Annotated in this window: 45 protein-coding genes and 1 tRNA gene; 12 read left to right on the top strand and 34 right to left on the bottom strand. The window is 36.6% G+C overall.

Going from position 1 to position 43176, the window contains the following annotated elements:
- Positions 1–93: 93 nt before the first annotated feature.
- Complete coding sequence (gene fliI, locus K2N75_RS05755; protein ID WP_297679900.1) at positions 94–1392, bottom strand: flagellar protein export ATPase FliI; 1299 nt, start codon at positions 1390–1392, stop codon at positions 94–96.
- A gap of 122 nt (positions 1393–1514) precedes the next feature.
- On the opposite strand from fliI, the gene K2N75_RS05760 reads away from it, so the two are divergent.
- On the top strand, positions 1515–2399 hold the full coding sequence (locus K2N75_RS05760; RefSeq protein WP_297679901.1) for an NAD(P)H-dependent glycerol-3-phosphate dehydrogenase: 885 nt from the start codon (positions 1515–1517) through the stop codon (positions 2397–2399).
- A 129-nt stretch (positions 2400–2528) separates the two neighbouring features.
- Here the strand turns inward: K2N75_RS05760 and K2N75_RS05765 are convergent, their stop codons facing one another.
- From K2N75_RS05765 to glmU, 7 genes are all read right to left on the bottom strand, one after another.
- Positions 2529–3020: a chemotaxis protein CheW gene (locus K2N75_RS05765; RefSeq protein WP_115550614.1), complete on the bottom strand. Its 492-nt coding sequence runs from the start codon at positions 3018–3020 to the stop codon at positions 2529–2531.
- Positions 3020–5434: a chemotaxis protein CheW gene (locus K2N75_RS05770; protein ID WP_297679902.1), complete on the bottom strand. Its 2415-nt coding sequence runs from the start codon at positions 5432–5434 to the stop codon at positions 3020–3022. The genes K2N75_RS05765 and K2N75_RS05770 overlap by 1 nt, the downstream gene beginning before the upstream one ends.
- 32 nt (positions 5435–5466) lie before the next feature.
- Positions 5467–6372 (bottom strand): chemotaxis protein CheV, encoded by a 906-nt coding sequence (locus tag K2N75_RS05775; protein ID WP_297679940.1) that lies wholly within the window; start codon positions 6370–6372, stop codon positions 5467–5469.
- A 49-nt stretch (positions 6373–6421) separates the two neighbouring features.
- Positions 6422–7183 (bottom strand): metallophosphoesterase, encoded by a 762-nt coding sequence (locus tag K2N75_RS05780; protein ID WP_297679903.1) that lies wholly within the window; start codon positions 7181–7183, stop codon positions 6422–6424.
- 14 nt (positions 7184–7197) lie between these two features.
- Positions 7198–8208: an N-acetyl-gamma-glutamyl-phosphate reductase gene (argC, locus tag K2N75_RS05785; protein WP_297679904.1), complete on the bottom strand. Its 1011-nt coding sequence runs from the start codon at positions 8206–8208 to the stop codon at positions 7198–7200.
- Between the two features lie 75 nt (positions 8209–8283).
- On the bottom strand, positions 8284–8481 hold the full coding sequence (gene thiS, locus K2N75_RS05790; RefSeq protein WP_297679905.1) for a sulfur carrier protein ThiS: 198 nt from the start codon (positions 8479–8481) through the stop codon (positions 8284–8286).
- A gap of 36 nt (positions 8482–8517) precedes the next feature.
- On the bottom strand, positions 8518–9825 hold the full coding sequence (glmU, locus tag K2N75_RS05795) for a bifunctional UDP-N-acetylglucosamine diphosphorylase/glucosamine-1-phosphate N-acetyltransferase GlmU (protein ID WP_297679906.1): 1308 nt from the start codon (positions 9823–9825) through the stop codon (positions 8518–8520).
- Positions 9826–9959: 134 nt separating this feature from the next.
- Between glmU and K2N75_RS05800 the strand changes: the two genes are divergently transcribed.
- From K2N75_RS05800 to K2N75_RS05820, 5 genes are all read left to right on the top strand, one after another.
- Positions 9960–10724, top strand: a complete 765-nt coding sequence (locus K2N75_RS05800; RefSeq protein WP_115552180.1) for a MotA/TolQ/ExbB proton channel family protein — start codon at positions 9960–9962, stop codon at positions 10722–10724.
- Positions 10725–10735: 11 nt separating this feature from the next.
- Positions 10736–11659 carry a flagellar motor protein MotB gene (locus K2N75_RS05805; RefSeq protein ID WP_297679907.1) on the top strand — a complete coding sequence of 308 codons (924 nt, stop codon included), beginning with the start codon at positions 10736–10738 and terminating at the stop codon, positions 11657–11659.
- Positions 11660–11679: 20 nt separating this feature from the next.
- The gene (fliP, locus tag K2N75_RS05810; RefSeq protein WP_363318433.1) at positions 11680–12411 is read left to right on the top strand and encodes a flagellar type III secretion system pore protein FliP; all 732 of its coding nucleotides are present in this window, start codon (positions 11680–11682) and stop codon (positions 12409–12411) included.
- 2 nt (positions 12412–12413) lie between these two features.
- Positions 12414–13541 carry a tRNA (uridine(54)-C5)-methyltransferase TrmA gene (gene trmA, locus K2N75_RS05815; protein WP_297679909.1) on the top strand — a complete coding sequence of 376 codons (1128 nt, stop codon included), beginning with the start codon at positions 12414–12416 and terminating at the stop codon, positions 13539–13541.
- An 86-nt stretch (positions 13542–13627) separates the two neighbouring features.
- Positions 13628–14455, top strand: coding sequence for a PhzF family phenazine biosynthesis isomerase (locus K2N75_RS05820; RefSeq protein WP_297679910.1), 828 nt, complete (start codon positions 13628–13630; stop codon positions 14453–14455).
- 29 nt (positions 14456–14484) lie between these two features.
- Here the strand turns inward: K2N75_RS05820 and K2N75_RS05825 are convergent, their stop codons facing one another.
- The 3 genes from K2N75_RS05825 to K2N75_RS05835 are packed head-to-tail and all read right to left on the bottom strand — an operon-like array spanning position 14485 to position 15992.
- A complete protein-coding gene (locus K2N75_RS05825) occupies positions 14485–14952 on the bottom strand; it encodes a tRNA (cytidine(34)-2'-O)-methyltransferase (protein ID WP_297679911.1) in 468 nt (155 codons plus the stop codon).
- A 4-nt stretch (positions 14953–14956) separates the two neighbouring features.
- Positions 14957–15481, bottom strand: a complete 525-nt coding sequence (locus tag K2N75_RS05830) for a hypothetical protein (protein WP_297679912.1) — start codon at positions 15479–15481, stop codon at positions 14957–14959.
- Positions 15482–15512: 31 nt separating this feature from the next.
- Positions 15513–15992: an acyl-CoA thioesterase gene (locus tag K2N75_RS05835; RefSeq protein WP_115552187.1), complete on the bottom strand. Its 480-nt coding sequence runs from the start codon at positions 15990–15992 to the stop codon at positions 15513–15515.
- A 190-nt stretch (positions 15993–16182) separates the two neighbouring features.
- On the opposite strand from K2N75_RS05835, the gene K2N75_RS05840 reads away from it, so the two are divergent.
- Entirely contained in the window at positions 16183–17322 is a 1140-nt protein-coding gene (locus K2N75_RS05840; RefSeq protein WP_297679913.1) for a UDP-N-acetylglucosamine--N-acetylmuramyl-(pentapeptide) pyrophosphoryl-undecaprenol N-acetylglucosamine transferase, read from the top strand.
- Here the strand turns inward: K2N75_RS05840 and K2N75_RS05845 are convergent.
- The 8 genes from K2N75_RS05845 to K2N75_RS05880 form a co-directional block, all read right to left on the bottom strand.
- Positions 17309–18523 (bottom strand): HD domain-containing protein, encoded by a 1215-nt coding sequence (locus K2N75_RS05845; RefSeq protein WP_297679914.1) that lies wholly within the window; start codon positions 18521–18523, stop codon positions 17309–17311. The genes K2N75_RS05840 and K2N75_RS05845 overlap by 14 nt on opposite strands.
- Before the next feature lie 37 nt (positions 18524–18560).
- Positions 18561–19949, bottom strand: a complete 1389-nt coding sequence (mnmE, locus tag K2N75_RS05850) for a tRNA uridine-5-carboxymethylaminomethyl(34) synthesis GTPase MnmE (RefSeq protein WP_297679915.1) — start codon at positions 19947–19949, stop codon at positions 18561–18563.
- An 11-nt stretch (positions 19950–19960) separates the two neighbouring features.
- Positions 19961–20842, bottom strand: coding sequence for a Jag N-terminal domain-containing protein (locus tag K2N75_RS05855; protein ID WP_297679916.1), 882 nt, complete (start codon positions 20840–20842; stop codon positions 19961–19963).
- Between the two features lies 1 nt (position 20843).
- Positions 20844–22451: a membrane protein insertase YidC gene (yidC, locus tag K2N75_RS05860; RefSeq protein WP_297679917.1), complete on the bottom strand. Its 1608-nt coding sequence runs from the start codon at positions 22449–22451 to the stop codon at positions 20844–20846.
- Complete coding sequence (gene yidD, locus K2N75_RS05865) at positions 22444–22827, bottom strand: membrane protein insertion efficiency factor YidD (RefSeq protein WP_297679918.1); 384 nt, start codon at positions 22825–22827, stop codon at positions 22444–22446. The genes yidC and yidD overlap by 8 nt, the downstream gene beginning before the upstream one ends.
- A complete protein-coding gene (gene rnpA, locus K2N75_RS05870) occupies positions 22821–23156 on the bottom strand; it encodes a ribonuclease P protein component (RefSeq protein ID WP_297679919.1) in 336 nt (111 codons plus the stop codon). The genes yidD and rnpA overlap by 7 nt, the downstream gene beginning before the upstream one ends.
- 19 nt (positions 23157–23175) lie before the next feature.
- Positions 23176–23310, bottom strand: a complete 135-nt coding sequence (rpmH, locus tag K2N75_RS05875) for a 50S ribosomal protein L34 (RefSeq protein ID WP_005020743.1) — start codon at positions 23308–23310, stop codon at positions 23176–23178.
- A 73-nt stretch (positions 23311–23383) separates the two neighbouring features.
- Positions 23384–24805, bottom strand: a complete 1422-nt coding sequence (locus K2N75_RS05880) for an acetyl-CoA carboxylase subunit A (protein WP_297679920.1) — start codon at positions 24803–24805, stop codon at positions 23384–23386.
- 143 nt (positions 24806–24948) lie between these two features.
- Here K2N75_RS05880 and K2N75_RS05885 point away from each other — a divergent pair, with 143 nt between their 5' ends.
- Positions 24949–25722, top strand: a complete 774-nt coding sequence (locus K2N75_RS05885; protein WP_297679921.1) for an undecaprenyl-diphosphate phosphatase — start codon at positions 24949–24951, stop codon at positions 25720–25722.
- On the opposite strand, the gene K2N75_RS05890 is transcribed toward K2N75_RS05885, so the two are convergent.
- The 9 genes from K2N75_RS05890 to argF all read right to left on the bottom strand — a co-directional run bounded on the left by K2N75_RS05890 (position 25723) and on the right by argF (position 35414).
- Positions 25723–26247, bottom strand: coding sequence for a phosphatidylglycerophosphatase A (locus K2N75_RS05890; protein ID WP_297679922.1), 525 nt, complete (start codon positions 26245–26247; stop codon positions 25723–25725).
- Positions 26248–26256: 9 nt separating this feature from the next.
- Entirely contained in the window at positions 26257–27474 is a 1218-nt protein-coding gene (locus K2N75_RS05895; protein ID WP_297679923.1) for a sulfate adenylyltransferase, read from the bottom strand.
- The gene (locus K2N75_RS05900; protein ID WP_297679924.1) at positions 27452–28342 is read right to left on the bottom strand and encodes a response regulator; all 891 of its coding nucleotides are present in this window, start codon (positions 28340–28342) and stop codon (positions 27452–27454) included. Before K2N75_RS05900 ends, K2N75_RS05895 begins: the two co-directional genes overlap by 23 nt.
- Position 28343: 1 nt before the next feature.
- Positions 28344–29558, bottom strand: coding sequence for a bifunctional 2-C-methyl-D-erythritol 4-phosphate cytidylyltransferase/2-C-methyl-D-erythritol 2,4-cyclodiphosphate synthase (locus K2N75_RS05905; protein WP_297679925.1), 1215 nt, complete (start codon positions 29556–29558; stop codon positions 28344–28346).
- A 74-nt stretch (positions 29559–29632) separates the two neighbouring features.
- Positions 29633–31276 carry a methyl-accepting chemotaxis protein gene (locus tag K2N75_RS05910; protein ID WP_297679926.1) on the bottom strand — a complete coding sequence of 548 codons (1644 nt, stop codon included), beginning with the start codon at positions 31274–31276 and terminating at the stop codon, positions 29633–29635.
- Between the two features lie 71 nt (positions 31277–31347).
- Complete coding sequence (locus K2N75_RS05915) at positions 31348–32679, bottom strand: (Fe-S)-binding protein (protein ID WP_297679927.1); 1332 nt, start codon at positions 32677–32679, stop codon at positions 31348–31350.
- 15 nt (positions 32680–32694) lie between these two features.
- Positions 32695–34068, bottom strand: coding sequence for an oxygen-independent coproporphyrinogen III oxidase (gene hemN, locus K2N75_RS05920; protein ID WP_297679928.1), 1374 nt, complete (start codon positions 34066–34068; stop codon positions 32695–32697).
- Positions 34069–34092: 24 nt separating this feature from the next.
- A complete protein-coding gene (locus tag K2N75_RS05925) occupies positions 34093–34515 on the bottom strand; it encodes a DUF2603 domain-containing protein (protein ID WP_297679929.1) in 423 nt (140 codons plus the stop codon).
- On the bottom strand, positions 34494–35414 hold the full coding sequence (gene argF / locus K2N75_RS05930; RefSeq protein ID WP_297679930.1) for an ornithine carbamoyltransferase: 921 nt from the start codon (positions 35412–35414) through the stop codon (positions 34494–34496). The genes K2N75_RS05925 and argF overlap by 22 nt, the downstream gene beginning before the upstream one ends.
- A gap of 118 nt (positions 35415–35532) precedes the next feature.
- On the opposite strand from argF, the gene hypA reads away from it, so the two are divergent.
- On the top strand, positions 35533–35877 hold the full coding sequence (gene hypA, locus K2N75_RS05935) for a hydrogenase/urease nickel incorporation protein HypA (protein WP_297679931.1): 345 nt from the start codon (positions 35533–35535) through the stop codon (positions 35875–35877).
- Positions 35878–36100: 223 nt separating this feature from the next.
- On the opposite strand, the gene feoB is transcribed toward hypA, so the two are convergent.
- The 6 genes from feoB to K2N75_RS05965 form a co-directional block, all read right to left on the bottom strand.
- Positions 36101–38224, bottom strand: a complete 2124-nt coding sequence (gene feoB, locus K2N75_RS05940) for a ferrous iron transport protein B (RefSeq protein ID WP_297679932.1) — start codon at positions 38222–38224, stop codon at positions 36101–36103.
- Between the two features lie 2 nt (positions 38225–38226).
- The gene (locus K2N75_RS05945; protein ID WP_297679933.1) at positions 38227–38457 is read right to left on the bottom strand and encodes a FeoA family protein; all 231 of its coding nucleotides are present in this window, start codon (positions 38455–38457) and stop codon (positions 38227–38229) included.
- A 153-nt stretch (positions 38458–38610) separates the two neighbouring features.
- Positions 38611–39162 carry a YqiA/YcfP family alpha/beta fold hydrolase gene (locus K2N75_RS05950; protein WP_297679934.1) on the bottom strand — a complete coding sequence of 184 codons (552 nt, stop codon included), beginning with the start codon at positions 39160–39162 and terminating at the stop codon, positions 38611–38613.
- An 18-nt stretch (positions 39163–39180) separates the two neighbouring features.
- Entirely contained in the window at positions 39181–39675 is a 495-nt protein-coding gene (tpx, locus tag K2N75_RS05955; protein ID WP_297679935.1) for a thiol peroxidase, read from the bottom strand.
- A gap of 61 nt (positions 39676–39736) precedes the next feature.
- Positions 39737–40762, bottom strand: a complete 1026-nt coding sequence (gene tsaD, locus K2N75_RS05960; protein ID WP_297679936.1) for a tRNA (adenosine(37)-N6)-threonylcarbamoyltransferase complex transferase subunit TsaD — start codon at positions 40760–40762, stop codon at positions 39737–39739.
- A 14-nt stretch (positions 40763–40776) separates the two neighbouring features.
- Positions 40777–41406 carry a hydrogenase-4 component G gene (locus tag K2N75_RS05965; protein WP_297679937.1) on the bottom strand — a complete coding sequence of 210 codons (630 nt, stop codon included), beginning with the start codon at positions 41404–41406 and terminating at the stop codon, positions 40777–40779.
- A 64-nt stretch (positions 41407–41470) separates the two neighbouring features.
- Between K2N75_RS05965 and K2N75_RS05970 the strand changes: the two genes are divergently transcribed.
- The 3 genes from K2N75_RS05970 (at position 41471) to K2N75_RS05980 (ending at position 43153) form a co-directional block, all read left to right on the top strand.
- Complete coding sequence (locus K2N75_RS05970) at positions 41471–42526, top strand: agmatine deiminase family protein (RefSeq protein ID WP_297679938.1); 1056 nt, start codon at positions 41471–41473, stop codon at positions 42524–42526.
- A gap of 58 nt (positions 42527–42584) precedes the next feature.
- Positions 42585–42669: transfer RNA gene (locus K2N75_RS05975), tRNA-Leu, on the top strand.
- Between the two features lie 88 nt (positions 42670–42757).
- The gene (locus tag K2N75_RS05980; protein ID WP_297679939.1) at positions 42758–43153 is read left to right on the top strand and encodes a hypothetical protein; all 396 of its coding nucleotides are present in this window, start codon (positions 42758–42760) and stop codon (positions 43151–43153) included.
- Positions 43154–43176: the final 23 nt, after the last annotated feature.

The following is a 43176-nucleotide window of genomic DNA, read 5'->3' on the forward strand; positions in this document are numbered from 1 at the left end:
CAATAAATAACTTAGAAAAATAAAAACTTTTACGATTCTTTTAGTTAAATATTTTTTTACTTAATCTTTTAGTTACTTTCGTTTGAGAGAGTCTTATTGCATAATTTCTATTAATTGTTGCACGCTCTCTTCATAGCTAATTGCCTCATTGTAACTTTGCTTTAAATATTCTTCCATTTTCTCTTTTTTAGCTATGGCTTCATCCAAATCCTTATCACTTCCTGCCTGATAAGCTCCAATTCTAATTAACACTTCATTTTCTTTGATAGCAGAATATAAGCGACGAAACTTCCTTGCTGCCTCTATATGCTCTCCAGTTGCTACATCACCCATTAACCTTGAAGCAGAATTTAAAATATTAATCGGGGGATAGATTCCAAAATCCGTCAAAGAGCGGTCTAATACAATATGTCCGTCTAAAATACTTCTACTTTGGTCTGCAATCGGGTCGCTCATATCATCACCTTCCACCAATACCGTAAAATATGCCGTAATAGAGCCGTGTCCTTCCTCCTTGCCTGCTCTTTCCATTAATTGAGGCAAAAGCGTTAAAACAGAGGGTGGATAGCCCTTGCTTGTTGGTGGCTCACCAAGCGCAAGCCCAATTTCTCTTTGTGCCATCGCAAAACGCGTTACAGAATCCATAATAAATAAAACATCTTCACCTTTTGCTTTAAAATATTCTGCAACACTCATTGCGGCAAACGCACCATATTTTCTCATCAAAGGCGAATCATCACTCGTAGCGACTATAAGCACCGTGTTTGTCAAATCTCCCCCTAAATTTTTCTCCACAAACTCCGGCACTTCTCTCCCACGTTCTCCAATAAGCGCAATCACTTTAATCTTTGCAGTTGCACCACGCACAATCATTCCCATAAGAGTAGATTTTCCAACCCCACTTCCCGCAAAGATTCCTAGTTTTTGCCCCTTACCACAAGTCAATAATCCATCAATACTTTTCACACCCACACTAAACACTTCATTAATCATACCACGCCGCATTGCTGCAATAGGGGGACGAATAATGGGCATTGCACCTTCTGCCTTTAAAATCCCCTTGCCATCTATGGGTTCTCCTAACGGATTAATCACTCTTCCAAGCAATTCAGGACCGATAGGAATCTGTAATCCGCGCGTGTTTAGATAAACCTTATCTCCCACTTTCATACCTTCAATAAAAGAAAAAGGGGTGATTTTAAAATTATCTTTTTCTAATGCTGTAACCATACCCATTGCACTATTGTCTTCACCTACAATTCGCACAATATCACCAATATGCGGAATCAACCCATCTGCTGATAAAAATCCCTGTTCTACTTTAACAATTAAACCAAATGCGGGAGACAGATTTAGACCATTTAAACGCTCTTTTAGATTTTGTAGGGACATTATTAGGGCTCTTTTATTTTGATTTCAACGAAGTGAAATTTTAATATATTTTTACTAAAATTATAACTTCAAAGAATCAAAATTCGTTTTCTTTTGTTTTAGTTTTACTTTAAAGGATAAAAATGCCAAAAATCAGTGTATTTGGCGGTGGAGCTTGGGGGAGAGCCCTACATCTCGCCTTTAGCAAAACAAATCATTGCTCCATTGTTTCGCGTAAAAATTTAGGAATAGAATCGCAAATTTCATCACAAGCCGCACAAGAAAGTGAATTTTTTATTGTTGCGATTGCGAGTTCCGCTTTACATTCTTGGCTTGCAACCTCACCCTTACCAGCAAACTCTAAAATTCTAGTTGCCTCCAAAGGAATCGCACAAGGACAATTCGTAAGTGAGATTTTTGAATCTTTTTATCCTCAAAGCAAACTTTGCTTCTTGGCTGGACCAAGCTTTGCCAAAGAAGTGCAAGATTCGCTTCCCTGCGCATTAAATATCCATTCCAAAGAAATTTGTTATGCCAAAGAATGGTTACAATTGTTCCCGAATTTTATCAAGCCCTATGCGTGCAATGATGTCATAGGAGGTGAAATTGGGGGAGCTTACAAAAATGTCATCGCGATTGCAAGTGGAATCTGTGAAGGAATGAAACTCGGAAACAATGCGCGTGCTTCACTTGTGGCACGAGGACTTGTAGAAATGACACGTTTTGGAGAATATTTTGGAGCTCAAGATTCTACATTTTTAGGCTTATCTGGTGCGGGAGATTTATTTTTAACTGCTAACTCAATGCTCTCACGCAATTTTCGTGTTGGAATCGGATTAGCATCGGGTAAATCTCTAATGGCTGTCTTAGAAGAGATTGGGGAAGTAGCAGAAGGAGTAAAAACTTCTAAAGAAATTTACTTAATGAGCCAAAAATATGGAATCTACACACCTATCGCCCAAGAAGTCGCATTAATTATGGATGGCAAAAGTCCAAAACAAAGCTTGAATGATTTAATGAAAAGCTAAAAATACGAGAATAAATAAAAAATTTAATAAAAAAATTGAAAGATTTAAAAAAATAGCAAATTACAAAAGAGCCAAATGCACTCAAAAAAAATGGAGTGCAAATCTATCAAAGCCCTAAAAAGGGCGAATTTAGAAAGTGCGCTTCAAAAGTTCTTCTGGACGCAAAATAGTAATGATTCTATCGTCTCTTTTTCCGACACCATAAATCAAGCTTTCATCTTGACTGATTGTCTCTGGTGTTGGGTCAATATCAGATTCTCTGATTCGCACTGCCTCTGTTAAGCGGTCAATAACGAATCCAGCACGTTCTTCTTGATTACGAATCACAATATAACGTGTATCTTCTGTTGGTTTTTCGTAAGGTAAGCCAAATTTTAGGCGCAAGTTAATTAATGGAACAACCCATCCACGCATATTAAACACACCAAGAACATAATTAGGCACTCCGGGCACTCTTGTATATTCTAAGGGTTTAATAATCTCTTGAATACTCAAAATTGGCACTGCATATTCTTCTGAACCAACCACAAAGGCAACAAGCTGAATGACATTTTCTGTCTCGACAGGTGGCTTTTTTTGTTCTTGTTGTTTTTGTAAAACATCTTGTAATTGATTACTCATTATTCTGTTACCTCCACAGTTAGGTTAATATTTCGTTTGACAACATTCATCAAATATTCTGGTGAATAAGGTTTCGTAATATACTCTGTCATTCCTGATTCTACACCACGCATTCTATCGGTTTTACTAGTTCGGCTTGTAACTGCCATAAGCGGTAAATTTTTAAACTTAGCATATTTACGAATCTCTGCTGCTAGTGTGTAGCCGTCCATTTTCGGCATTTCAATATCAATCAAAACAGCATCAAAATGTTTATCGCCATTTTTAATAATATCTAATGCCTCAACACCATTTGTCGCTTCTGTTAAAGTGATGCCTAGTGGTTTTAGAGATTTTTTCATTATTGCTCTATCTGTCATAGAATCATCTACAATTAAGACTTGATAATCACTTGGAGAAGTTTTTTCACGTTTTGTATCGCTTTCTTCTTTGAGCTTATTAATGCTGACTTTAACTTGTTTTGCCATTTGCATCATTGCTGCAATATCCACAATCAATGTTACTCTACCATCGCCACGAATTGTTGCACCTGCGATTCCTTCAGTTCCTTTCAAATAAGAACCTAAAGATTTGATAACAACCTCTTCTTGTCCGATAAGAAAATCTACGATAATACCAATTTTATTTTCCGCCAAACCAATCACGACAACATAGGCTTGTTCTGAATCATCAAAAACAGAATCCACACCAAAAATATCTGCTAAACGCACAAGTGGCAATACTTCATTTCTTAAGCGTAAAACACTTTTGTTTTCCACTGTGTAAATTTCATCTTGCGAGATTCTAACTGTCTCAATAACTGAAGCAAGTGGAATCGCATAAAATTCTTCTTGCACACCAACAAGCAAAGATTGAATAATTGCCAAAGTAAGAGGAATTTTAAGCTTCAAAGTAGTGCCTTCACCATGAACACTCTCTACATCAATAATACCATTAAGTTTTTCAATATTAGTCTTAACGACGTCCATTCCAACTCCGCGTCCACTTACATTGGTAACGACTTTAGCAGTTGAAAATCCTGCTCTAAAAATTAATCCATAAGCTTCTTTATCTGTCATAGAATCCGCTTCGCGCTCACTGATAAGACCCTTTTCTACGGCTTTAGAACGCAACACATCGGGATCCATTCCCTTACCATCGTCTTTAATCTCTACAACAATATGATTCCCCTCATTATAAGCTTTAAGCTCAACTGTTCCTTTCTCTGGCTTGCCTGCTGCGGCTCTGTCCTCTTTAGATTCCACACCGTGGTCACACGCGTTTCTAATCAAATGCACTAATGGGTCGCCGATTTCCTCTACGATAGACTTATCAAGCTCTGTTTCCTCTCCACTGATAACCAAATCTATTTCTTTACCAAGGTCTCTTGAGAGGTCACGCACCATACGAGGGAATTTATTAAACACCCTACCAATTGGCAACATTCTTGTTTTCATAACTGCAAGTTGAATATCTGTAGTTACCATAGACACACTCGCAACAACTTGGTTAAGCTCTTCTAAGAATTTTTCTCCCTCATAACGTTCTTCCACATCATTGTAGATTTTAATCAAGCGGTTTTTACCAAGAACAAGCTCACCAATTAGATTCATTAAACTATCAAGACGCTTAACATCTACACGAATTGTTTGTTCCATAGCAGTAGCTGGCGCTTTGCTTTCCTCGCCTCCTGAACGTGGTTTTGCGGCTGGTTTAGCAGGAGCTGGCTTTGGCGCAGCCGCGGCTGCAGGTTTGGGTGTGGCTGCAGGTGCTGGTTTAGGAGCGGCAGGAGCAGCTGCTTCTCCAACTTCTCCTGGAGCCTGCACATCATCTAATTCACCTTTCGCACGTTTTTCTTCACGTTTTTTCTTATCCTCTTCTTGTCGTTTATTAAGCAATCTCTCAATTTCTTTTTCTACTTCTTCAGGAGACATATTGGCATAGTCTGGCTCTGGCTCATCTGCGGCTGGTTCTGGTGCTGCAGCTGCTGGTTCTGCCGCAGGTGCTTCTGCAGGAGCTGGCGCAGCTTGTGGAGTTTCACCTTTTGAAATTGCATCTAATCTCTCAACTACACCTGCAATATCTCCATCTAAACCTGTATTAGCGTCTGTTCCTGTGTCTCTAATTGCATTTAATAGTTTTTTCATAAAGTCAATAGATTCCAAAACTACATCCATAATATCTGGAGTAATCGCTAATTCACCATGTCTTGCTTTGTTTAATACATCTTCCATATGATGTGTTAAATGTGTTAGCACTGAGAAATTCAAAAATGAACCGGAACCCTTAATGGTGTGAGCTACCCTAAAGATTCTATTTAATAGGTCTAAATCGTCAGGGTTATTTTCTAATTCTACCAAATCTTGGTCAAGTTGCTCAACCATTTCAAACGCTTCAATTAGAAAATCCTCTAGTATTTCTTGCATTTCATCCATAATTATACCTTTCCTTAAAAATAAAATTTACGCTAATTGCTGCTGTATTTATTGACAATTCTTGTAATTTCATCGTGAAATTTATTTCCATCAAATTTCACAAGATAAGATTCCGCACCTGCCTCTTTACCTCTACTCTCGCTAAACTTATCGCTAATAGAAGAGCTAAAAACAATCGGAATCTTAGCAAATCTTGGGTCTTCTTTCACTTTAGCCGCAAAGTGGAATCCGTCCATTTGAGGCATTTCAATATCAGAAATGATAATCTTAAGTTGAGAGATTAGATTATCTCCATAATTTTCATAAAGTTTATCAAGCTTTTGAAGTCCCGCTTCTCCATTGCTTGCTTCTGCTACATCAAAGCCCATTTTCTCTAAAAACTCTTTTAAGATTTTTCTAGCAATCGCACTATCATCAAGCACAAGGGCTAATCCACTAAATTTATTATATGAACGTTCTGCACTCATTTCAGGATGATAGAATCCTAAATCTTGGACAATGCTTTCTAAATCCAAAACCAACAAGACTTGGTCTCCCTCAATCCTTGTAACGCCAGTAATTTTACTTTTATCCATATTAGCTTCTATAGAAGAACTAAAATGTGCTGGCTCAATGTCTTTCCAATTAATTCTACGAATTCGTTTTGCCTCATGCACAATAAAGCCTATCATAATATTATTAAATTCCGCAATAATCACGCGTGGTTTAATTTTTTTATTCTTAGGAACTTCAACATTCATCCATTTTGCAAGGTTAATCACAGGTATAACAACCCCTCGCAAATCAAAGATTCCCTCTATATAGTCAGGCACTCCCGGCAACTCTGTAAGTTCTGGCAAGCGAATTATTTCATTAACTTTTGCAACATTAATTCCGTAAATCCCCTCATACAATTTACCTTTTTCAAGTTTATGAATTCTAAAATCTACCAACTCCATTTCGTTGGTTCCAACTTTTAGAGTATCATCACGTTCAAAGTTTGACACCTCATAACTCCTTTTCAATTAAGGATAAACAATAATTTGTATATTCTACAACAAAATACTTTTTTTTACAAGCAAAAAAAGGTAGCCCTATGTAATTCATTTGATGAAATTTTACATTTTTACCCCAATGAAAATGCCCTTCTATAATATAAGAATCGTTTGAAATATTTAAGTTTTTTTTATATTTATTAACGCGTAAAAGTGCTAATTTATCGCTATCAATAAGTGATTTATTTATATTTTTTGTCCTTTGTTTTTGCTTCTTTTTGTTTTGTAAATAATGCAAGATTTGAGGATACAGAAAAAAAGAAAAAAAATCTAAAAATTTAATAAAAAAATGTTGGCGAATCATTTTGGTATAAAATGTGTAATGCCAATTCAAAAATATATCTCCGTGTGCCAAATAAGCTTTCTTTTCTCCAAAGTCAAAACAAACAGGTTGGGCATTCAATGGAAAATAACGAATATTTTTAAAATAAGGAATTTGTGATAATAAAAAATCGTGATTCCCTTCAAAATAATAAATTTCGTGCTTGAAAGACAACTGCTCTAACAATTCAAGCGTTTTTTGATTATCTTTCAAAGTTTGCTGAACACTACCAACTAGAAAATCAAAAATATCTCCCATAAGAAAAATCTGCCGACTAGAAAATTGCAAAAGCTCTTGAAACACGGAATCCAAAGTATTTTGGTAAAGGCTATGATGGTGTGAATCAGCAATAAAAATTGCTCCTTCTTGAATGTTGAAATCCTCTTGTGCCATTTTGATTTTAAATACTAAGGAGCATATGCAATTTGTGGTAATCCTAAGGATTCTTCTAATCCAAACATTAAATTAGCATTCGCAAGTGCTTGGGAGCTTGCACCGCGCAAGAGATTGTCGATACTTGAAGTAATAAATAGATCTAAGCCATCGGTTTTAGCAAAAATATCGCAAAAATGTGTGCCAGCGACATTTTTAATTTGAGAGCAAGTCGCTCTAACACGAACGAATGGTTCATTATTGTATTTAGTTTGCAAAACCTCTAATGCCTCTATCGGCTCTTTTAAACGCGCATAAACAGACACTAGCATACCGCGTGTAAGCGGAATCAAATGTGGAACAAAAAGTGCCTTTAGATTCTCTTTACCAAGCTTTTTTAATTGCTCATTAATTTCAGCAGAATGGCGATGATTGATAGGAGAATACGCAAAAAGATTCTCATTAATCGTTACAAAATGAGAGGTTTGCGCTAACTTTTTTCCCGCTCCACTTACTCCACTTTTTGCATCAATATATAGTGTATGATTCAAATCCAAATAAGAAATAAAAGGCAGAATCGCCAGCAAAGAGGCTGTGGGGTAACAGCCTGGATTAGCAACCAAGCTTGTTTTGGTAATTTGTGAGCGATTATATTCGGGTAACCCATAAACTGCATTTTTCAGATTCTCTTTATCCAAATGCGTACAATAATTCTCCTCATATTTTTCTAAACTCAAACGATAATCCGCCGATAAATCTACAATCTTAACACCCTTATCATAAAGCCCTTTCACATATTCCATTGCCTTTTGATGTGGCAAGGCAAGAAAAACCAATTCACTTTCTTGTGCAATTTGTGCCAAGTTTGCTTCCGATACAGGCAACTTTACCACATCTTTCAAGCAAGAATGCAAAGCAGATAATTCTTGATGATTTTCGCTAGCATAAACTGCATTTAGTTCAAATACAGGGTGGTGAATTAAAAGTTTTACAAGCTCCAGTCCCGTATAGCCACTGACTCCAACAATGGAAGTTTTAATTTTCATTTTTTCCCTTTTAATTTAACTGATTTTATCCACTTTAAAATATTCTTACTTCTGAAGCTCACAATGCTAGATTCTTTATCCACCGCCCATAAAGGTAAGACATTCTATAATATCATTTTCTTTTAGAATAAAGGAATCCCACTTCTCTTGTTTGACGATTTCAAGATTAATCGCAACAGCCACACTTTTGGATTCTATTTTGTATTCTTGCAACAATTCCAAAATATTTTTGGATTCCGTATGGATAATATTTCCATTAAGTTTGATTTGCATTTTCCACTTCTTTAAAAAATAATTGAATTTGTAATTTTATGATTTTTTATTGAAAAATTTATAAAAGAATTCCACTTTGCTCACTTCCTCTCCACGCGTAACAAAAAATTCGCCTTTCTTGAGATTCCGCCTTATCGTGCTTCCAGCACCGATGAGACAATCGTCTTCAATCACCACAGGTGCTACTGCTTGCGAATCACTCCCAATAAATACATTTTTTCCAATTATTGTTTTATGCTTACCCTTGCCATCGTAATTACAAGTAATAAAGCCCGCGCCAATATTTGTCCCGCTTCCTATTTCGCTATCTCCAATATAACTTAAATGTCCCGCTTTGACGCTCTCTAATTGGGATTTTTTCACTTCTACAAAGTTTCCAATATGCGTATTTTTTATCACGCTCTGAGGACGCAAATGCGCCAAAGGTCCCACATCGCTAGATTCTATAATGCTAGATTCTATAATACTTTGTGCTTTAATATGAGAATTGATGATTTTAGAATCTCCACAAATGCGAACACCATTTTCTACCACACATTCGCCAACAAATTCCACACCCTCTTCAATATAAATTGTATTAGGCAAACACATCAAAACACCTTTTTTCATCCAAGATTCCTTGATACGCTCACCCAAAATTTCTTCCGCTCTTGCAAGGTCTAATTTATCATTTACGCCTTTAAAATTTGTAATCTCCACAAATAAGGGCATAATCGTTACAGAATCCCTCCTTGCAAGTGCGATAATATCTGTCAAATAATATTCTTTTTGCGCATTATTATTATCCAAATGTGGCAGATAAGATTCTAAAATTTCGCGGTTAAAACAATAAACCCCTGCATTTAATGTGTGAAGTGCTAAAATTTCTGCGCTTGCGTCTTTTTCCTCTATGATTTCTTGCACTTGATTCTCGCGGATAACAACGCGTCCATAACCATTTGTATTGGGCAAGTCAAGCACACTCATTATAATATCAGAATCCAAGTGCGTAAATTTTACTAATTCCTCTGCTTGCACTAAAGGCATATCACCATTTAAAACCAAAACTTTCTTATATTTTGGTATATAATTTTTAAGCGCACCGCCTGTTCCTGGAAAATCTACCAAATCCTGATATAAAAAGTGAATTTTATCTCCAAAATATTCTTGCATTTTTTCTTTAATTAACTCTGCTTCAAAACCCAAAATTACACAAACATCATCACTTAACTTCAAAGATTCTTTGATACTATAAAATAGCATTTCACGCCCACAAATTTTATGCAAGACTTTAGGGGTATTAGACTTCATACGCGTGCCTTTACCAGCCGCCAAAATCACAATGGATAAGGAGTTTTTATTCATAAGCTAAAGATTCCACTTTTAAAGATAATTTAAACAAATTTTAACACAATAAAGTTTAAAATTTATATTTTAAAATCAAATAAAAATTATTTTCTTAAGGTTTAATTTTCTAAATTTTGTAAGGAAGCGCAAATATGGATTTAGGGTCAGTTGCAGGAATTTCGTTATCACTTATACTTTTAGGCACAGCAATGGCACTTGGTGTAGGGATTGCACCCTACCTTGATGTTCCCTCTATTCTCATCACCGTTGGAGGCTCTATCACAAGCTTATTGATTGCCTACAAAATGGAAAGTATGAAAAAGTTTTTCACTTACTTTATGATTGCTTTTAAACCTCAAACTTTTGATGTCCCGGGACTCATCAAAAAACTTGTAGATTATTCCACACAAGCAAGACGCGATGGAATCCTATCTTTAGAACAACAATCCAACCAAGAAGAAAATGAATTTTTGAAACGTGGATTAAATATGGCAATTGACGGTGCAGAGCCTGATAGTATTCGGGATTTGCTAGAAACCGATATGGACAGAACACTTGAAAGACATAAAGATAATGCAGGTATTTTTGATACTTGGGCAGCGTTTGCGGGTTCTTATGGAATGCTTGGAACGCTTATCGGACTTGTTGCGATGCTTTTAAATATGTCTGACCCTGCTTCCATTGGACCTGCGATGGCGGTTGCCTTGCTGACTACATTTTATGGCTCATTTGTTGGAAATGTTGTAGGCTCACCGATTGCAAATATTCTAAAAGTGCGCGCAGCAGATGAAGCATTGGTTAAACTTTTAATCATTGAAGGGATTATGTCTATTCAAGCGGGTGATAACCCGCGCGCACTTGAAGCAAAATTGCTGACATTCTTGCCGCCAAATCAACGCGTTAGTCAATTTGAATAAAGACTAAATAAATGGGAAAAACTCGTTGTCCGCCTTGTGATTGTCCTCAAGTTCTGCCGCTTTGGCTTGGAACTTATGGGGATATGGTTACATTGATTCTAACATTTTTTATTTTGATTCTTTCTATGGTAACTTTTGATGCTAAAAAACTCACAGAAGCAGAAGGAAGTATGAAAGGTGCAATGTCCTTGTTAAGCGGAGGAATCAAAACTGAGCCAGACAATACGAGAATCCAACAACAAGCCGATATGACAACAGAACCAGAAAGTGCGGAAGAAGTCAAAAAAATTGAAAGTGAGATTTTGGATTTCAAGGAAAATGTTCGCGTCTCTTTGGGACCCTCTAATATCGTAGATGATGGGAGCGAGGGCTTTATTTTGCGCTTTAGCGGTAAATTGCTATTTGAAAAAGGCGCAACAACACTCCACAACGAAGAGGAGGTTCTATTCCTTAAAAGGCTTGCATTGATTTTGCAAAAAATGCCCGCTAATTTGCACGCAGATGTGATTGGCTATACCGATAATTCCCCCATCACTCCTACAACGAAATACAAAGACGATATGGGTTTAAGCGCACTTAGAGCATTAAGCGTCTCTAAAATCTTGATAGAAAACAAAGTCAATCCCAAAAAACTTACTTCTCTTGGAAATGGGGCAAGTAATTTTGTTGTGCCAAACACAAGCGAAGAGAATCGTTCAAGCAACAGACGCGTAGAGTTTAGGTTTTATCCTGATGATAAACTTTTGCATAAGACACAAAATATCTTGGACAGAACGATTCAACAAAATATTATCCAAGAAAAAAATATCCAAGAAATTGCGCCAAACCAAGAATCCAACACGCAAGAAAATGAAATTCCACAAAATAGCACGATTCAATCACAACAATTTAACACGAATCCTTATGCTTTGGCATTTTTAACAAGGAAGTCTTAGTGGGGCGATTCTTATTTCTTTTGCTTTTTAGTGCGCTCTCGCTTTTTGCAGCACCGCCGCAATTACCTCAAAGCCCCACAATTCCAACCGTGGATTTAACACTCACCGCACCCACAGAACCCGGTGATTTGGTTACAACACTCAATATTGTTGTTGTTTTAACTCTACTTGTTTTAGCACCTTCTTTAATCCTAATGGCAACAAGCTTTGCTAGAATCCTTGTTGTGCTTGCTTTTTTGCGCACTGCAATGGGAACACAACAATCCCCACCCACACAATTATTAGTTTCCTTTGCCTTAATTTTAACATTTTTTATTATGGAACCCGTCGCCAAAGAGGGTTACAATCAGGGCATAGCCCCTTATATTGCCAAAGAGATTCCCTATGATGAAGCCTTTTTGCGTGCTTCTCAACCTTTTAAAGATTTTATGATTCGAAACACGCGCCCCAAAGATTTAGCATTATTTTATCGCATTCGTAATATTGAAAACCCGCAAAGTGCGCAAGATGTGCCACTAAGCATTGCCTTGCCCGCTTTTATTATTAGCGAAATGAAAACCGCCTTTCAAATTGGATTCCTACTTTATTTGCCCTTTTTAGTTATTGATATGGTCATCAGCTCCATTCTTATGGCAATGGGAATGATGATGTTGCCTCCCACAATGATTTCATTGCCCTTTAAGATTCTTGTTTTCATTCTAGTAGATGGCTTCAACTTGCTGACAATGAATCTAGTGCAAAGTTTTCGGTAGCAATGGCTTGTAAATATCTTGGACTTTGTGGTGGTTGCACAGAAGTAAGTTTAGAATCCAAAACAACGCAAGCAAGCCTTTTATTAAACCTAAGCAACTTTGAGATTTTCAGCAGTCAAGATTCAGGTTTTAGGGCGCGCGCAGAGATTGGAATCTATCATCTTGACAACAAAATCCATTTTGCAATGCGTCGCTTGAATCCGACAGACAAGAAAGAATCCCGCTTTGTTCTTATAGAAAATTGTCCCAATTTACTTCCAAAGATTCAGCAAACCTTATTTATTTTAAAAGATTTGCTCAATACAGCTGAATTTTATGATTTTACAACCCGTCTTTTTAGTTTAGAGATTCTCTCCTCTCAAACCAATGCGATTCTTTTAACCTTGATTTATCACAGAAATTTAACAGAATCTTGGAAAAAAGAAGCAGAAAATTTACGCCAAAAGCTGCAACTTGCCCTAAATCTTGAAATTCATCTCATAGGACGCTCCAAAGGCGTAAAATGGGTTGTGGGCAAGGATTATTTAATAGAATCCTTAAGAATCCTTGATAAAACCTATCTCTATCGCTATTTTGAAGGAGCTTTCACGCAGCCTAATCCTCTTATCAACACACAAATGATTACTTGGATTTTGCGACATTTGGAGGACTCTAAGACGCAAGATTTGCTAGAAATGTATTGTGGTTGCGGTAACTTTACGATTCCGCTTGCACAAAAATTTCGCAAAGTGCTTGCCACTGAAATCTCCAAAACCTCTATCCAAGCGGCACAATTTGCAACACAAATCAATCAAATTTCAAATATCCATTTCGTTCGCTTAAGCGGAGAGGAATGCAAAGAAGCCCTAAATAATGTGCGAAAATTTCATCGCTTAAGAGAAATTCCTTTGGATTCTTTCTATTTTGGTGCAGTATTGATTGACCCACCACGTGCTGGTTTAGGAGCAGAAATTTGTTATTTTTTGCAGAGATTCCAAACAATTATTTATATCTCGTGCAATCCTGTAAGCCTCAAAAAAGATTTAGAGATTCTCACACAAACACATACGATTCTGCACACCGCCTTTTTTGACCAATTTCCCCATACGCACCATTTAGAATCTGGCGTGATTTTAAAGAGTAAATCCTAATCAGTAAGGTAAGAAAATGAAAGCTTATCGTGTTTATCAGGTAGATTCCTAAAAGTAAATTTTATGGAAATCCTGCGGGTGTTGTTTTGAATGCTGATGGCTTAAGTGAAACACAAATGCAGCAAATTGCGCGAGAATTAAACAATTCAGAAACAGCCTTTATCCTCTCCCCTACCGCTAGTCATTATGATATAGAAGTGCGATTCTTTACTCCTACAAAAGAAGTTCCCATCTGCGGACACGCAACGATTGCTGCGCACTACATTAGAGCCTTAGAACAGGGAAAAATAGGAAAAGTTTTGCAAAAGACAAAAGCAGGGATTCTGCCTGTGGATATTGCACAAGAAAACAATGATTTTAGCATTACAATGACGCAAGGAACACCACAGATAGAAAAACCGCTTAATGCGTCCATTGCAAGTAAAATCATTAATAGCTCAGGAATCCAACCTCAAGACATTAGAGAAGATTGCCCAATTGCAATTGCCTCCACAGGACATTCAAAGGTTATGATTGGCATTAGAGAAAGTGAGCAGCTAAACGCCCTAAAGCCAAATTTAGAGGCTTTAAGCTCCATTAGCGCGGAGATTTCTTGCAATGGATTCTACATTTTCACGCTTCATTTGGGTGAGATTCCATTTGTGCGCGGGAGAATGTTTTCCCCCGCAGTTGGTATTGCAGAAGACCAGGTTACAGGAAATGCCAATGGAGCTTTGGGTGCTTATTTGGTTCATTATGGAATCGCAAAACATCTAGAAACCCCAAACAATCTCTCCTTTGAGATTCTACAAGGAGAAGCTATCAAAAGAATAGGTGGAATGCGTGTGAATATAGAGATTCAAAATGGAAAGCCTATTTTAGTGCAAATCACGGGACAAGCAGTTGTTTGCTTTAAGACAGAAATTTACATTTAATTTTACCAAGCACAACGCCTCTAAAAAACTTAAAAATTACCCCTCGTATCTCTCTGCCTTATCCCCTCATATAATACGATTCCAACGCTTGTTGCAAGGTTTAAACTACGCGCATTATTCTGCATTGGAATCGTGTAGCAAAATTCTTGATTTGCCTTTAAAATTTCCTCTTTTATTCCCGCGTCTTCGCGTCCAAAATGCAAATACGCACCACCGCCCAAAGGTGCTTGATAATAAGGACATTTTGCCTTAGTTGTCAAATAAAAATGCGGAATTGGCAACAATGCAGAATCCCAAAACTCTTCTGTGTTTGCCCATTCATAGACTTCCAAATCTTTCCAATAATCCATTCCGGCTCGCTTGAGTTCTTTTTGCGAAAGAGTAAAGCCAAGCGGATAAATCAAGTGCAATACAGAATCACTCGCAAAACAAAGGCGTCCAATATTCCCTGTGTTTTGTGGAATGCGCGGCTCGTGCAAAACAATATGAAAACGCATATTTTTATCCCTCAATATTCAATGGAGAAGTTGGAGGAGAATTTTGCTCTTGCGATTCTGTATGCGTAGAATCCTTAGAATCTTTTTGGGCTGTTTTATGGGGGATACTTTCGGAATGACTTGCCGTTTTAGTAGGTTTTTTCAAGGGAGATTCCACATTGCGTGTTTTGGGCAAAGGGGATTCTTGCTTATGATACATTCTCGCACTTTGGGATTCTTTTTGCGCAGTTTCTTGATGAGTGTTTTCTTTGTTTTCTAATTCATCAGAATCTTTTGATTTTTGACATAGCAAACCACCCTTACTACAATCTTGCAAAAACTGCACTTTAGAATAAATTGTCTCTCCCTTAATCAAAGCCTTAAAAATCAATGCGAGTGCGGACGCATTGGTTTTGCAAAATTTACTCAAGTGGTATTTAATAATCCCTATGCGAATTGCGCAAATTGCTTCAGATTTTTGCTTTTCTGATTTATTGCATTCTTTCTCATTTGCCAAATCTTCTTGTTTTTTCGCAACGAAATCTTGCATTTTCTCTCCAAAAAAGAGAAATTATAACATATTAAGAACCTTTTTTAGCAAGCTCTATGCGCGCTTTTTTACGATTCAAAGCTTTCTCAAAACGTTTTTTCTCTGCTTCAGTTTTTGGCTCTAGTGGCGGAGCTTTGACAGGTTTGCCATTTTCATCTACACATACCATCGTAAAATAAGCACTATTTGTATGCATAACGGTGCGCTTGTGAATGTCTTCAGCAATCACCTTAATGCCCACTTCAAGTGAGCTTGTGCCTGTATAATTTACGGAAGCCAAAAAGGTTACAAGACTTCCCACTTCAATTGGATATTTAAAGGTTACGCTATCAACCGACAAGGTTACGACATATTTCCCACAATAGCGCGAAGCACAAGCATAAGCCACTTGGTCAAGGAGTTTAAGCAAATCTCCTCCATGCACCCTACCCTTGAAATTCGCAACCGCTGGAGTCATTAAGACAGACATTGTAAGAGACTTGATGTCAAAGACGTTTTCCATATTATCCATTATAAACTCTCCTAAAAATTTAAATTACGTTTATCTTAACATTTTTTTGCAAATTTTAAATAAAAAGTATCAAAAAAATTTAACTTTTTATCCAATTTTTATCATTTTATACACATTTTATCAAACGATACGCTAAAAGTGTGAAGCTATGTTACAATTTGGATATTTTTTGATTTTAGAGGATTTTAAGATGAAAGTAATCATTACAGGAGGCGGAACAGGAGGACACTTGAGTGTCGCGAGGGCATTTTTAGAAGAATTCCACAAACAGGGCTTTGAATGTCTTTTTGTTGGCTCTCTTAATGGTCAAGACAAGGCATATTTTGAATCCGATTCTCGCTTGAGCAAAAAATTTTTCTTGCAAACTTCTGGTGTCGTCAATCAAAAAGGATTCAAAAAACTCCAATCCTTATGGCAGCAAGCCAAAGCACTCCAAAATGCGATTGGAATCTTAAGAAAGGAAAAACAGATTGACTTTGTCTTGTCTGTGGGGGGATATTCCGCTGCACCCACAGCATTTGGAGCGATTTTGCTTGGGATTCCACTCTTTATCCACGAACAAAATGCACAAATCGGAAAGCTTAACAGAATCCTAAAACCCTATGCAAAAATATTTTTTTCCTCTTATTTACCCTCCTCGCCTTTAAGATATTATCCAATTAATCAAACATTTTTCACGCACGCAAGAGTGCGCAAAAACATAAAGAATCTGCTTTTTATGGGGGGTTCTCAAGGAGCTAGAGCCATCAACAACTTTGCGCTAGCTCTCGCAGAAGATATAAAACAAAAAGGATTGCGCATTTACCACCAATGTGGTAAAGCAGAATTCACGCGCGTACTTCAAGAATACCTCAATCTCAATTTAAAGATTGGGATTTTAAAAGAAAATGTAGAATCCTTAAATAATATAGAATCCCAAAAGATACAAATCGGCGCATTAGAGGATTTAGAAAATGTAGATGTTGTGCTTTTTGGATTCAGCACACAAATGCCAGAGATTTTCAAAAAATGCGATTTTGCAATTTGCCGCGCGGGCGCTAGCTCTTTGTGGGAATTATGCGCGAATGGTTTGCCCGCACTCTTCGTCCCTTATCCTTATGCAGCGGGTAATCATCAATATTATAATGCAAAATTCTTAGAGGAAAAGGGGCTTGGATTCTTATGCTTAGAGCAAGATTTGTTTTGCGAAGTTTTGTGGGATAGCTTGGAGCTTCTAAAGAAAGATAAAATTGCGCAGATTAGTCAAGATTTACAAAAAGAATGTTCAGCACAAGCCCTCAAACAAATGAGCGATTGTATCGTGGCAAAACTCAAGTCTAAGAATCCTTAAACTCTCTAAACAAATACCCCAAATCTATGCCATTAAGGGATTTGCTATTATAAAGGTATTCTAAATTTTTTGCACCATCTATCAATTCCTTGCTTTTGATTCCGTGTTCAATAGAAATCTTTGCCTCCAAAAAGGCACTCAAATGGTCGCAATACTTTAAAAATTCACCAAAAATCGGTTGATGGATAGAATCTTGCTGAATCTCTTGCAAAAACTCCTCCCCTTTGCGCGTGCTAAAAATAACTTGATGATTCTTTTTATAGCGATTACTAAATTCGTTTTGTGTATAATACACAATCTCTTGCGCAATAGAATCTGGAACGATATTCAAAATCTTTTCCCGCACAGCCTCTTCTTCAATTTGTTTAATAAATTCGTCCAAACCCTCCACATTTTTCTTAATAGGAGAAATAATATCACGTGTTAAGATTTCTGGCAAATCGTGGAATAATCCGCAAAGAAAATGCTGAATCTGCATTTCCCTAGAGAATCCTAAATCATAACCCAAAAGATAAGCACAAAGCGCAACAACAAGAGTGTGTCCAAGCACGGAAGTGCAAGGCACGCGGGGGGTTTGACTCCAACGTTTTTGGAATCGGAGCTGCCCAAACATATCCACAATTTCACGCAATTCCTCATACATTATTTGTCGCACACCCGCAAGATGATAATACTCATGAACTTGCTTATCTAGGGCATTTTTAATATTTTGCACATCATACATCTTTGGGTTGAAATGATAAATAATATCAAACTCCCATTTAGAAGCATAGTAATGAGAAGCTTTTAGAATCTCTTTTTCAATATTATCCACCCCTCCGTAAAGATATTCTTGCATAGATTCCAAAAATCCAAATCCCCTTAAATTCTCCTCCAACTGCACACAGACAAAATCCACAAGTGCCTTGTTGTGGTGTTTGACTAATTTATGAAAAACAGGTGGCTTGATGTCTGTTAAAATAATGCGTTCAAAAAATTCATAACAAAATTGCAAAATCAATCGCTCAAAATCAATCGTGCGTTGATTTTCTAATTGTTCAAAATGTGCAAGCAAATAGGCAATAACAATTTTGTGCGCTTGCTTATCAAGCTCCAAAAACTCTACCGGTGTTGCTTGGTCGTTCCAACGGCGAATGTTTGCCGCGACAAAAATTTTGTGTAAAAGTTCAAATCCTAATCGTGGTTTCTTTAGATTCCCCATATTTCTTTCCAATCACTTGAAATCTGCGCAAATATTATCATTTGCCAAGACAAAAATCTCCAAACATCACATCTAACATTTGAGAATATTCATAAGGCTGCGTAATAGAAGCAATCGCTTTTAAAGCTTCATTAAGATGAAAACTAAAAATTTCTAATTCGCCATTTTGCAAAGGTAAAAAAGATTCTTTCAAAGCATTAATGCAAGTCTGCACTGCTTGAAATTGATATTCAGAAGTCAAAAGCAAAGACTGCGATTCCTCCTTTGAATCCAACAAAGATTCTAATTGCTTTTTAAAACAACTCAACAAAGAATCCTCCGAATACAAATCCCCTTTTAAACAAAGTTTTATAGGATTAAAACTCTGTAAAAGCGTCCAATCAAGCTTACACTCCAAATCCGCCTTATTCACGACGACAAAGATTTTTTTGCTTGATTGATAGGTTTTTAATAATTCTAGGACTTGTAAATCCTCTTGCGTCATCGCAGAAGAGCCATCAAACAAGGCAATAAGCAAATCACTCTCACTTGCTCGCTCCAAGCTTCTTTTGATTCCTTCGGATTCTATCTTGTTTTTAGTCTGATGAATCCCGGCTGTGTCAATCAAGCGCAACAAATGCCCCCCTAGCATAAAGTTTTCTTCAATACTATCTCTCGTTGTGCCTGCTATTTCACTTACAATAGCACGATTGCTATGTAAAAGCGCATTCAAAAGTGAGCTTTTTCCTACATTAGGTTTCCCAATAATGCACAACTTATAGCCCTCAAATAATGCGCGTTTAGCAGTGGATTGTTCCAAAAGATTGTGCAAGGTTTTTAAAGTCGTATGGAGTTTGTTTTCTAGGTTTTGCAGCAAGTCTTTAGGCAATTCCTCCTCTGCATAATCTATAAACACTTCACTATGCGCAAGTAAGCTAATCAAATCTGTACGCAAATTTTCGCAAAAGTCTTGCATTTCTCCCTTTAAATGCCGCATCAGCATTTTATGCGCTGCTGCACTTTGAGATTCTATGAGTTTGGCAACTGCCTGTGCTTGAGATAAATCAATGCGCCCTCCTAAAAACGCGCGTTTTGTAAATTCTCCCGGATTTGCCAAACGCGCACCATATCGCAAACATTCTTGTAAAATATTTTGTGCGATAAAACTTCCTCCGTGGCATTGAAACTCCACCACATCTTGTGTGGTATAACTATGGGGTGCTTTAAAATAAAGCAAAATACATTCGTCTAATAAATCATTATTGTCAAAATAAATTTTAGTTAATTTTGCATAACGCACAGGCAGAGAAGCCATAAGATTTTCTGGGGTTGTTTTGGCAAGTTTTGCCGCGATATTCAAGGAATCTTTGCCACTTAGGCGCAAAACATTTAAAGAAGATTTGCCATAAGTTGTAGCAGGAGCAATAATCGTGTCCTCGTCAAGCATATCCATACTTTTTAGGTATGATGAAAATCATTAATAATAATATAACGTTCTCCCTCATTGTTCAATCGGAAAGAAACATATTTATCCGGGAATTGCTCACGCAATTGTTTTAATGCAATATGAGCTAGAACACCATCAAGCGGCTTTGTCTGCGCTTTACCATAAGTTTTAATATTTTCAATCGTAGGCAACAAATAATTTGCAATCATTTCTTCTTGATTACGCAAAAATTCTGCAATCTCAAGACGAATCATTAACCCATAAACGTGATTTACCCAATTAAAAATCAAATAAGAAATTGCCTTGTAGCGATAACCCTCTTTGCCAATAAGCAAAGCAGAATCCTCACCATCAATTTTGATATAAAGCGTATTTTCATCATAAGGTTCAACAAAAACTTCACTCAATCGGTAAGGCAATAAACTCAAAAGTTTTTTTAATTCCACTTGCACTTCTTTTGCAATCACTTGCAAATCTATCGTTTCTCTATTTTTAATCTCTTTATGACTTGAAACTTTGCTAGCAAAATACAAATGAGAATCTTGGATTTTTTCCTCTTCTCTTAATAAAGGTTGGGATTGTGCTTTATGCATCTGCACATTTGTCCAAAGGGATTCGTTTTCTTTTTGATTTTGTTCTTTTTGGGATAAATTCTCTTGATTTTCCATATCAGAAACAAAAGGAGATTTTTTAGAAATAGAATCACTCTTTTCTTTTAAAGCAGATAGAGACTTCGGCTGGGCGCAAATGATTGCAAGTTTCTTACCAATCCCCAAAAAACCTTTAGAGGGATTTTGGATAATCTCATATTCTAAATCCACAACAGAACATTCAAAATCATTTGATGCGATAATCAACGCACTTTCTAAAGTCTCTGCTTCTATCTTTTTCATTTTAATCATCTTTATGTTTATGCTCGGCAATCTCACGCGCTTTTTTGCGCTCCAATGCCTTATTGATAAGCAACTGCTGAATGATAGAGAAAATATTATTCACAAACCAATACAATACAAGCCCTGAAGGGAATGTTACAAAGAAAATCGTAAAGATTAGGGGCAAAAATTTAAAGATTTTTTCCTGCATTGGGTCATTAAAGGCTGTAGGTGTTAAATGCTGTTGGAGATACATTGTGCCACCCATTAGAATCGGTAAGATAAAGTAAGGGTCCATTACAGAAAGGTCATTAATCCATAATAGCCAAGCTGCGCCTTTAAGCTCAATTGCATTGAACAAAACACGATAGATTGCGAAAAACACGGGCATTTGCAAAAGGAGAGGCAAACAACCACCCATAGGATTCGCTCCGTGCTTTTTATAAAGTTCCATCATATGCGCTTGAAGCTTTTGTGGTTCGCCTTTGTATTTTTGTTGCAATTCTTTCATTTTTGGCGCAAGGTCTTTTAGCTTTTGCATAGACACCATACCCTTATAAGTTAAAGGATAAAGCACTACCCTAACAATCAGCGTTAGCAAAATAATTGCCCACCCCCAATTTCCACATAAATTATAGAGCTTATCAAGCAATAAAAAAAGCGGCTTGGCAAAAAAGGTTATGATTCCATATTCTACAACATCGGTTAAATTTGGGTCAATAGCCTCAAGCAAACGATAATCTTTTGGACCAATGTAACCCTCTAATTGTAATTCACCTTTTGCGCTAACAAATGGCATAGGATTCTCACTTGGATTGCTCAAAATCGTAGCATTAAGATTGTTACTCTTGCTAAAAATTAAAGTTGCGTAATAACGATCTACTGCCGCAAGAATGCTTGCATTTGCATAATTGCTTTGCCCTTGCGCATCGCCGTCCTCAATCGTTGTAATCGTATTGTCGGATTCTTTTACGATGACGCCTTTAAAAACATAGGAATCGTTTTCCACACTTGGACGCATACCGGGGGATACAAAATAAGTGTAACTTTGTGGAATCTTAATTTTTGCTTCATAATATCCATTGGGATAAAAAGTTAGTATTTTTTCAACCTTAACCTCTCCTAATTCTTGAATCAAAGTAATAGATTGTGGCTTATCTTTGATTTCCAAAGTGTTAAGATTCGCACTATATGGGACATTAAAGGCTTTTTGATTCAATAAAGAATCCGAAAAACGAATTTCTAAAATTTTTGGATTGTTAGGATTGGCTATATCCTCTGGAAAAAGCACTAAAGGAGCAGAATCCTTTTGGTATTTTTTTTCTTTCAAGGCGACTTCTGCGATTCTGCCCAATCTGTCAATTTTATAGGTAAAATTTTCAGATTCTATGGTTGCAAGCGTTGTGTGATTTGAAGTAGATACTTTAGCGGTATCTTGCATAACTTTATCAGAATCCGCTTGTTGGATTGGAGCGACATTTTGCATTTCTCTCGTCGTTGTTTGCGTTGCATTGTTTTCATTTGTTTGGGGCTTATAAAAATAACTATATGGCACGAAAAAAGCAAGTGCTAAAAGCACCGCAATCAAAATTCTAGTTTGAGAGCTTAAATTGTCTATTTTATCAAACACGGGAAACCTTTGAATAATTTTTGATGATATAAACTTTTTGAGTTTGTAGATTTGGCAAAAGTCCATTAGGAATATTTTTAGGATTGTATTTTTGAATTGTATTAGGAATGAGCCAATACTGGACAAGATTAGGGCTACCAAAATGCGATTCTATCTTTAAAGAAACTTGCGGATAAGCAATGCCGCCTTTAAAAAACTGATTGCAAGAAATTACCCTTACTAGTGTCTTCCAAAGAGCTATAAAGGGATTTTGGAATATAAAAATCTGTTTGGAATACTCTGAACAACTTGGATAATAGCGACAAGTCATACCCAAACTTGGGGAAATAAAAGACTGATAAAAAGAAATTGTCTTCACACAAAATTGTTTCAACATTTTTGAGCTACCAAATTTAGCCGCATTAAAGCATATTTATAACTATCTTGTAAAATTTTGTATTCTGCTTTTTCTAAACCAACTTTTGCTAGCAAAATCATATCCCCATTTTTCAAGCTTGACATAGAATCCCTATAAATATTTCTCAAACGACGTTTAACAAGATTTCTACAAACTGCATTTCCTATCTTTTTGGAAACTGAAAACCCAATCCGTTTCTCTGCCCTCTGTTGATTTTCTTTAAAAAACAAGATGAAGTAAGAGTTATGCCATTTTTTTTGGCTCTTATAAACACTATCAAAGTCTTTTTTTGTGTTTAAAGTTACCAAAATACAACCTCAAAAAGACTTAGACAGCAAGTCTTTTTCTGCCTTTAGCGCGTCTTGCATTAATCACTTTACGACCATTCTTAGTTTGCATTCTAACTCTAAAACCATGCGTGCGCTTACGCGGCGTATTATGTGGCTGATATGTTCTTTTCATTTCTAAAACCTTTTAAAAAAATAAAGGCGAATTTTAATGCAATTTTACTTAAAACTAGATTTATTTTTCTCTACTACTCTTCTAGGGCACTCGTCAATGCTACTGCAATAGCCGCAACTAAATCACTATCATCTCTGCTTTCTTGTGGCATTAAATCCTGTGCTTTTTGCTCTAAATACGAAGTATCAAAATTCCCTCGTCTAAAATCTTTGTCGTGGCAAATATTAATCAAAAAAGGAATCGTAGTCTTAACCCCGCGAATTTTAAATTCATTTAAAGCGCGCTGCAATTTATTAACCGCCAAATCATAACTTGTCGCACGCACGATGAGTTTTGCAATCATAGAATCATAAAAAGGTGGAATCGTAAAATCTTTATAAACATAACTATCCACCCTTACAAAAGGTCCCAATGCGGGATAATACGAAGTGATTTTGCCGGGATTTGGGACAAAGTCATTCTGCACATCTTCTGCGTTAATACGCGCCTCAATCGCGAATCCTTGCGCATAAACATCACTTTGTGTAATATCCAAAATCTCACCATTTGCGATTCTAATCTGACGCCCTATCAAATCATACCCTGTAATCTCTTCTGTTACTCCGTGTTCTACTTGAATGCGCGTATTCATTTCCATAAAATAAAAATTGTTATAGTCATCTACTAGAAACTCCACGGTTCCAGCATTTGTATATTTTGCAGCCTTTGCTGCAGCCACCGCTACACTTCCCATACGACGACGCAAATCCATACTCATTGTAGGACACGGGGCAATCTCAATTAGCTTTTGATGTCTTCTTTGAATAGAGCAATCACGTTCTAGCAGATGAATCACATTACCATAATTATCGCTTAGAATCTGAAATTCAATATGTCTTGGGTTTTGGATATATTTTTCCATAAAAACATCTTCATTTTTAAAAAATGTTAATGCTTCCCTCTTGCAAGCTTCAAAAGAGGATTCCAAATCTTCCTCTTCCCACACAACACGGATTCCACGCCCTCCTCCGCCACTGCTTGCTTTTAGAATCACGGGATAACCAATCTTGCGTGCAATCTTTTGAATCTCATACATACTTAAGTCATTCAATGGTTCTGTTCCTGGCACAACCGGGATTCCATTTGCAATCATTAAATTTCTCGCGGCATTCTTATCACCCATTTTGGCAATCACTTCAGAATCTGGACCAATCCAAACAATCCCTGCTTCTTTGACTTTTTTAGCAAAAAGTGCATTTTCGCTCAAAAACCCATAACCCGGATGAATCGCCTCTGCTTCCATTTCTTTAGCGGCTTGAATAATCAAATCTGGGTCTAAATAGCCCTTAATTGGGTCTTCACTAATTGGATAAGTGTGTGTTGCCATTTTAACATGCATACTCTCGCGGTCTGCACGCGAATAAATTGCCACAGATTCTATATTTAAATCATTACAGGCGCGAATAATACGAACAGCAATTTCGCCACGATTTGCAATCAAAATTCTTTTAAACATAAAAACTCCCAAAAGATGATTCTGTGCATTTTATAATTTTATTTTTGATTTATTGTTGAAGTTTAGCAAATATTGCCAAAATTTCATCAAATATGCTAAAATTCGTGCATTTTTACACATTTTAACTACTTTCAAGGTGATTTATGGATTTATTACACGCTGGAATTTTAGGGATTGTTGAGGGGCTAACAGAATTTTTGCCCATTTCCTCTACGGGACATTTAATCCTTACTTCAGAATTGCTTGGGATTCCACAAGATACTTTCCACAAAACCTTTGAAGTAGTCATTCAGCTAGGCTCTATTTTAGCTGTTTTGTTTGTCTTTTGGGAAAAACTCTCCAAAAATAGCTTGAATCTTTGGGTAAAATTATGTATTGGATTCCTACCTGCCGGCACTTTTGGCTTTTTATTTTATTCTTATATTAAAGCATTGTTTGCCCCTATCACTGTTTCAATTATGCTCATCATTGGTGGAATCGCTTTTATTGCACTAGAGATTTTCCACAAAGAGAAAGAATCCCCTATCCAAAATATAGAAAAAATTACCTACAAGCAGGCACTTTGGATTGGGTTTTTTCAAGCTTTGGCAATGATTCCGGGCACTTCAAGAAGTGGAGCAACTATCGTAGGAGGCTTATTGCTAGGTTGCACACGCAAGGTAGCCACAGAATTTTCTTTTTTGTTAGCTTTGCCTGCTATGGTTGTTGCAAGTGCTTATAGTCTCTACAAGAGCCACGCGGCAATAGATTTTGAGAATCTCTTTGCACTTGGAGTGGGCTTTGTTATGGCATTTTTAAGTGCGCTTGTGGCTATCAAACTTTTTTTGAATTTTATCACGCGTTTTAACTTCATTCCTTTTGGAATCTATCGTATTTTATTGGGCATTGTCTTTTTGTTTTATTTGGATATTTTATAGCTAAAACTCCAAAAGAAACGCGAGTGATTCTATCCTTTGAATCCCACCAATTATCATCAGCCCTAAAAGCCCAGCAAAAAATCCTGCGAGCAAATCATCTCCCATTACACCCCAACCACCTTTAACCTCTCTATCAATTCTGCCAATCACAGAAGGTTTCCAAATATCAAACAATCTAAACAGAACAAAAGACAAGGCGATTCCAAACAAATGACTTCCAATCATTGCAACACTAATCCATACGCCCGCTAACTCATCAATCACAATTTCAGAACAATCGTGCTCCATTCCCTCTTTTTCATAATCATTAATTACCTTTACCGCAATCACAGAAATAAGCAGAGCAAGTAGCAGTAAAGTGCTTGGCGCAATGTAATGGCTAATTGCCCACGCAAAAGGCAAGGCAACCAATGTGCCAAATGTGCCGGGTGCTTTGGGACTAAGCCCACTAAAAAATAAGGTTAAAAAACATTTTTTACAAAAATCACGCGAATTGTGAAAAGTATTAAAAAAATGTGTTTTCATTTAAGAATCCTAATTTAAAGAATGTGTCTGATAAATATCTATTAATTTCAAATAGAAATCTTCATCGCTTTGTTCTTCAATCATTCCACTACTTGCAAACATCGCCCCAAATTGCTGAATAATGCCTTCAAAACGTTTGGGAAATAAATAGCTTAGAATCTTGGCTGAAACTTCCTTGCGCACCAAAATTGTAGGCGGAATCAGTCCAGATTGCAAAATCCCTTGCAAAAACCCAGAACGATAATAAATATGATGATTTTTGCTATGCGGGCAAGTTTTAAGACTCACAATTGTTTTGCATTGGTTGCAATGCACAAACTCACTCAATAATTTAACTTTAATTTTAATATCCTTTGCCATATCAAAAATAGAATAAATTTTCTGATGGTCATAATAAATCGCCAAATTAGGATAATTTTCCCCGATTGCGATTCTATCACACCCAAGATTTTGCGCAAGAATCGCGTCCAAAATAATTCCGTGCGCACCAGCAAACAAATAAATATCATCTAGCGGAAAAATGGCGATGCGATTCTTTGGCAAGTAATTTGTGATGACAAATTCTAAGCAAATTTTGCGAATATAAAAATCCAATAAACCCTCATTTTGTCGTCTTAATAGCAGCAAAACAAGTAAATCATTCTCCTCTAAGATAGAACGAAAAATGCGCTCGTGGATACGCGTAATAGGGGAAGCGTCCAAAACCATTGCTGTAACGCTTTGCGTGCTATTTCTCTTTTTAAATTGTGCAATCGCTTGTTTTGTCGCGCGGTCTTTAAAGGCAAAAATTTCTGATTGCAGATGCAATTCATATTCTCCACAAAGCGCGTAATTTCCGAGCCGATTATAAATATGCTGTGCCTTTTTGGAATAAATATCTCCGCTCATTATTTTAAACAATCGCGCTTGTTTATCAATCTTAAAAGCAGAATCCACAAGCAATTTACCGCATAAATGATTTTCGCAAATAAGGGCAATCTCATCACCCTTTTTGGATTCTTTCATCACCTGCTCATTACGTTTTCCTGCGGGTGCTAAAATAAAAGAAAAAGGAAAGCTTTGCCCATCAAACAATCCTGTATTATCTACTTCGTGCATTTCCTTTTCATTCATCAAATGATTCACAGGAGCAAGCAAACCCTCTTGACATAAGAGGAGAGCAAACACTGCTTCTTTGTCAATAAATAAAGCAGGTGTAGATAAATTATTTTTTCTTTGTGATTCCATATTTTTTTCGTTTCTCCCATAAACTCTTGCGAGACATACCTAAACGTTTGCTAAGTTCTGTATCAGGGTATTTGTCTTCAAACCTTAAAATCATTGTTTTAATGTATTCATCAACACTTAATACATCTTCTTGGAATCCTTGCGCAATTTCTTTAACATTGATTTCAAAGACATTTTTAAAATTATGTAAATCACCGCCCAAACAAGCAAGAATCACGGGAATATTTTTGAATGCTTTAATACACTCTTCTTTTTCCTCCCTACGCAAGGTCTCAAATCCTACAATATAAGTTAATTGTGTTTTAGAAATATTTTTAAAAATTTCCTTATAGTTGTGGGTTTTATACAAAGAAACAAAATTAATGGCAAATTTTTTATGAATCGCATAATTAACAACGCACATATCAATGGCTCGTTGCGACACACTTTTGATAATCAAAGGAAAAGAAACTTTTGTGCCAATCGTATAAGTAGGCATTAACAAAGAATCGCAAAAATAATCCCTATAAAATGCGACTTCCTTTTGTAATTGACGAAAAGCTGTATAATGCTCAATTTTGCGAATCAACTCATCAATCATAAAAGGTTTCACGATGTAATCACTCACGCCGGCTTTCAATGGACGGGTTACCATTTCATCATTTACATAAGGAATCATTAAAATCACAATAGAATCTTTGAATTTTTCAATCAATGAATAAAAATTTTGACCTGGTATATTTGCTGAAAGCAAAATAATATCTGCCACTTCAAACTGCAAAGCTTCCTCTATACTCGGCACCATTTCACAAGCGAATCCAAAATGACTCAATTTTGAAGCAATGCTTTGAGCTAAATAAATTTCATTCTCCACAATCAATATTTTCATTCTATTCCCCCTCAAGCGAAATAATTTTTTTCCAATCAAAATATTCCAAAACAACACTTGCTTGCACCAAAATCCCTTCTCCTTTGCCAATAAATCCTAACTTTTCCGTTGTTGTCGCCTTGACATTTACTTTAAATACATTAATTTGCAAAATTTCTGAAATTTTCTTTTCCATTGCATTTTTATAGGGAGAAATTTTAGGTTTTTGAGCAAAAATTGTAATATCTGCTTGCAAAATATCGTAGCCCACATCACGTACAAAATCTACGATAATACGCAACAAATCAGCAGAATTTGCTCCCTTGTAAGCTGGGTCATTATCAGGAAACCATTCGCCAATATCTCCACACCCAATCGCCCCCAAAAGCGCATCACTTAGCGCGTGCAAACAAACATCTCCATCACTATGCGCAATCAGGCGAAATTCACACGGAATTACGACACAGCCTAGCAAGATTCCCTCTCCTTTATCCAATGCGTGAATATCACTTCCATTTCCCACAAGGGTGCGTGTGCTAGGGACTGGCAGCGGAATTGTTTTTAAATCCTCTAAAAAAGTTAATTTTTTTGCCTCCGCTGCTCCTTGAATGAAGCCAATGCTCCCACCTTGTGCAGAAATCGCGCTGCTCTCATCTGTAAAATCTCCATTGTCCAAAGCAGATTTTAAAACATTTAAACGGCTTAATTGCGGTGTTTGGATAATTTTTAAATTGTCTCGCTTGAGATAGTCTAGCTTGGAATCATTAGAATATACTATTGTATCGTTTAGCTTCAGATATGGAACAACACAATCATAATTACCGATTTCCTTAAGGACTCTTTGACTCAAAAATGCTGAATTGCAACGCGCAATATCGCTGACTAGCACATATTCTACGGAATCCTCAAGCGTCATTAGGGCATTTTTTAGCGATTCTTGGCGCGTAGAACCACCCTTTATTAGCACAAAATCTAGTGAAAATGCGTCCAAATATTTCTGCATATATTTTATTTCGGTGGATTTTGCACTTAAAACACAATGCACAAAAGGATAAATATCACGAAAATCTAATGCAACCTTTAACCAAAGTGGAATCTCACCCACGCGCAACCATTGTTTTTTGGGCAATCTAAGCATTTGAACTGATTTGTGCACCATTTCACTTGATGATAAAGCTGACAAGCAAAAGCGACTACTATCGCCCGCACCCAACAAAATCAATGCGATATTTGACAAATAAATTCCTTGATTTAAAAAATTGTGGAATTATACATTTTGAAAGTTTTAGAATCCCTTTAGGATTCAAAAACTTAAATTTTGAAGTGATTAATATGATTTTTTAAGACATTTGCAATATTTTTAAGCGTTTGCGCCGCTTCTGTATTGTTCTCCATCAATTCTGCGGTATTTTTAGAATCCCTTGAAATTTCATCTAATCCTTTAGACAGATTTTCCATATCCTGCACTTGTTCATAAGTTGCATTCGTTACTTCTTTTGCTTTACTTAAAGAATCGCTTGCTTGAGAATTGATTTGTCCCAAGATTTCACTTGCTTCATTTGCAAGTTCCATACCTTTTTCTACCTGTGGAACTGCATTTTGAATCGCCTCTACCGCAGTTTGCGTTTCACCTTGTATTACCTCAATCATTCTTGTAATCTCTGAAGTTGCCACCCCTGTACGTTCGGCCAATTTTCTAATCTCATCAGAAACAACAGCAAATCCTCTCCCGGCTTCCCCTGCTCTTGCAGCTTCAATCGCAGCATTGAGCGCAAGGAGATTGGTTTGGTCTGTGATTTCTTTAATTAAATCCGCGCTTCCACCAATTTCTTGAGAGTGTTTTTCAAGCATACGAATATGTTCTGATGAAAGAGTAACGGTTTCTGTAATGCGCTCAATACTTTCTACCGTTGTTTTCATAGCTTCTATACATTTATCGGATAGATTTGTGGTATATTCAGAATTTTCCTCTGTTTGTTTTGCAATATTTGAAATATGATTTACAGCATTCATTACTTGCTTGATACGTTCTGTTGAAACTTCTGAACTTTGAACCTGACGATAAGATGAAGATTTAGATTCCTCAGAACTTTTTGTTACTTCATTTGCACGTTCATTAAGCTCTTGGGTAGATTTCATAATTTCCGCAACAATCTCTCTAAGTTTTTCTTGCATTTGCTCCATAGAAGCAAGCATACTTTCTTCATATTGTGTTCTAATAGGAGTATTCAAATTGCCATTTGCAATACTAAGCACTACTTTAACAACTTCTTTTGGTTCTCCACCCAAAGAGGAGATGACCAACCTAGAAATATAAATTGCAGTTAAAATTGCCACAATCAAAGAAATAATAGTCAGCATCATCGTTAGGGACAAATAATTATCAATCTCATCAATTGCTGTTTTAGTAAGCTTTTGATTCTTGCCTTCTTGATAATCTATAAACTCATTAATCACATTTAGCCATTCTACAAATGCTCCACGCGCTTGATTAATCAACAACTCATTTGCACCAATTCTATCAGATTGTGCTTTTTTGGTGATAATTTCAGAAATCATAGGCATTGTTTTGGCTTCTACACCCTTAATGCGTTGCAAAATCTCCTTGTCTTTTGCATCTACCATATGCACATCTTTAAAAATTTCGTCCATTTTAATTGCGGAATCTTTATAGAATTCTTCTAGTTTTTGAATTAAACGCAAAGTATTTTCAATCTCTTGCACATTGTCCAAAATCACAACATCACGCACTGCAATTGCTCTATCATGCACGCTTCCACGAAAATTAATTGCGTATCTTTGTTTGACCGCATTAACCCCTGTCATTTCTGCCAATGTTTTTTCTACAAAACTAATCTTAATATATCCTGTAATGGAGATAACCAAAATAAAAGCTAAAATAATGCCAAACCCTATAAAAAGCTGTGCTTTTAACGATAAATTTCTTCCAATCATAAATATCCCTGTCTTTTTAAATAAGATTACGCTAAATTGTATCCCATCTTTTATTAAATGAACTTTATTTACTATTTACTTTGATTTTCTTTAATTATCTTTGCAATAAGTTCTAATGGGTGTAAAAATGGAATCTCTACATTTGCCTGATACAACGCATTGCTTAACTGCATACGGCAAGCACTACATTCTGCTACAACAAACTGCGCCTGTGTTTTTTCTATCATTTTTGCTTTTTTATTTCCTACTTTACTAGCTAATGCGAATCGCTCTGTTTGTATTGTAACACCACCAAATCCACAACAAGTGGTGGAATCCTCCATTTCAATGAGCTGATAATTTTGCTGCAATAATTTACGCGGTTCTTGATAAATTCCAAGCACTTTTCTTGCGTGGCACGGGTCGTGGTAAGTAAAGGTTTGTTTTATAGATTGCAATCCTTGCTTGAGGCGATTTTGTTCTATATTGTTTAAAATCTCTACTAAATTTGTCTGGGATTCCAAATATTTACTCGCCATATAGATTTTTGGCAAAAGCTTCTCTATTCTTGATTTTAGTTCTAAATCCTTCTCCATAAAATGCTTCCAATCCTCCAATACCATTGCGCCACAAGTCGCCTCTGGAATCAAAATCGCATCAACTTCGTCTATAAAACTTTCAAAATATTCTACATTTTGGCGAATAAGCGTATCTACACTTGCGAAATCCCCCGTAAAATAAGCAGGTGCGCCACAACATTTTTGCCCTTTTGCTAGCTTTGCATTGATTTGTAGAGCCTCTAAAATCACTAGCAAAGATTCACCCACATTTTTATAATTATAATTTCCTAAGCAGCCAATAAAAATTGCTACTTTCCTAGACTTTTGGGATTGTTTGGAATCGGCAAAACAGATTTCCTCTGAATGGGAATTTAGAAAACTTCTCTTTGCGATTCCTCCAAAGATTCTATTTTTAACCAAAGGCAAGGCAAAACGCGGCTGAATAGAATTACCATCTTTTGTTGCTTGATACAACAAAGGGGCAAAAATCGCGCCAAGTTTGAATCCAAAATCCATTATTTTTCTATGTTTCAAAAGATAAAAAAAGACACGTTTAAACCAAGCAATTCCATATTTTTGAGCAATCTCATAACGGATATTTTCAATCAAAGTATCTGTGGGCAAAGAATTAGGGCAAACACGCACACAAGTTGTGCATAAAAAACAAGTTTCAAAAATATCTTTAGCATTTTTATCTAACGGAATCTCTTTGCGCTGATATGCACCCAAAAGGTCAATAAAGCCACGTGGAGAAGTCGCCTCATCTCCATTAATGCTAAAAATCGTGCAATCAGGCAAACATTTGCCACATTTCACGCAGGCATTGCTTGTTTTTAAATAATCGTAATTGTCAAAATGCGCCATTGGTTACCTTAATTTTTAAATTGTTTTACTAAAAACTTTTTGATTGGTATTAAACTTTTTTAAATAAGCATCAAATGGCATTGCGATATTACGAATCAACAACGCACCCGTTTCGCTCACCCAAATCCCTTTTGCATTTATCTCTACCAATCCCGCTTCTTCCAAAGGCTTTAGCTCCTCTAACGATTCTTTAAAATATTCTTTAAAATCAATCGCAAATTGTTGATTGATTGCATTAAAATCCAATTTAAAATTACTCATTAATTGCATAATTACCGCTTTTCTAATCTTATCCTCATCACTTAGCCTAATGCCTTTCGCAAAAGGCAAGTGATGATTGTCCAATGCCTCTTGGTATTGTGCCAAATCTTTATAATTTTGCGCATAATAATCCTTACCCCCGCCAATAGAAGTCAGCCCGATTCCAATTGTTTGCGTGCCTCCTTGCGTGCTATATCCTTGAAAATTGCGTTGTAATTGCCCTTTTTGTATGGATTTAAACAGCTCATCATCAGGCTTTGCAAAATGGTCCATTCCAATCATTTGGTAACCATTTTGAAGCAAATAATCAATTGTCCATTCTAGGATTCTAAGCTTTTCCTCTGGATGTGGGAGAGTGGTTTCATCAATCTTGCGCATTGTTTTTTTAATCCAAGGAACATGCGCATAGTTAAAGACAGCAAAGCGGTCTGGATTGAGAAGCAGGCAGGATTCTAAAGTCTTCTTAAAAGTCTCCAAACTCTGATAAGGCAAGCCATAGATTAAATCAAAATTAATAGAAGTAATCTCATAATCTCTTGCAAGCTGGATTGCGTTTTGGACAAGCGTAAAAGACTGGATTCTATGAATCGCCTCCTGCACTTTTGCGTCAAAATCTTGGATTCCAAAGCTTAAGCGGTTAAAACCTCCTTTTTTGAGCACTTCCATTTGTGAGCGTTCAAAGAATCTAGGGTCAATCTCACAGGCAATTTCTGCATTTTGTCCAAAATTTGGAAAAGTATTTTTCAATAAATCAATCAAAACCCCCAATTCTTCTGCATTAAAAAATGTAGGAGTGCCGCCGCCAAAATGGAGTTGATACACGGGTTTGTTTGTATCCATTGCATTTTTTAATAATTCTAGCTCTTTTTTGAGATATTCTAAATAAGTTTTTTTATTTTCCTCTTTGCTTGTATAGACTACATTGCAACCACAAAAATAACAAGCACTACGACAAAAAGGCAAATGCACATAAAGAGAGAGGGGGCTTGTATCTGCCTTTAAATCTTGCAAATACAAATCCAAAGTATAGTTTTCGCTAAACTCCACCGCAGTGGGATAGCTTGTATAACGCGGACCAGGCTTAGAATAAGTGGCAAATTGCTTAAAATCAATCTTATTGGATTGCATTTTGTGGAATCCTTCAACTAAAAATTAAAATGAATCTGGGATTTTTGGAATCTCAAAGAACAAATAAGGATAACGTTTTTTAAGATTTTTTACCAAAGCTTTGGGTTCTTTTTCGTAATTTTTGATTTCTTTTAATGCAATGCACCACACATCTTCAAAATCCACCGGCACATTATAATAAATTTCTTTTTCTAGCTTAAACAGATATTTATCTATCTCAAGCTGTTTAGCGGATTCTAAAAGTTGTTGCATATTTTTTTTGGATACCAAATAAAATTCTTGTGCGTTTTTGTCTTTGAAACAATAAGTCAAATCTCCGTCCAAGTCAGAATCATAAACCTTAGATTGTGTCTTTGCATTGCGGATAATCTCTTGCAATGAATCATAAAGATTATTTGCCTGCTGGACTGAATTGTTTTGTTTTACTAGCGGTTTTGGTGCAGCCAAACCATTACTCCTTTTTGCGCGTGTAGGCGATTTTCTGCCTCTTGAAAAATCTTACTCTGCTCTGATTCTAATACTTCCTCGCTGACTTCTTGTCCGCGATAGGCTGGCAAACAATGCAAAAAGATTGCATCTTGTTTGGCAAGCTTCATCAACTCACTATCCACGCAATACTCTTGAAATGCTTTTTTTCTTGCTTCTTTTTGCTCTTCTTGTCCCATAGACGCCCAAGTGTCAGTCGTTACAACATCTGCACCCAAAATCGCCTCTTTGGGATTCTCACTTAGCAGAATCTTTGCGCCTGAAATTTTAGCAAAACTTTCGGCTTTTTGGAGAATATTTTGAGAAACTTTATAATCTTTTGGCGAAGCAATCCGCAAGGTAAAGCCAAGCTTAGCCGCAAGCATAAGCCAAGAATGCGCCATATTGTTTCCATCGCCAATATACGCAACGATGGGATTCTTATCTTTGCCACATTCTTGCATTGTCATAAAATCCGCCAACAATTGCATCGGGTGAAAATCATCGCTTAGCCCATTGATTACAGGCACATTAGAATAAGCAGCAAACTCTTCTAAACGCGAATGTTCGTGCGTCCGCATCATCACCAAATCCACCATAGAAGACAACACGCGCGCGGTATCCTTAATCGGCTCTCCGCGCCCTAATTGCGTATCATTGCTAGAAAGAAAGATTCCATTACCACCCAACTGATAGATTCCTGTTTCAAAACTCACGCGCGTTCTTGTGGAGTTTTTCTCAAAAATCATACCTAAAGTCTTGTGCGCAAGTGGATTGCTGTATATACCACTTTTTACTTCGTTTTTAAGAGTTTTAGCGAGGGTTAGAATCTCTAAAATCTCTTCCTTGCTAAAATCCGCCAAAGTTAAAAAATGTCGCATTTTGTAACCCCAAATAATTTAAATTAAAAGGTCTGATTTTACCCAATCAAACTAAAATAAAACTTTAAACAAAATCAAAGGCTTATCATACAATAATTTTTACTAAAAAAGGTTCAATATGCACGAATTTTCTGTCGTCTCTTCCCTGATAGAATCCTGCGAAGAAATCGCACAAAACAATCAAGCAAAGAAAATTCTCGTGATTCATTTAGACATCGGGGAGCGGAGCGGAGTCAATGTGGCTTTACTCAAAAGCGCGTTTGAAGAGTTTAAGTTAGGCAGTCTCTGCGAACAAGCCAAACTTCTTATTCAAGAATCCAAAGTAGAACTCACTTGCGATTCCTGTCATCAAAGCAATCCCGCAAGAGAATTAGACTACACGCATTGCCCTCATTGCGGAAGTGAGCAAGTAAAGATTACAAAAGGTAACGAAATGCTCCTTTTGCGTTTAGAAATGGAGTAAATGTGATTTCGCAATCTCGCCCTTGAATCTTTTTGATTGCTTAGATTATAGATTCTTTGCCTCTCACTATGTTCGCTCCTCGCAAGGACGCGTTGGGGAATTATCCTTGCGAGATTCTACTTGTAGAATCGTAGCAATCTATAATGTTGGATTCCAAAAATAATGCAATGGAATCGTGATTGGCGATATATGAGATTTAAGAGTAAGAGAACAATTACCTGCCTTAAGTCAGAATCGCACTAGCAAGCATAGAACCAATCCAAGCGACGACATATGCACAAATAGTTGTCATAACAAACAAAAACACAATGTATTTAAACCCGCCCGCCTCTTTGCCAAAAACCACCGTCGCTGCAAGACAAGGATTATAAATCATCACAAAGAGAATAAATGCAACCGCCGTTTGCAATGGGATTGCCCCCTTAATCACTTGCATAAGATTTTCGCTCTCTTCATTTACTTCTCCACCTAGAGAATAAAGCACACCCATAGTAGAAATCACCACTTCTTTTGCCGCCAATCCACTCAAAAGTGCCACGCTCATTCTCCAATCAAAATTAAGCGGAGCAAAAACAGGCTCAATCAGCTTACCTGTCATTCCCAAATAACTATTTTCAATCAAGGATTCTTCTAACTCAAAGGCAAACTTTTCTTTCTCTTTTTCATTTAACGCTTGTTCTATCTTGCTTTCATAAACTTCTTTTGTCTCTTCTTGAACAGGATAAGAGCTTGCAAACCATATCAAAATAGAGGCTGCCAAAATAAAAGTTCCTGCCTTTTTAAGATACATTTTTGCTTTGGTATAAATTGCAAACCATACCAATCTCCAATTTGGCATACGATATTTTGGCATTTCCATAACAAAAGGTTCATCTGGACCTTTAAAAGCAATCAAACGAAGAATCTTCGCCATTACCAATCCTAACAATGCGCCTAAAATATAGATTCCAAATAGCCAATTCCCTGCTTGTTGTGTTGGAAAAAATGCTCCAACAAAAAGCACATATACAGGCAATCTTGCGCCGCAACTCATAAAATTAATAATAAAAAGCGTCAATAATCTATCTTTGCGGCTTTTCAAAGTTCTTGTTGCCATAAAGGCAGGCACAGAACAACCAAATCCTGTTACAAGCGGGATAAAACTTTTGCCGTGCAAGCCAAATTTATGGAAAAATCCATCTAGCAAAAACGCAACGCGAGACATATAACCCGTTGTCTCTAGCAATGCGATTCCAAAGAATAAAATCACGATATTGGGCAAAAACAACACGACCGCTCCTACACCACCAACGATTCCATCTGCAAGCAATGAAGCGAGACTTTCGCTTTCAATATTGTCTTTGATTAATTCTCCAAGCCAACCAAAAAAGCTCTCAATTAAATCCATCGGCAACGCACCAAGCGTAAAGGTAAGCTGAAACAATGCCCACATAAAAAACAAAAAAATCGGAATCCCAGCATATTTGTTAATCAAAATTTTATCAATGCTATGCGTATAACCTTGCTTTTCTTTACCCTCATAATGCACGGTTTCCGTTATCAAGCCCTGCACGAATGCATTTAAATCTTCTAAGAAAATTTCTTTATTGGAGGGTGTATCATAAATTGTATATAAATTATTTAAAGAATCTTGCAGTTTTTTAGATAATTCCATCCAAATAGGTTTTTCATGTAGAATCTGAAAGGTTTTTTCCTCTTGCTTTAGCAACAAAATCGCAATTTGACGCGCACTTAAGCCAAGCGATTCCATGCTCGCATCTTTTTTGCTTTTGATAAATTCCTCCAAATGCAAAATTTCTGTCTCAATCGCATTGCTATAAATGCGTTTATTTGCATTTTGTCCCTTTTCGTAAGTCGCCACTATCACATCTAAGAGAGATTCTAAATTTTCTTTTGTATGTGCGGAAACTTGCACACTTGGAATCCCAAGCAATTCACTTAAGGATTCCGTCTCAATTTTTATTCCCTCCTTGCGCGCCTCATCACTCATATTGAGGACCAAAACCATCTTTTTTTGCATTTCAAGCAACTGCGCACTCAAGAGCAAATTGCGCTCTAAATTTGTAGAATCTGCCACATTCACAATCAAATCATAATCATTAGATTCTACAAAATGTTTTGTGATTTTTTCTTCTTCTGAATAACCATAAAGTGAATAAGTACCGGGTAAATCTACAATTTGTAACACATATCCTTTGTGCCAAGTGCTTGCTTCGGCTTTTTCAACCGTAACACCCGGAAAATTTCCTACTTTCATCGTGGAATGGCAAAGCGCATTAATTAACAAACTTTTGCCAACATTGGGTTGCCCCACAAGGGCGATTTTGATTCGTTTTGTTTCGCCCATTTCTATCCCTGCACCCTTTCTACTTGAATCGCATTTGCTTCCTCTGCACGCAAAACAATGCAGTTTCTATCTAGTTCAACCAAAATCGTAGAACCTCCAAGAGAAGTTTCAAGTTTCTTAATGCGTTTTGCCTTAGAGATTCCAAAGCTAAAGAATCTGTCTCTTAATTGTTCATCTACACCCAAATGCGTAATCACTCCGCATTCTCCGTCTTTTAGCGCGTTGATTGTCATTCCAATTCCTCCACCCTATTGTCAAATTATCTGAAACATTGTAGCTTTTAGAAAGTTAAAACAATATTAAAATTGATTATCATTTTATAAAATTAAGAGTTTTATGCAATTACAAATATAAAAAAGTAGAAAAGTGGAATTGATTTTAAGATTTTAATTTTCTTCTGCCCATTTTAAAATTGTATCTTTTTGAGAGATGAAATTGTCAAAATGATGTGAGCCTCCCTCTTGAATAATCAGTTTAGAATCCTTAAATTTCTGTGCCGCAATTCTATAATCAAGCACTTGGTCGCCCTTTTGCAAAAGCACACAATATAGCTCTGGAGCAATAGAATCCACAAAATATTGCTTCAAACTTTCCACCAAATTCAAACTCCAAAAAAAGGAAGTATTCTGATAAGGAACATTAACACGCCCAATCGCTGGTAATAAAGTCTTGTAGGCATCTATTACGGGATTAATCAAAACAGCTTTAAGATGATATTTCTGTGCCAAAAATGTTGCATAATAACCTCCAAGCGAACTTCCAATCAAGCAAATTTTGTGTGTCTTGGAATATTCTGCAATCAAAGATTCTGCAAGCGCAATCGCCAAAGTTGGCACATAGGAGAGATTAGGCGTGAGTGCATCGGGTGCAAAAGTGATGATTTGTTTCCCTTTGTAACATAATCCAACACTACGAAACCCATGTAAATACAACAACACGACTAAATTCCCAAAAAATTATTTTACAGCTTTTAGTGCGGCTTCGTAATCTGGCTCACTTGTAATTTCGCCTACAATTTCTTTATGCACGATTTGTCCCTCAGGATTGACAACAAATACTGCGCGTGTTAGCAAACCTTCTAATGGAGAACCTGCTAGAATCACGCCATAAGAATCTCCGAAATCTTTATTTCTAAAATCACTCAATGCAGTTACATTTTCAATTCCTTCAGTAGAACAAAATCTACCTTGAGCAAAAGGAAGGTCAAGAGAAACAACAAAAACTTGTGTATTAGGAATATTTGCTGCTTTTTCATTAAACTTTCTTGTTTGTGTTGCACAAACCCCTGTGTCCAAAGAAGGCACAACATTGATAATTTGGTATTTGCCACTTGCTCCACCTACACTTTTAACACTTAAATCTCCTGCTACCAAATCAACCTTTGGTGCTTTATCTCCAACTTGAACTGCTTTACCCGCGAGTGTTACTGCGTTACCTTTAAAAGTTACCATTTTATTTCCTTAAAAAAATTAATTGAGTTTTTATTATTAAATAACGAAACTAAATTTTAGATTAAAATGCTTCAATTCTTGGGCGAGTTTGTAGAGAAGAAATGGCATCAAACTCCCCAAGTAAATAAGATTCTATTGCCACGCGTCCAATCATTGCGGCATTATCCGAACAAAATTCCAAAGGGGAAAGCAATAATGTAACACCATAATCCCTGCACATCTTTTCTATTTGCTCCCTTAAAGCAAGATTAGCACTTGCTCCGCCCACGATTCCAAAATACTTCCACTGATGAGAATTTGCACGATTTTGTTCAAAAAATATTTTACATTTTTGCACCAAATGTGTAATGGCGGATTTTTGGAAGCTAGCACAAAGGTTTGCTTTAAATTCCTCGCTCAAAATTTCTTTGGATTCTTTTTCTCTTTCAATCTGCACTCTTACCGCATTTTTTAATCCTGAAAAACTAAAGGCATACTGCTTCTTGCTACGCAATGGAATCGGAAAATCATAAATACCGCTCTTTCCTTGCTTGGCATAAGATTCCACGATTGGACCGCCGGGATAACCAAGTGAGAGCATTTTTGCTACCTTATCAAAACTTTCACCAAAGCTATCGTCTAAGCTTTGTGCGCAAATGTTAATATCGTGGAATCCCTTTGCTTCAAGTAATAGTGTATGTCCACCCGAAACAAGCAAAGCTCCTAGAGGAAAAATCGCTTCAGATTCTAAGAACAAAGAATACAAATGCCCTTTTAAATGATTTACGCCAATGAGTGGGATATTTAATGAAAAAGCCAAAGTTTTCGCCATTATTAAACCTTCCATTAAGGTTACATTCAAACCCGGCTCTGTGGTAACGGCAATGGCTTTCACTTCCTTGAAATAAGGTTTGACTTTTTCTAAAATGAGAGGTAAGGATTCTGCGTGCAGACGACTTGCAAGCTCCGGCACAACGCCGCCAAAAGTAGAATGCTGTTTTTCTTGAGAGATTTTTTGATGAAAGATTAAAAGTTTAGAATCAATTTGAGTGAGTGCGATAGAACTATCATCGCAACTGCTTTCAATACTTAAGATAAGCCCACTCAAACGATTCTCTTAGCCTATGCGTTTTGGTCTAATACATTTACACCCAAACTTGCTAATTTTTTATCTACTTTTTCCAAAGCTTTTTCCAAAGTTTCTTTACTAATATCGGGTAAATTACCGCCCCAAGCTTTTTCTGCTTGATTATAACCTCTGATAATTCCCTCTCTACCAGCTTTTAATTTTTCAACATCATCTCCTGCACCAGCTAAAACAAAATCTGCGATTCTATCTGATGTTTTTGCAACACCAAAGAATCCGTCTTCTGCAATCAGTGCTTTTGCTTCATCTTGTGTAAGCTCTTGGATTGGCTTACCATCATAACCAATAGAGCCTAAATCCAAACCTTTTAAAATACCGCTTAGTTTAAAAGGGTCGTTCATTGCACTTGTATTTGAACCAAAGAGCCCATTTTGAGAAGAGAAATTTGTCTCACTTGAAATTGTAACATTCATTTGAAACTGCATAATATAGCCGGTTACCAAAGACTTCGCATCAATATTTGAAGCTGCTTCTTGGATTTTTTTGTTTCTATCTTCCGCAGAAGTCTCATCTTTTTTCAGCGGATTAGAACTCATTGCATTTTGCAAATCGTTTGCATACTCAAAACTACTTTTTGTAGAATTACTAGAAATATTCATTGCCATATTGTCCTCCTTGACAAAAATTTATGTAATAATATCGTCAATTTTTTTAAAAAGAGTATAGAAAATGAAAAAATTTTTTGCAGAATGGGAAAAACAAGACGGAATCTTACTCTCTTTTCCACACGAAAATTCAGATTGGAAGCCTTATTTAGAGGAAGTGCGCAATACATACTGCGAAATTATTTACCCAATTTTACAGGTAGAATCCTGTGTGCTTGTGTGTGAAAACAAAACATCTACCAAAGATTACATAAACAATTATTTTGCCAAAAAAGGCTGGAATCCAAAACTTCTTTCTCGTCTATATTGCATAGAGATTCATAGCAACGACACTTGGGCGCGCGATTTTGGAGGTATTACAATTGCAAAAAATAACCAAAATATTGTGCTTGATTTTGGGTTTAATGGTTGGGGATTGAAGTTTGCTTCCAATTTTGACAACAAAATCACTCGCGAACTTGCTAAACTTGGAATCTTAAAAAACATTAAAACAGAAAATTTGATTTTAGAGGGCGGGAGCATAGAAAGCAACGGGGCTGGCATTTTACTCACAAATACACAATGCTTACTAGAGGGCAATCGCAATCCAACCTATACACAAAAACAACTTGAAAAAAAACTCAAAAAAACTCTAGGGATTCAACAGATTCTATGGCTAAATTCTGGTTATTTACGCGGCGATGATACCGATAGCCATATTGATACTCTTGCGCGTTTTGTAGATAAAAAAACGATTGTTTATGTAGGTTGCACAGACAAAAACGACGAACATTATTCTGCACTCCTTGCAATGAAAAAGGAGTTAGAAAAATTGCGTGACCTAAAAGGCAAGCCTTTCAAACTCGTTGAATTGCCTTTTGTTGGCGCAAAGTATTTTGATAATGAGCGACTTCCCGCGACTTATGCGAATTTTTTATTCTTAAATGGAACGATTCTGCTTCCCACCTATCAAGATTCCAACGATAATCTCGCAAGAGAGATTCTACAAAAAGCCTGCCCAAAACACAAAATTGTCCCTATTGATTGCTCTGTTTTAATCCGACAACACGGAAGTTTGCATTGTATTAGTATGCAATTTCCCAAAAACACATTAGATTTCAAAGCCCTAAAAAATCTTTAAATCATAAAGTTATATTTAAGAATATTTCAGTAGAATTGCGCTTTACTTTTGAAGTTAAGCGGAAATGGCGAAACTGGCAGACGCACTAGACTTAGGATCTAGCGCCGCAAGGCATGGAGGTTCAAGTCCTCTTTTCCGCACCACTCTACATTGAATTTTTCCCAAAAGACTATTAAAATCGCTAATTTTTTGCTATCATTTTCGCTTCACTTTATTTGTATAGGAAACAAAATGGAATCACAAAATTTCGCAGAACCAAAAGAGCTATTAGAATCCCTCACTGCTCAAGTTAAAACAAACAATTTACTTCAAAACCAAATTCTAATGTCTCAAATCATCACAAATACAAAAATCAATAAAAAAGACAAGCAAATCTTGCTGCTTCTCTTGCAAGATAGAGACAGAAACTACCTCCGATTAAACCACAACCCACAAGTTTATGCGACAATCAAAGAATACTTAGAGATTCTACGTCCTCTTAAAATCCAACGCAATGCACTCGTTAGAATCGGTGGAGAAAATGACGGAGGATATGTAATGTGTCGCCCTCTTCTAAAAATTGGGGGGGGGGGGGCAAAATGCCCCCTATTTGAAAAAACCAAAAAAAATTACAAAAGGTGTTGGTGACTGGAACTTATACACAAAACCAA

It is taken from the genome of Helicobacter sp. (genome assembly GCF_029067145.1).
Classification (GTDB): Bacteria; Campylobacterota; Campylobacteria; order Campylobacterales; family Helicobacteraceae; genus Helicobacter_D.

Bases quoted from the DNA above. Each gene is read 5' to 3' on its own strand.
- fliI (WP_297679900.1), bottom strand. From the start codon at position 1,392: ATGTCCCTACAAAATCTAAAAGAGCGTTTAAATGGTCTAAATCTGTCT.
- K2N75_RS05760 (WP_297679901.1), top strand. From the start codon at position 1,515: ATGCCAAAAATCAGTGTATTTGGCGGTGGAGCTTGGGGGAGAGCCCTA.
- K2N75_RS05765 (WP_115550614.1), bottom strand. From the start codon at position 3,020: ATGAGTAATCAATTACAAGATGTTTTACAAAAACAACAAGAACAAAAA.
- K2N75_RS05770 (WP_297679902.1), bottom strand. From the start codon at position 5,434: ATGGATGAAATGCAAGAAATACTAGAGGATTTTCTAATTGAAGCGTTT.
- K2N75_RS05775 (WP_297679940.1), bottom strand. From the start codon at position 6,372: ATGGAGTTGGTAGATTTTAGAATTCATAAACTTGAAAAAGGTAAATTG.
- K2N75_RS05780 (WP_297679903.1), bottom strand. From the start codon at position 7,183: ATGGCACAAGAGGATTTCAACATTCAAGAAGGAGCAATTTTTATTGCT.
- argC (WP_297679904.1), bottom strand. From the start codon at position 8,208: ATGAAAATTAAAACTTCCATTGTTGGAGTCAGTGGCTATACGGGACTG.
- thiS (WP_297679905.1), bottom strand. From the start codon at position 8,481: ATGCAAATCAAACTTAATGGAAATATTATCCATACGGAATCCAAAAAT.
- glmU (WP_297679906.1), bottom strand. From the start codon at position 9,825: ATGAATAAAAACTCCTTATCCATTGTGATTTTGGCGGCTGGTAAAGGC.
- K2N75_RS05800 (WP_115552180.1), top strand. From the start codon at position 9,960: ATGGATTTAGGGTCAGTTGCAGGAATTTCGTTATCACTTATACTTTTA.
- K2N75_RS05805 (WP_297679907.1), top strand. From the start codon at position 10,736: ATGGGAAAAACTCGTTGTCCGCCTTGTGATTGTCCTCAAGTTCTGCCG.
- trmA (WP_297679909.1), top strand. From the start codon at position 12,414: ATGGCTTGTAAATATCTTGGACTTTGTGGTGGTTGCACAGAAGTAAGT.
- K2N75_RS05825 (WP_297679911.1), bottom strand. From the start codon at position 14,952: ATGCGTTTTCATATTGTTTTGCACGAGCCGCGCATTCCACAAAACACA.
- K2N75_RS05830 (WP_297679912.1), bottom strand. From the start codon at position 15,481: ATGCAAGATTTCGTTGCGAAAAAACAAGAAGATTTGGCAAATGAGAAA.
- K2N75_RS05835 (WP_115552187.1), bottom strand. From the start codon at position 15,992: ATGGATAATATGGAAAACGTCTTTGACATCAAGTCTCTTACAATGTCT.
- K2N75_RS05840 (WP_297679913.1), top strand. From the start codon at position 16,183: ATGAAAGTAATCATTACAGGAGGCGGAACAGGAGGACACTTGAGTGTC.
- K2N75_RS05845 (WP_297679914.1), bottom strand. From the start codon at position 18,523: ATGGGGAATCTAAAGAAACCACGATTAGGATTTGAACTTTTACACAAA.
- mnmE (WP_297679915.1), bottom strand. From the start codon at position 19,949: ATGCTTGACGAGGACACGATTATTGCTCCTGCTACAACTTATGGCAAA.
- K2N75_RS05855 (WP_297679916.1), bottom strand. From the start codon at position 20,842: ATGAAAAAGATAGAAGCAGAGACTTTAGAAAGTGCGTTGATTATCGCA.
- yidD (WP_297679918.1), bottom strand. From the start codon at position 22,827: ATGTTGAAACAATTTTGTGTGAAGACAATTTCTTTTTATCAGTCTTTT.
- rpmH (WP_005020743.1), bottom strand. From the start codon at position 23,310: ATGAAAAGAACATATCAGCCACATAATACGCCGCGTAAGCGCACGCAT.
- K2N75_RS05880 (WP_297679920.1), bottom strand. From the start codon at position 24,805: ATGTTTAAAAGAATTTTGATTGCAAATCGTGGCGAAATTGCTGTTCGT.
- K2N75_RS05885 (WP_297679921.1), top strand. From the start codon at position 24,949: ATGGATTTATTACACGCTGGAATTTTAGGGATTGTTGAGGGGCTAACA.
- K2N75_RS05890 (WP_297679922.1), bottom strand. From the start codon at position 26,247: ATGAAAACACATTTTTTTAATACTTTTCACAATTCGCGTGATTTTTGT.
- K2N75_RS05895 (WP_297679923.1), bottom strand. From the start codon at position 27,474: ATGGAATCACAAAGAAAAAATAATTTATCTACACCTGCTTTATTTATT.
- K2N75_RS05900 (WP_297679924.1), bottom strand. From the start codon at position 28,342: ATGAAAATATTGATTGTGGAGAATGAAATTTATTTAGCTCAAAGCATT.
- K2N75_RS05910 (WP_297679926.1), bottom strand. From the start codon at position 31,276: ATGATTGGAAGAAATTTATCGTTAAAAGCACAGCTTTTTATAGGGTTT.
- K2N75_RS05915 (WP_297679927.1), bottom strand. From the start codon at position 32,679: ATGGCGCATTTTGACAATTACGATTATTTAAAAACAAGCAATGCCTGC.
- hemN (WP_297679928.1), bottom strand. From the start codon at position 34,068: ATGCAATCCAATAAGATTGATTTTAAGCAATTTGCCACTTATTCTAAG.
- argF (WP_297679930.1), bottom strand. From the start codon at position 35,414: ATGCGACATTTTTTAACTTTGGCGGATTTTAGCAAGGAAGAGATTTTA.
- hypA (WP_297679931.1), top strand. From the start codon at position 35,533: ATGCACGAATTTTCTGTCGTCTCTTCCCTGATAGAATCCTGCGAAGAA.
- feoB (WP_297679932.1), bottom strand. From the start codon at position 38,224: ATGGGCGAAACAAAACGAATCAAAATCGCCCTTGTGGGGCAACCCAAT.
- K2N75_RS05945 (WP_297679933.1), bottom strand. From the start codon at position 38,457: ATGACAATCAACGCGCTAAAAGACGGAGAATGCGGAGTGATTACGCAT.
- tpx (WP_297679935.1), bottom strand. From the start codon at position 39,675: ATGGTAACTTTTAAAGGTAACGCAGTAACACTCGCGGGTAAAGCAGTT.
- K2N75_RS05965 (WP_297679937.1), bottom strand. From the start codon at position 41,406: ATGGCAATGAATATTTCTAGTAATTCTACAAAAAGTAGTTTTGAGTAT.
- K2N75_RS05970 (WP_297679938.1), top strand. From the start codon at position 41,471: ATGAAAAAATTTTTTGCAGAATGGGAAAAACAAGACGGAATCTTACTC.
- K2N75_RS05980 (WP_297679939.1), top strand. From the start codon at position 42,758: ATGGAATCACAAAATTTCGCAGAACCAAAAGAGCTATTAGAATCCCTC.